Source organism: Pseudoalteromonas sp. TB41 (genome assembly GCF_000497975.1).
Taxonomy (GTDB): domain Bacteria; phylum Pseudomonadota; class Gammaproteobacteria; order Enterobacterales; family Alteromonadaceae; genus Pseudoalteromonas; species Pseudoalteromonas tetraodonis.
The window spans coordinates 1-40575 of record NZ_AUTH01000121.1 but is presented as its reverse complement, the minus strand read 5'-3'; the positions used below and the strand labels follow the sequence as shown (position 1 = coordinate 40575).

The 40575-nt window shown below is 40.4% G+C and carries 41 protein-coding genes; 19 read left to right on the top strand and 22 right to left on the bottom strand.

The window, feature by feature from the left end; genetic code table 11:
* Together L641_RS0121660 and L641_RS0121655 are read left to right on the top strand one after the other, a co-directional pair.
* A partial coding sequence (locus tag L641_RS0121660) for an IS3 family transposase (protein ID WP_024601065.1) occupies positions 1-479 on the top strand: 479 nt, incomplete at its 5' end.
* 20 nt (positions 480-499) lie between these two features.
* Positions 500-1396: a UvrD-helicase domain-containing protein gene (locus tag L641_RS0121655; RefSeq protein ID WP_024603124.1), complete on the top strand. Its 897-nt coding sequence runs from the start codon at positions 500-502 to the stop codon at positions 1394-1396.
* 37 nt (positions 1397-1433) lie between these two features.
* Here the strand turns inward: L641_RS0121655 and L641_RS0121650 are convergent, their stop codons facing one another.
* Positions 1434-2603 (bottom strand): MFS transporter, encoded by a 1170-nt coding sequence (locus L641_RS0121650; protein ID WP_024603123.1) that lies wholly within the window; start codon positions 2601-2603, stop codon positions 1434-1436.
* A 317-nt stretch (positions 2604-2920) separates the two neighbouring features.
* A complete protein-coding gene (locus L641_RS0121645; RefSeq protein ID WP_024603122.1) occupies positions 2921-3868 on the bottom strand; it encodes a sodium-dependent bicarbonate transport family permease in 948 nt (315 codons plus the stop codon).
* A 124-nt stretch (positions 3869-3992) separates the two neighbouring features.
* Between L641_RS0121645 and L641_RS0121640 the strand changes: the two genes are divergently transcribed.
* A complete protein-coding gene (locus tag L641_RS0121640; protein WP_024603121.1) occupies positions 3993-4937 on the top strand; it encodes a LysR family transcriptional regulator in 945 nt (314 codons plus the stop codon).
* Positions 4938-5059: 122 nt separating this feature from the next.
* Entirely contained in the window at positions 5060-5476 is a 417-nt protein-coding gene (locus L641_RS0121635) for a hypothetical protein (RefSeq protein WP_024603120.1), read from the top strand.
* A 329-nt stretch (positions 5477-5805) separates the two neighbouring features.
* On the opposite strand, the gene L641_RS0121630 is transcribed toward L641_RS0121635, so the two are convergent.
* Positions 5806-6204, bottom strand: coding sequence for a hypothetical protein (locus L641_RS0121630; protein ID WP_013465114.1), 399 nt, complete (start codon positions 6202-6204; stop codon positions 5806-5808).
* Between the two features lie 181 nt (positions 6205-6385).
* On the opposite strand from L641_RS0121630, the gene L641_RS0121625 reads away from it, so the two are divergent.
* Both L641_RS0121625 and L641_RS0121620 read left to right on the top strand, forming a co-directional pair.
* Positions 6386-6889 carry an Mpo1-like protein gene (locus L641_RS0121625; RefSeq protein WP_013465113.1) on the top strand — a complete coding sequence of 168 codons (504 nt, stop codon included), beginning with the start codon at positions 6386-6388 and terminating at the stop codon, positions 6887-6889.
* 25 nt (positions 6890-6914) lie between these two features.
* On the top strand, positions 6915-7706 hold the full coding sequence (locus tag L641_RS0121620) for an SDR family oxidoreductase (RefSeq protein WP_024603119.1): 792 nt from the start codon (positions 6915-6917) through the stop codon (positions 7704-7706).
* Positions 7707-7861: 155 nt separating this feature from the next.
* Here L641_RS0121620 and L641_RS0121615 read toward each other — a convergent pair whose 3' ends face one another.
* The 3 genes from L641_RS0121615 to L641_RS0121605 form a co-directional block, all read right to left on the bottom strand.
* Positions 7862-8407 carry a hypothetical protein gene (locus tag L641_RS0121615; protein ID WP_024603118.1) on the bottom strand — a complete coding sequence of 182 codons (546 nt, stop codon included), beginning with the start codon at positions 8405-8407 and terminating at the stop codon, positions 7862-7864.
* Positions 8408-8703: 296 nt separating this feature from the next.
* On the bottom strand, positions 8704-8883 hold the full coding sequence (locus L641_RS0121610; protein WP_024603117.1) for a DUF6435 family protein: 180 nt from the start codon (positions 8881-8883) through the stop codon (positions 8704-8706).
* A gap of 92 nt (positions 8884-8975) precedes the next feature.
* The gene (locus L641_RS0121605) at positions 8976-10136 is read right to left on the bottom strand and encodes a PQQ-dependent sugar dehydrogenase (RefSeq protein WP_024603116.1); all 1161 of its coding nucleotides are present in this window, start codon (positions 10134-10136) and stop codon (positions 8976-8978) included.
* A 366-nt stretch (positions 10137-10502) separates the two neighbouring features.
* On the opposite strand from L641_RS0121605, the gene L641_RS0121600 reads away from it, so the two are divergent.
* From L641_RS0121600 to L641_RS0121590, 3 genes are all read left to right on the top strand, one after another.
* A complete protein-coding gene (locus L641_RS0121600) occupies positions 10503-11546 on the top strand; it encodes an FAD-binding oxidoreductase (protein ID WP_024603115.1) in 1044 nt (347 codons plus the stop codon).
* The gene (locus L641_RS0121595; protein ID WP_024603114.1) at positions 11543-12595 is read left to right on the top strand and encodes an acyl-CoA desaturase; all 1053 of its coding nucleotides are present in this window, start codon (positions 11543-11545) and stop codon (positions 12593-12595) included. The genes L641_RS0121600 and L641_RS0121595 overlap by 4 nt, the downstream gene beginning before the upstream one ends.
* A gap of 226 nt (positions 12596-12821) precedes the next feature.
* Positions 12822-13823 carry a branched-chain amino acid aminotransferase gene (locus L641_RS0121590; RefSeq protein ID WP_288369064.1) on the top strand — a complete coding sequence of 334 codons (1002 nt, stop codon included), beginning with the start codon at positions 12822-12824 and terminating at the stop codon, positions 13821-13823.
* Positions 13824-14151: 328 nt separating this feature from the next.
* On the opposite strand, the gene L641_RS0121585 is transcribed toward L641_RS0121590, so the two are convergent.
* The gene (locus L641_RS0121585) at positions 14152-16707 is read right to left on the bottom strand and encodes a TonB-dependent receptor (RefSeq protein WP_024603112.1); all 2556 of its coding nucleotides are present in this window, start codon (positions 16705-16707) and stop codon (positions 14152-14154) included.
* Positions 16708-16884: 177 nt separating this feature from the next.
* On the bottom strand, positions 16885-17196 hold the full coding sequence (locus L641_RS0121580) for a DUF962 domain-containing protein (protein ID WP_024603111.1): 312 nt from the start codon (positions 17194-17196) through the stop codon (positions 16885-16887).
* A 157-nt stretch (positions 17197-17353) separates the two neighbouring features.
* Between L641_RS0121580 and L641_RS0121575 the strand changes: the two genes are divergently transcribed.
* Positions 17354-19510, top strand: coding sequence for a prolyl oligopeptidase family serine peptidase (locus L641_RS0121575; RefSeq protein ID WP_024603110.1), 2157 nt, complete (start codon positions 17354-17356; stop codon positions 19508-19510).
* A 68-nt stretch (positions 19511-19578) separates the two neighbouring features.
* On the opposite strand, the gene L641_RS0121570 is transcribed toward L641_RS0121575, so the two are convergent.
* Positions 19579-20871 carry an anti-phage deoxyguanosine triphosphatase gene (locus L641_RS0121570; RefSeq protein WP_024603109.1) on the bottom strand — a complete coding sequence of 431 codons (1293 nt, stop codon included), beginning with the start codon at positions 20869-20871 and terminating at the stop codon, positions 19579-19581.
* Positions 20872-21052: 181 nt separating this feature from the next.
* Between L641_RS0121570 and L641_RS0121565 the strand changes: the two genes are divergently transcribed.
* Together L641_RS0121565 and L641_RS0121560 are read left to right on the top strand one after the other, a co-directional pair.
* Positions 21053-21862 (top strand): glucosaminidase domain-containing protein, encoded by an 810-nt coding sequence (locus L641_RS0121565; RefSeq protein WP_024603108.1) that lies wholly within the window; start codon positions 21053-21055, stop codon positions 21860-21862.
* Entirely contained in the window at positions 21855-22514 is a 660-nt protein-coding gene (locus tag L641_RS0121560) for a DUF2987 domain-containing protein (protein WP_024603107.1), read from the top strand. Before L641_RS0121565 ends, L641_RS0121560 begins: the two co-directional genes overlap by 8 nt.
* A 62-nt stretch (positions 22515-22576) precedes the next feature.
* On the opposite strand, the gene L641_RS0121555 is transcribed toward L641_RS0121560, so the two are convergent.
* Entirely contained in the window at positions 22577-23755 is a 1179-nt protein-coding gene (locus L641_RS0121555) for a GGDEF domain-containing protein (RefSeq protein ID WP_024603106.1), read from the bottom strand.
* Between the two features lie 135 nt (positions 23756-23890).
* On the bottom strand, positions 23891-24781 hold the full coding sequence (locus L641_RS0121550) for a TIGR01777 family oxidoreductase (RefSeq protein WP_024603105.1): 891 nt from the start codon (positions 24779-24781) through the stop codon (positions 23891-23893).
* Between the two features lie 168 nt (positions 24782-24949).
* On the opposite strand from L641_RS0121550, the gene L641_RS0121545 reads away from it, so the two are divergent.
* A complete protein-coding gene (locus L641_RS0121545) occupies positions 24950-25993 on the top strand; it encodes an AI-2E family transporter (protein ID WP_013465095.1) in 1044 nt (347 codons plus the stop codon).
* A 39-nt stretch (positions 25994-26032) separates the two neighbouring features.
* On the opposite strand, the gene L641_RS0121540 is transcribed toward L641_RS0121545, so the two are convergent.
* A complete protein-coding gene (locus L641_RS0121540; RefSeq protein ID WP_024603104.1) occupies positions 26033-27115 on the bottom strand; it encodes an FAD-dependent oxidoreductase in 1083 nt (360 codons plus the stop codon).
* Positions 27116-27412: 297 nt separating this feature from the next.
* On the opposite strand from L641_RS0121540, the gene L641_RS0121535 reads away from it, so the two are divergent.
* From L641_RS0121535 to L641_RS0121525, 3 genes are all read left to right on the top strand, one after another.
* Positions 27413-27757 carry a lactoylglutathione lyase gene (locus L641_RS0121535; protein WP_024603103.1) on the top strand — a complete coding sequence of 115 codons (345 nt, stop codon included), beginning with the start codon at positions 27413-27415 and terminating at the stop codon, positions 27755-27757.
* Positions 27758-28625: 868 nt separating this feature from the next.
* Entirely contained in the window at positions 28626-29015 is a 390-nt protein-coding gene (locus L641_RS0121530; RefSeq protein WP_024603102.1) for a hypothetical protein, read from the top strand.
* A 190-nt stretch (positions 29016-29205) separates the two neighbouring features.
* The gene (locus tag L641_RS0121525) at positions 29206-29556 is read left to right on the top strand and encodes a VOC family protein (protein ID WP_024603101.1); all 351 of its coding nucleotides are present in this window, start codon (positions 29206-29208) and stop codon (positions 29554-29556) included.
* Positions 29557-29675: 119 nt separating this feature from the next.
* On the opposite strand, the gene L641_RS0121520 is transcribed toward L641_RS0121525, so the two are convergent.
* The 5 genes from L641_RS0121520 to L641_RS0121500 form a co-directional block, all read right to left on the bottom strand.
* A complete protein-coding gene (locus L641_RS0121520) occupies positions 29676-30089 on the bottom strand; it encodes a hypothetical protein (RefSeq protein WP_024603100.1) in 414 nt (137 codons plus the stop codon).
* Positions 30076-31413, bottom strand: a complete 1338-nt coding sequence (locus L641_RS0121515; RefSeq protein ID WP_024603099.1) for an ATP-binding protein — start codon at positions 31411-31413, stop codon at positions 30076-30078. Before L641_RS0121515 ends, L641_RS0121520 begins: the two co-directional genes overlap by 14 nt.
* Positions 31407-32081, bottom strand: coding sequence for a response regulator transcription factor (locus tag L641_RS0121510; protein WP_008109187.1), 675 nt, complete (start codon positions 32079-32081; stop codon positions 31407-31409). Before L641_RS0121510 ends, L641_RS0121515 begins: the two co-directional genes overlap by 7 nt.
* Positions 32082-32084: 3 nt before the next feature.
* Complete coding sequence (locus L641_RS0121505) at positions 32085-32345, bottom strand: PepSY domain-containing protein (RefSeq protein ID WP_016900388.1); 261 nt, start codon at positions 32343-32345, stop codon at positions 32085-32087.
* A 163-nt stretch (positions 32346-32508) separates the two neighbouring features.
* Positions 32509-32811: a YciI family protein gene (locus tag L641_RS0121500; protein ID WP_016900387.1), complete on the bottom strand. Its 303-nt coding sequence runs from the start codon at positions 32809-32811 to the stop codon at positions 32509-32511.
* Between the two features lie 188 nt (positions 32812-32999).
* On the opposite strand from L641_RS0121500, the gene L641_RS0121495 reads away from it, so the two are divergent.
* Positions 33000-34424 carry a sodium-dependent transporter gene (locus L641_RS0121495; RefSeq protein ID WP_024603098.1) on the top strand — a complete coding sequence of 475 codons (1425 nt, stop codon included), beginning with the start codon at positions 33000-33002 and terminating at the stop codon, positions 34422-34424.
* A 54-nt stretch (positions 34425-34478) separates the two neighbouring features.
* Here L641_RS0121495 and L641_RS0121490 read toward each other — a convergent pair whose 3' ends face one another.
* On the bottom strand, positions 34479-35120 hold the full coding sequence (locus L641_RS0121490) for a CPBP family intramembrane glutamic endopeptidase (protein ID WP_024603097.1): 642 nt from the start codon (positions 35118-35120) through the stop codon (positions 34479-34481).
* A gap of 231 nt (positions 35121-35351) precedes the next feature.
* Here L641_RS0121490 and L641_RS0121485 point away from each other — a divergent pair, with 231 nt between their 5' ends.
* Both L641_RS0121485 and L641_RS0121480 read left to right on the top strand, forming a co-directional pair.
* Entirely contained in the window at positions 35352-35621 is a 270-nt protein-coding gene (locus tag L641_RS0121485; RefSeq protein ID WP_024603096.1) for an HU family DNA-binding protein, read from the top strand.
* Between the two features lie 222 nt (positions 35622-35843).
* Positions 35844-36422 carry a type 1 glutamine amidotransferase domain-containing protein gene (locus tag L641_RS0121480; RefSeq protein WP_024603095.1) on the top strand — a complete coding sequence of 193 codons (579 nt, stop codon included), beginning with the start codon at positions 35844-35846 and terminating at the stop codon, positions 36420-36422.
* A 73-nt stretch (positions 36423-36495) separates the two neighbouring features.
* On the opposite strand, the gene trpA is transcribed toward L641_RS0121480, so the two are convergent.
* From trpA to trpD, 4 genes are all read right to left on the bottom strand, one after another.
* Positions 36496-37317 (bottom strand): tryptophan synthase subunit alpha, encoded by an 822-nt coding sequence (gene trpA / locus L641_RS0121475; protein ID WP_024603094.1) that lies wholly within the window; start codon positions 37315-37317, stop codon positions 36496-36498.
* A complete protein-coding gene (gene trpB / locus L641_RS0121470) occupies positions 37314-38498 on the bottom strand; it encodes a tryptophan synthase subunit beta (protein ID WP_010390233.1) in 1185 nt (394 codons plus the stop codon). Before trpB ends, trpA begins: the two co-directional genes overlap by 4 nt.
* 7 nt (positions 38499-38505) lie before the next feature.
* Positions 38506-39870: a bifunctional indole-3-glycerol-phosphate synthase TrpC/phosphoribosylanthranilate isomerase TrpF gene (trpCF, locus tag L641_RS0121465; protein ID WP_024603093.1), complete on the bottom strand. Its 1365-nt coding sequence runs from the start codon at positions 39868-39870 to the stop codon at positions 38506-38508.
* On the bottom strand, positions 39863-40575 hold a 713-nt coding region (gene trpD / locus L641_RS0121460; RefSeq protein ID WP_024603092.1), incomplete at its 5' end, for an anthranilate phosphoribosyltransferase. The genes trpCF and trpD, both read right to left, overlap by 8 nt.

The window sequence follows — 40575 nt, the reverse complement described above, 5'->3', positions numbered from 1 at the left end:
TTGCCACATGGAGTGGGTTTGTTTATGTCGCTTTCGTGATAGATGTTTTTTCACGATACATTGTAGGTTGGCGTGTATCAACGACAATGCACACAGAGCTTATTCTTGATGCGTTAGAGCAAGCTATTTGGCATCGTGGCAACCCCGAAGGGTTAATTCACCACAGCGACAGAGGCAGCCAATATTTGTCTATACGATACACTGAGCGACTTGCTGAAGCTGGAATTCAAGCGTCTGTAGGCAGTGTGGGTGACTCTTATGACAATGCATTGGCTGAAACAATAAATGGATTATTTAAAACAGAGATTATTCGCAGAAATGGCCCGTGGAAGAATGTTGATGCTGTTGAATACGCAACGTTAGAGTGGGTCAATTGGTTTAATAATCAACGCTTATTATCTTCAATTGGGTATATTTCACCAGCTCAATATGAAACAGACTACTATGATAATTTAAACGAGTCAGGTAAAGTGGCCTGACTTAAACAAACTGGTCTCCGATGAACTCGGGGCGATTCACTGCAGGGAAATTTGCTTCACCTTGGCGTTATATCATGGTCGATGAATTTCAAGACATATCGCCTACGCGTGCGGCGCTGGTTAAAGCGCTGCGCGATAGTAAGCCTAGAAGCTCATTGTTTGTAGTGGGCGATGACTGGCAAGCTATTTACCGTTTTAGTGGTGCTGATATGCGCCTTACCACAGAGTTTGCCGCACATTTTGGTTTTACTACACAAACCATACTGGATGTTACGTTTCGTTTTAATAATAAAATTAGTGAGGTTGCTTCATGTTTTATCATGAAAAATCCTGCCCAGTTAGCTAAGCAAATTGGTTCATTAGCACAAGTGACAAAGCCCGCTATTAGTGTATTAAAAACAGCGAATGTTGTCTCAAGCAAAAATACAAAAATAGCTGAGCTAAATAATGGGGCACTTGACCATGTACTTGGCGCTATCAACACAAATAAGCCCGCTATTGTGTATTTACTGGCGCGGTATCGATTCCAGCTACCTACTAAAGCCGATATTAACGCCTTGCAGCACACCTTTTCTTCATTGCAAATTGAGTGTGATACCTTTCATGGTTCAAAGGGTAAAGAAGCCGATTATGTAGTTATATTAGGTATGCATGGCGGGCAATTTGGATTTCCGAGCACTAAGCCATCGCCTGCAATGTTAGAAGCTCTCTTACCCACTAAAGATTTGTATGCCCATAGCGAAGAGCGACGCTTATTTTATGTGGCGCTCACTCGTGCTAAACACAAGGTGTTTATCATAAGTGATGACAACAACCGCAGCTGTTTTGTTGACGAGCTCATAAACGAGTATCAAATTGAGCTAAAAGAGTTAAAAAACATAGCCAGTAAAGTGGTAGCGCAGGTAAAAACCGCTTAGTGGCAAACGAATAAGCTTAAGCGGTTTATCGCGTTAGTTAACCTGCAACAGGGGTGTTACCTGTGGGTATTTTTTTCATACTTTTTATGAGCATATAAATACAGGTGGTAATTAAACAACCACCTAAATAAATAAGCACACCATGGCTTGCATCAGAAAAATGCGTTGCCAACAACGGGCCTAATACAGAGCCGACACTGTAGCTGAGCAGCATTATTTCAGTGGCTGACACTATTTTTGCCATAGGTAACGAGTCGCACGCTAAAGTAATCGCAATCGGATAAAGTGCAAAACTACACGCACCTAATACAAAGTAACTTACAACTAATCCGCCAAAGCTATGTGCGTTTAATATTCCCATTACGCTGGCAGCACCAACAAAACAAAAAATAGCCATAAGTAAGCTTTTTATAATACGGGTTGATAAATAACTCACTAAAGGTTGTACCAGCATGCCACCTAAAATAATCACCGCCATAAGTAAGCCGGTATATTGGGCTTGATCAGTTTGCGCGGCTATATAAACAGGTAATAACCCGTAAATAGGGCCTAGTAATAATCCTGATACTAAACAGCCTAAAATAGCAGGGCGGCTGAGAGTTTTTAACTCTTTAAGTGGCAGCTTTTGTAATTGCTGAGCATTAGGTTGGCCTGTGGTAATTAATAATGGAGCTAAAATAGCCAACGCCAAAAGGGCCACGACAAATAAATACGGTACGGCACCTTCAGTGCCAAGCGGTGTGATTGCTAATTGCCCCACAGCGCTGCCACCATATAAAGAGGTCATATATAAACCTAAGCGTTTAGCTCGCGCCTTAGGTGTATTCGCCATTAACAACCACGACTCAACCACTACAAATACTCCCGCAACAGCAATACCAGCAACAAAGCGAGCAATTAACCACATTGTGGCTGTAGGGGATATAATCTGTGCAATAACACTGATGATCAGCAACATTAAAAATGCGATAAATGCCATACGGTGGCCAATTTTTACTACCACACGCTCAATACACAGCGCGCCAATAAGTAAACCAAAATAAAAGACGCTGGCAAGCCAAGGCGCAAGATCAATACTTAACTTAAAAGCACTCAGTGATAACGGGATCAGGCTCATTAAAAAGCCCGAAGCAATAGCAAAAAAAGATAAACCAATAACAGGGGCTAAAGGATTATTTGATTTACTATTAGCGGCAAGTTCCACCATTAGATTATTCCGATAAAAAGGGTTTAAATAATTGCTGATTTAGGTGTGATAGTGGCGCGATTATTTGAAGCAGGTTAATTTGGCTGCGAATTTATGCTGCTTTTTATACCAAGTAAAGTGTTTTTTAATTGCTCAATCAAAATAATTTTTAAAATGTTTTTTTACGTAAACTAATCGCTTAATTGCAATCTGATTGTAGAAATAAGTTAGCGTTTTTGTTTTATATTTGTTGATTTTTTAAAGAGGGTGATAACGTAGTAATGGCGGGGTATAGTTAAAAAATACAAGCCCATGTTGGGCTTTTATTGGTGTTTATTTTAGTGCATGGCAAGCGCAAGCTTATGGTACAAACCAATACCAACAATCACATTAAACGGAAACGTTACCCCTAAAGAGCTGAGCATAGCTAGACCAATATCAGCCTTGGGAACGGCTGCTTTAATTGCCGCAGGGGCTGCAATATAAGACGCACTAGCCACTAAACTACCGAGTATCACCACCGAGCCTAATTCTAATTTTAATAGTGTGCCTACAGCCACGCCGATAGTACCTAAAAATAGCGGAGTAATAATAGCAAATGCAGCGAGTCTCCAATGCTGCCAAGGAAATGGGCGCAGAGTTTGCGCAGCCACTAAACCCATTTCAAGTAAAAACAATGCCAGTACTACTTTAAAACTACTGGTTAAAAGACTGGTTACTTGGCTGCCTTGCTGTGTGCCATACATCATTCCGATGATCACACCGCCTACCAATAAAATCACGCTTTTGTTAGTGAGTGTTTCGTGCCAAAGCGCTTTGAGTGACAGTGTATTACTTTGGCTATGTTGTTTATCGAGTTTACGATAAAGCATTAAACCGACAATAATGGCAGGTAATTCGAGCATCACTAAATACAGTGTAACCTCAGCACCTACCTCTAATTTAGCTGACTCTGCATAAGCCAATGCAACTGCAAAGGTACCTGCGCTTACCGAGCCATAATGCGCAGCAATACTGGCGCTATTGGCCACACTGAGTCTAACAACATATTTTAAAATAGGGTAAAGAGTAAGGGGAATAAGACCACCGAGTAACATAACCGAGGCCATTTCAGGAAGAAGTTGCCAGCTTAAGTTACCATGCAGCACCATGCCACCTTTTAACCCTATGGTGAGCATTAACAATAGACTTAGTGTGTCATAAGTGGCTTTAGGTATCGCTAAATCAGAACGTAAAATCCCCGCCACTAATCCTAAAATAAAAAACATTACGACGATATCAGGCACACTGTTCTCCTTTTTGTTATTAGTTACTCAATTTGTTAAGCGGCGCTATTGTAAACCTATCTTTGCATAGCAAATAATAAAATGAATGATAGTATCTTATAGATAAAAATCTATGAGGTGAGTAATGAACATAAGGCAACTATCATTTAGGCTACTCGAAGTCTTTATGAGTGTAGTTAAAACCGGCTCCATTAGCGAAACAGCTCGGCAATTGCATTTAACCCAGCCTACCGTTTCTTTGCAAATTAAGCGCTTACAAGAAGCCGTTAATGAGCCTTTAATTGTTATGCAACAGCAAAAATTACAGGTTACCGAGGCTGGCTTACAATTATTTAGAACTTGTGAGCAAGTGTTTGGGCACTTTGATGATTACCAAGACTATTTAGCCGAGCTTAAAGGCGGGGAGCGCGGGCGCTGTAAAATTGCCATGGTAAACACTGCACAATATATTTTGCCTAAGTTACTTGGGCCTTACAGTAATGCCCATCCCCATGTAGAGCTGCCATTAGAAATTGGCAACCGCTCTGCAGTGTTAGCGCGTTTTGAGCGTGGAGAAGACGACATTTATGTGTTTAGCCACCCACCATCACTTGAACATGCCCAAGCTGCGCGTTTTTTACATAACCCCTTAGTTTTTATTGTGCCGCTTGATCATCCGCTTGCCGATGTAAAAGCATTAACATTAGCTGATTTAATGCCATATCGATTTTTATTAAGAGAGCCAGGCTCTGCTACGCGTATGCTCTTTGAAAGCGAATTACAAAGCCGTGGTTTAGTCCTTAGTGATAGTGTGCAAATGGCCAGTAACGAAGCCATACGAGTTGCTGTTTCCTCGGGAATGGGGATTGCTGTGCTTTCCCATCATGTATTACCAAAAGGCGATAACAGTTTTAAAGTGCTCAATGTAACCGACACCTGCTTAGCCAGCCATTGGTATTTTGTAGTGCGCACAGACAGGCATATTTCTCATGCTGCGCGCAGCTTTTTAAAATTTGCCCAGCTGAATTTAGAGCAATATCTCGATAAGCAATGGGTGCGTAATGAGCTAAATGGGCTTAATTTAAAATAAAGAGTTAAAGCGAAGCGAAAAAATATAAGTTGGTATTAAAGTTGCTGTAGTTATTCACATACAAGTATCTAAGTGAAAATAGTTAAAGATAGATATTTTAACGCAAAAATGGATTTGAGCTGATGACATCAATAACCTTTAAAAATCAATATAGTACTTATGTTAGTACAATAAATAAACCGGCAAAAGCTGACGAAGTTGCGGCAACTTCTGGCCCTGCGGCAACAGCTAAAACCAGCGATAGCGAACAAACGCAAATCGCAAGCGCTAAGCCACATGACAAAAGCTTTTTAGAAAATGCGCAAGAGGCGCTTATCTATCAACGATTAGGAGTTGATAAAGAAAAAATTGCTGAGTTAAAAGCAGCAATCGAAGCATTGGCAGAAAAACTTCAAGAGCAAGGTGCTGATATAGACACCATTAAAGAGCAGCTTGCAGAGTTACAAAAAATGCTGGAGCAAGAATACGAAAAAGGCACTGATCGAATGGCCATGCAACCTACGCATGAAAAAGGCAAGCTTGTAACCGCGTTAGCTTAGATAACGACACGTTGCAAGCTCATTTACTTCTGATTTTAAATAGATTTTAAGAATTATGCACAAAGAGGGCAATGAGACGCTGCGCTTTTAGAGCAGTGATCTAAAGCATATTTTTTATGGCTTCTCATTCAATTCTCTCAGCTCATACTGTTTTTTATGATCAATTTACAAAGAGGGCGAAGAGACGCTGCGACTTTAGAGTAAGCGGCTGAAATAAATTTATTTTTTCCTGCTTATTTTATCCTCATTCATTTCTATCAGTTTAAATTATTTTTAAGTGATTAATACACAAAGAGAGCGAAGAGACGCTGCGCTTTTAGAGCAGTGATCTAAACCATAACTTTCATCTGCAACCAAAAAACCAAGCTTGGGCATATAAAAAGTATCAACATGCCTACACTAAGCAAGTTGCCTTTAAAGAGATTAAAGTCATCAAAAATTCTCTGCCACTTATATTTAAATAAATACCTACCCACAAAAATATCTAAACTAAGCATTATTATTAGCCACATTAAGCCTAATTTAAAACAATCTAGGTAATTTGTAGGGGCAACCCATGGCAGGGCTAACCAAGCTATAGCAAAAATAATGGCGATGCCTGAGAGTAAACTAAGTGTTTTAGCGCGTCGTTGCCCATATAATCGATGCAGAACTCGCACCCGAATGTTGCCATTAATTATCTCGCCTAAAGCAAGTAATAAGCCTATGGCTAGAGCTTTTAATAACATGATGATTTCCTTATATTACAAGGGCCAACAGTTAAGCATTTATTTTAAATAGTTTACATCAATACCCAATTAGAGAGCCATTAGTTAGCCTTTTAATTTATAACCATCGGTATTTGTTGTTATTGTGCGCACTTTTTTATAAGGTGAACTTTGCTTATAAAAATAACAACGGGATCAACCTATGAAAACTCTACAACAACAACTTGGCCAGTATGGCTTGTATCATCGTTCAAAGCGTAACGTATTAACTCACTTTTTTGGTATTCCACTGATTGTATTTGCGGCATTGTGCTTACTAGCGCGTGTTGAAATTCCTCTAGGGAGTTTTAATGTCGATGGGGCGCAGCTTTTTGTCCTTGCCAGTGTGGTTTACTATTTTATGCTGAGCTTTTCGCTAGGTTTAATCATGGGCATCATTTTTACTTTATTGTTAGTGGCAGCGCAGCCTATCGCCGCAATGCCCTTTACATCTTGGCTGACGATTGGTGTGGGTGTGTTTGTATTTGGCTGGGTGTTACAGTTTATTGGTCATTATTTTGAAGGCAAAAAGCCCGCTTTTGTTGATGATTTAGTGGGTTTAATTATTGGCCCTTTGTATGTCACCGCAGAGCTGTTATTTTTAATGGGTTTTTATAAAAATTTAGAACAGCAAGTTAATGAAATAGCGGGCCCAACTAAAGCATAATCAGTCAAAGACTATAAGGTAAACCATGGATTATAATAATAAAACAGTGTGGATCACCGGTGCATCATCAGGTATTGGTGAAGAGCTTGCAAAACAATTTGCAGAGCAAGGTGCGAAGGTTATTTTATCAGCGCGAAATATCGATAAACTCAACCAAGTAAAAGACGAGTTAAAAGGCAAGGGGCATAGTGTTATTCCCCTTGATTTATCAAAGCCCGAAACTGTACTGCAGGATGTATCAGCGCAAATAGATAGCTTAGGCCCAATTGATATTTTAATAAATAATGGTGGCGTATCACAGCGTAGTTTATTTTTAGAAAATGACTTTAAAGTGTACCGCCAACTCATGGAAGTAAATTACTTCGGTTTAATTGCACTCACTAAAGCAGTGCTACCTTCAATGGTGGCGCGAAAAAGTGGTTCTGTAGTGGCTATTAGTAGCGTGGCAGGCAAAGTGGGCTCTAAGTTTAGAACGGGTTATTCAGGCAGTAAATACGCTGTAGTAGGCTTTATGGATTGCTTACGCGCCGAAGTCGCGCAGCACAATATACATTGCTTAACTATTTGCCCTGGCTCAATTAAAACAGCAATTGCCCATAATTCATTGAACGAGCAAGGAGAGGCACAAAACAAACCTGAGCCTTCAATAGAAAATGGTATGAATGTAAATGTAGCCGCATCGAAAATGCTCACCGCAATCTATAATAAAAAAGACGAAGTTGTAATAGGCCAAGGGTTGAGTGGTTGGGCACCGTTTATAAAACGGTTTTTCCCTAGTTTATTTAATCGCTTAACCGCCAAGGTAGAATATAAATAGCCTGAGAATTAGTGGACTGTTAGCAAAAATTTAAGTTAAATTTGTGCTGACAGTGTACTTCTATTTTTTAAATAATGGAGACGTTAAAGTTAATGATGCATAGTGTTAAGCTAAGAGTATCTTTATCTGTAACTTTCCTTTTAGATAACAATTCGCTACGAGGCTTTTACTGCTGACTCTTTTGATTTATTGAAGATCACAATAGAAAATATAACTTCTGTTATGCCACCAACAAAAGCACCAATGACGAAGTTAGCATTTAATAATATACAAACTACTCCCGCTAGCATAAGCACAGCACCTAAAAGCCAATAAACTTTTGCTCCATATAAAGTATTAAAAATTAAATAACGCACACCCATTGCCAACAGCATTATTGGATAAAACCATTGCAGATGCAGCTTAGAAACATAGAAGGCGAGGAAAAAACCAACAAATAAAATAACGGTACTTTCTAAAGCAAGTTTGCCTAATGGGTTTGTGGAGTCATGTTGTCCAGGGCGCTTAAGTACTTTTGATAGCAACATAGCCAGCGGGTGTATAAACATACCACCAATAAACAGGGTAAGCATACTCGCTTTAGTTGAATACAGTACTGCAATTAAACCAGCAAAACACCAAACTAACCCAGAAATAACAACACCTGTTGCGCCACCAAAATAGGCGAGATCCATGTCTTTTTGTGCTTGCTTAAATTCCATAAATACCCCGTGACCTAAAAGTGGATATACCTCAAACAGAGGAAAGTAATTATTGGTTAATAATTCCACTAATTAACTTTAATGTAAACAACTGATTATGCGAGAAATAAAATGGCTTTTGAGTGTCGCACAATAGGGCTGTAATAACGTGATGGGGGAAATGCAAATTGAACTTATAAGAAGTGTATCTAATTTTACTTAGTTGGATAAATGTTTATCGAAGTTATTTAGTCTGGGAAATACAAACCCCGCACTGTTAATGCGGGGGATAGGTTTAAACTCATTTGGTTAAATGTTTACTGGGCTTTTTTGGCTTCGAGCGCTTCTATTTCATTCCAAATTTTTTCAGCCTCGTCGGTTAACATAGCGTAGCTTTTTATATCGCCTTTTCTTTGCGCTTGCATGCCTTGTTCTAATTTTGCGTCGTATTCTTTACGTAATTTTTTGATTGGATCTGGCTTTAAAAATGAAAACATCAACACCCTCGTTGTTTATTAGCTAATTACAGAAACAATACGCAGTGAAGACGCAAAAAGTTTGCTGTTACTGTAATTAGCTTATTAAAAGATTATTGTGGGTCAAGGCGCATAATGCCTTGGCCGTCCAATCCTAAGTAAATAGTGCCATCATCACTTTGTGCTAGACTGCGAATACGACCAATGCCTTCCAGTAATTTACTTTGTTTAACGACATTGCCATCTGCTATTTCAAGTACGCTAATAAACGCGTATTTCATTGAAGCGAGTAAAAATTTTCCTTTAAGCTCAGGATACTTGTCACCTTTTACGAGCAGCATGTCTGAAGGAGCAATAGAGGGTGTCCATTGTAATGTGGGCGCTTGCATGCCTGATTTTTCGGTTAAATCGGTAAACGAGATGCCACTGTAGTTAATACCATAGCTTACCACTGGCCAGCCGTAGTTAGTTTTAGGCTTAATCATATTAAGCTCATCGCCGCCACGGGGGCCGTGTTCGTGTGCCCAAAATACATTATTTTCACCATCGAACCACATGCCTTGTGGGTTACGATGCCCGTAAGACCAAATCGCTGATTTTGCGTCTTTTTGTTTTACAAATGGGTTGTCGGTTGGAATTTTACCATCGTCGTGTAAACGATAAATTTTACCGCCATCGCGGCTTAAATCTTGTGGGTTAATATCTCGCGAGCCGCGATCGCCAATCGAAAAATACACATAATTTTGGTTATCAAACACAATACGGCTGCCGTAGTGCTGGCCTTTTTTAGAATTATGCTCGCCTTTGTATAATTGTTGTGGCTCGCGTAATTGGCTGTGATCGTTACTTAATTTTGCGCGCATAAGTGCGGTGTTACTGCCAGCACCGTCACCTTCACTGCTTGAGTAAGTGATATACAGCCATTGATTATTAGCAAAATCAGGATGCAGCTCTAAATCAAGTAGGCCGCCTTGGCCGTTGGCATCAATTTTAGGTAGCCCAGAAATTTTAGTTAAGCTGGTGGTATTTTTACGCAATAAATATAAGGTGCCACTGCGCTCGGTTATTAATAAATCACCGTTTGGTAGAGCCTCAATAGCCCAGGGAATAGAAATCCCTTGGGCAACAGTGACCGGTTTTACATTAAGCGCTAATTTATCCAGTTCTTTAAAATCAACTGCATGAGCACTAAGGCTGGTAAGCGCCGAAAATGCCAATGCACAACTGGCTGTGGCGAGTGTAGAAAATTTTTTACGCGTTGTTACTTTGTTCATAATGGCTTCCAAAATTAACTAAATTTTAACTACCTTAGCACGCTATTGATCACAGTGTTAAGTAATTGGGATGAATGGAATTGCACACTATTTAACCGCTTTAATGTTGGTTTTTAGCTTAATGAGCTTGTTTATGTCCCTCAGGTGTTTAACTAACTTTACGGGTATAGGAATTAAAGACCGCTTTAAAAAAATTGAATAATTACTCTATTAGGGTTGAAATTTAAAAATTCGAGCGTACACTTGTGCGCTGAAAGTTAAGCTTACACGTGTAGGCTCAAATATTTAAAGCCCAGCACATGTGTTTGCTTGAATTCGCTTAACACAAAGTGATGGGTAGTCGATTTAAGTAGAGAATTAATCACCATGTTAACTTCGGTATTAGACCAATTTTCAAAATGGTTTTTACACCATCAAAGCTTTGCCGCTTACATAGAGCCTTTAATACAGGTCGTTAAACCTGCATGGCGAGCCGGCTTTTTTCGTGCGCAAATTGTTGATGTACACGCGTTGAGTGGTCAGTTTTTAAGTGTAACGCTTAAACCCAATAAACAGTGGCGCGCCCACATTGCGGGCCAGCATATTAGTTTAACGCTTGAGCTCAACGGGCGTTTGCTTACCCGTGTATTTACGCTTGCTTGCAGCCCCGCGCAATACAAAGCAACCGGATTGCTGCGAGTTTTAATTAAAACCAATGAGCAAGGACGTTTTACAGCTCAGTTGCAAAGCACATTAAAGGCGCCGTCGTGGTGTAATATTTCTGCGCCAAGTGGCGACTTTGTATTTAAAAGCTGGCATAAAGCCAGCACCTTTGTTGCTGGTGGCTCGGGTATTACACCTATGCTGGCAATGCTTAGCCAGCAATTAGCAAATACTCAGCACACCATCAAATTACTGTATTTTGCAAAAGCTAATGAGCACCAATGCGTTGAAGAACTTGCCGCATTAGCAGAGCGTTATGCGCATTTTTCTTACTTGTTACTCACTCGCGATATGAGCCCGCAATTAACTACGCATATAAACATCGATGACAATCCTGATATTTACTGCTGTGGGCCAGCAGCGTTTATGCAAAAAATTGCACATTTTGCAAACCAACATCATTTAACCTATTACCAAGAAGCCTTTAGCCTTGCATTGCCAAGCTTAAATGATGACAGTCAATTTACTGTAAAAATTAATAATGATCACCACGACGTAGCAGCGAATGAGGTGTTGTTAACTCAGTTTGAGGCAAAAAAACTACCTGTGCAGCGAGGGTGTGGGATTGGTATTTGTCATCAATGCCAGTGCATTAAAAAAACGGGCGTGGTGCGCAATTTAAAAACCGGTGAGTTATCAGATAACGGCGAGCAGTTAATTCAACTGTGTGTTAGCCAAGCGGTCAGTGATTTGGAGTTACAGCTATGACAACCATAAATTATCAACAATTAGCCGAAGATTTAGATGGCATAAAAATGTCGACGCTTGCCAAAGTAGGGCAAAAGGATGCTAATTATATACGCTCTATTGTCCGCAAGCAGCGACTGTGCGAAATAGGTGGGCGCATTTTATTAATGCTTGGTTTTGTACAGCCTTTATTGTGGGTGGCGGGTGTGTTGTTACTGGCTTTGGCTAAAATTCTCGACAACATGGAAATTGGCCACAATGTAATGCATGGTCAATACGATTGGATGAACGACAAACAGCTTAATTCAAAAACATACGAGTGGGATATAGCCTGCGACGGCCAAAGTTGGAACCGAGTACACAATTTTGAGCACCATACTTACACTAATATTATTGGCAAAGACCGCGATTTTGGTTATGGCTTATTAAGATTAAGTAATGACTTTAAATGGCGTTTAAAAAATACTTGGCAGTTTATTACCTATTTAAATTTAAGTGTGCTATTTCAGTGGGGCGTGTCGTACCATGAGCTGGCGGGTGAGCGTGTGTTTATAGGTAAAAAGAAGCCAAACCGCAAAGGGGCTGTAGCGCATAGTACGTTAAAAAAACGCTTTTTTAGTAAAGGGGCGCGCCAATTAATTAAAGACTATGTGCTGTTTCCACTTTTAGCGGGGCCTCTGTTTTTATGGGTGCTAAGCGGTAACTTATTGGCGAACCTAATTCGTAATTTATGGACATCAACCATTATTTTTTGTGGCCATTTTACCGAGCAAACGCATACCTTTTACGAGCAAGATTGTGAAAACGAAAGCCAAGGTCAGTGGTATTATCGCCAAGCGCTTGGGTCGTCAAACATTAAAGGGGCGCGTTGGTTTCATATTTTAACGGGGCATTTAAGTTTTCAAATTGAACACCATTTATTTCCAGACTTGCCATCGTCACGCTACCAAGAAATAGCACCACAAGTGCAAGCTGCTTTACAAAAGCAGGGCATTGCATACAACACCGGCGGTTTTTTTCACCAATATACTTCGGTGTTAAAACGTATATTTCGTTATTCATTTAAATAGAGGTTAATAAAATAGCCGCTACTATTAATTTATGCATTAAATAATCAGCTAACCTTAAATTGTTAGCTGATTATTGCATTAAAGAGTTAGCAAGTGCTTTTTTGATTAAATAATCATCAGTACATGCAAAAAATTCGTCTAATTAATTTAAAAACAGCCTGTTTTGCTATGGTTAAATAGTAGCGGGTTGTCATACAATGGAGAAAAATAGACCACACAAGAGAGAATAAAAATGGCCGCATTTGGTACTGTGTTTATGCCGCAGATGATTCAAGCTAAGTTTTCTGACAATCAGTGGGGCGAAAGCTCAATTGTTCCTTGCGATAAGCTTGAGTTGCATGCAGGTGCACACGTTCTTCATTATTCAAGTACATGTTTTGAAGGTTTAAAAGCCTTTCGCCATGAAGATGGTTCGGTAAATATTTTTAGAATGGATGCAAATATTGCGCGTATGCAGCAAAGTTCTGAATTATTAAGTTTACCAGCGGTTGATGGCGAGATGCTAAAAACAATGATCATCGATATTGTTCGTGAATACGCCGATGAAACGCCGCTTCCTCCTGGTTCTATGTATATTCGCCCAACCCACATTGGTACTGAAGCTGCCATTGGCAAAGCGGCTGCGCCTTCAATGAGTTCATTGCTTTATACGTTATTATCGCCAGTGGGTGACTACTTTTCAGGTGGTGCTACCGCGCTACGTGTTTTATTAGAAGAAGACGGCATGCGCTGTGCCCCGCATATGGGTATGATTAAAAGTGGTGGTAACTATGCTAGCGCGCTTGGCCCAATATCAGCAGCGCGAACTAAATATAAAGCCGACCAAATTTTATTTTGCCCAGGTGGCGATGTGCAAGAAACCGGCGCGGCCAACTTCATATTAATTGATGGCAACGAAATCATTACTAAAGCACTCGACAGCACCTTTTTACATGGTGTTACTCGTAATAGTATTTTAACCATTGCGAAAGATTTAGGAATGACGGTAAGCGAGCGTAACTTTACCGTAACTGAGCTTTTAGAGCGTGCAGCAAAACCAGGTACAGAGGCAGCACTTTCAGGCACTGCAGCAGTATTAACACCAGTAGGTACGTTTATCCATAACGATAAAGAATACAAAGTGGGTAATGGTGAACCAGGACCAACAACAGCACGTTTACGTCAAGCATTGAACGATATTCAATGGGGTAAAAGTGAAGATACACACGGTTGGTTAACTAAAATCTAATCGGGTTCTAGGGTCTGTTGACCTTTGCGGATTAAAATTTGTTCAAACTAGGGGCGGTTTAATCGCGGCGCGAGGTTTGTAACCTAGTGGGCTAAGTAAAAACCGAGCAACAAAGAGTAAATCGTCCCTAGGCAGAACCCTTCGGGCAGCGCCTGTTTGGCATTGATGCTGCGTTATCGCCTATTTATGGGGAATAACCACACCACATAGGCTATGCCTTGCCTAAATACCAAACAGACTGCTGCAAATTTAACCTTGAAAGATCAACAGACCCTAATCTATTAAAAAGCCACACTAAATAGTGTGGCTTTTTGTTTTTAGCTGCAGCTTAAAATTTCATTTCAACTTTGCCGTAAACATAGCGGCCATTAAAACCAAATGGCGAAAAGCCCGAGTAAGAGAACAAACGAGAGAAAGTGGTTACATCGCTCACTAAATCACGCGTTGGATCTGGGTATACATCAAACACATTATTCGCGCCTAAGCTCAGAGTAATGTTGTTATTAAGTGCATAGGCAACATCTAAGTCGGTGATCCACTTTGGCTTGAGCACTTCGTTACGCTCTGGAATTTCTGATGGGTCTTGTGTTTCACCATAGCGAGTGCTGCGAAGTGTGGTACGCCATTCGTTTAGTGTCCATGTAGCGCTTAGGTTGTATTTATTACGCGGGGTACTTACTTCAAAACGACGCAGTTCATTACCCGAGAACAAATTATCTTGTTCAACACCTACGCTTTGTAGCTCAGCGGGTGGGGCAATAATATTAGTCACTTCGTTTTTGCCGTAGTTATAGCCTAAATTAAACGCTACATCACCGTAGTTATCACTCATTAGGTTGTAAGAGGCAACCACATCAACGCCACGGGTTTTGCTATCAATCGCGTTTAAGAAAAACCGCCCTTGGTTAGCTCCAGTGCCCTCAAGTAAGCTTGCTACACCTGCACCCGACAGGTTATTTGATAACACAATACGGTCATCAATTAATATTTGGTAATAATCCACAGATAAGCTGAAATTAAAGTCGGTTGACCAGGTAAAACCTACCCCGTAGTTGGTGGCTTCTTCTGCATCTAAGCCCGGTGATCCCAATGCAACGGCTACATCACTGCTTGGGGCAAACGTCCCTGTTTGTGTTGGAATACCATCAACAAACACGGTGGCCACTGAAGTAAAATATTGCTGTTGCAGAGAGGGCGCTCTAAAGCCGGTTGATACAGAGCCGCGTAATGCTAAATCTTCTGTTAGCGTATAACGGGTGGCAATTTTACCATTAAGCGTATCGCCAAAGTCAGAGTAGTCTTCATAACGCGCTGCGACGGCAACGTTCCAGTTATCTGTAATAAAGGCTTCTAAATCAACGTAAAGGCTAACATTATGGCGGCTGTTATCACCCGCAGACTCAGGTGTGAAACCTGGGAATACTTGCGAACCTGCAGAGCCAAATGGGCCATTAACTGGGTCGGTTACTGCGCCACCAGGGCCAAAAGTGCCCTGTGCGTATGAGGCTTCTTCGCCTGCCTGAATTTCGTAGCCTTCACGACGATACTCAGCACCCACTGCGACGTTAATTCCGCTAGCTAAAAAGTCAGCATCAATCTCGCGGCTAAAATCAAGGTTAATAGTCAGCTGATCGTAGGTAAGTGTACCGGCATCAAAACTGGTTTGACTGCTAGGCCCATATGAGGTGTTTAAGCTATCAATAACACCAAAGTTAAAGGCATCTTGGCCGTATACAGCAGAAGCGTCGTAATTCCATTCATTAGCAAAACCTTTTACGCCGAGTGCTAACGAAAAATCGTCAATATCTGAGGTGATCACCGGTAAAAAGCCATCAGGATAAATATCTGTTACGTTACGGCTGTCTTGTGCGCGACGATAAAAACCTCCGCCTTCGCCTTCACGCTTACTGTAAGAGCCAAACGAGTAGAGCTCGGCATCGTTAGTTAATTGATAACCGGCATTATAAAACAGCGCGAAGTCTTCAACGGTGCCATTACCAAAGTTATGATTGTAACGATCCCATGTGAACTCACGCGGATCAAGAGAGCCATCAGGTAGGCGGGCGTAATTTTCGCGCTGGTCATAATCAGAGCGATTCGTTGAGCTACGGTCGCGATATTCAGTAGAAATACTTAAAAAGCCGTTATCGCCCAATTCAAACCCCATATTACCTTGCAGGGTTAAGGTTTGGCCGTCGGTCAGCGAACGGTCGCTGCCTTCATTAAAGGTTAAGTTGCCATTGGCATCTTCAGAAACGGATTCTAGTTGAGGCACACCCTGCATTTCGGTGATGTTTGCTCCATATACAGCACCTAGGCTGCCGCCACTGCTATTACTTTTAAGGACAATATTAATTACACCGGCAATGGCGTCTGAGCCATATTGCGCTGCGGCACCATCGCGCAATACTTCTATTCGCTCAATGGCATTGGCTGGAATAGCGTTTAAATCAACCGATGATGATCCACGACCGGTTGAACCGTTTAAATTAAGCAGTGCATTACTATGGCGACGTTTACCATTTACGAGCACTAAGGTGTGATCGGGTGCTAAGCCACGCAGTTGAGCGGGGCGCACATGGTCGCTGCCATCGGTGATTGATGGCTGAGGGAAATTAAAGCTTGGTAATAAAGTGCTCAGTAGTGCATTGGTTTCAGTTTGCCCTGAACTTTTTAGGGCATCACCGCTAATGATATCAATCGGAACTGGGCTGTCTTCAACTGTGCGGCCGAGTCGGCGAGAGCCAATTACACTAATTTGTTCAATATTTTCTTCTGCTTGTGTTTCTTGCTGTGCGGCATTTACCGACCACGAGCCAAGTAGTGCAGCGGCAACACTGAGTGTAATGGTTTTTTTTGCTGTAAATAGCTGTTTTAGTTGCATGATTAGTTTCCCTCATTCAATGCTCTACAGGTAATTCAATTATTAATGAACTAATTGAAATTTCTGTTGTCAAGGTAGACCATTTTTACAACCAAGGTCAATTGAATTACATTCAATCTACAATTTATTTACAGCGGCAGGTGGACTATTTGAGTAGCCTGTAGCGTAAGTCGCCATTTACCATTTAATTTTACCTGTGAGCATATCTTTAAACATTACCCAATCGCCCCATAAACTATATAACGGGTGCTTAAATGTAGCAGGGCGGTTTTTTTCAAAAAAGAAATGCCCAACCCACGCAAAGCCATAACCAATCACTGGTAATAACCATAACAACATAAGTTGTGAGCTAAAAAACGCATAGCCTGCCAGTAACAGTACTAAGCTACTGCCTATAAAATGCAATCTACGGCAGGTTTGATTACGATGCTCTTTTAAGTAATAAGGGTAAAAGCGTTTAAAGCTTGTAAAGGATTGGGTTTCTGTCATTACTTAGCCTATTGGTGTTTAAACGTTGTTCATTAATGTATTTAAGCGTAACTAAGCGCAGGTTAACAGCGATAAATGACGTTTACCGCATCTTAATAGACAAAAGCAGTAAAAGTTAATAACTTAGAGTGATTATCAACAAGGGAATAAAATAACAATGCTAAAAAAAACACTGACCTGTGCGGTTGTAATCGCACTTGCGGGTTGTTCACAACCTGCAGAAAACACCTCTCAAAATGAAGTAAAAACAGCAATGAAAGCAGTTAACTCTCTAGATTACCCTGAAACTAAAAAAGGCACAGTGGTTGACACTTACTTTGGTGAAAATGTGGCTGATCCGTATCGTTGGTTAGAAGATGATATGAGTGATGAAACGGCTCAATGGGTTAAAACACAAAATAACCTAACCTTTTCATATTTAGAGCAAATACCGTACAGAGATACGTTAAAGCAGCGCCTTGAAAAGTTAATGAACTACGAAAAAATCAGCGCGCCGTTCACCGAAGGTGATTACACCTATTTTTACAAAAATGATGGCCTGCAAAATCAGTACGTTTTATACCGCAGCAAAGACGGCGGCGAGGCTGAGATTTTCTTAGATCCTAATACCTTTAGTGAAGATGGTACCACTTCAATGTCGGGCTTATCATTTTCAGAAGATGGCTCATTGTTAGCATACCAAATATCGGAAGGTGGCAGTGATTGGCGTAAAATCATTGTTATAGACACCGAAACCAAAGAGCAAGTAGAGCAAGCACTGGTTGATGTTAAATTTAGTGGCGTGAGTTGGTTGGCAAATGATGGTTTTTATTATTCAAGCTACGACAAACCAGAAGGCAGTGAGCTTTCTGCAAAAACTGATCAACATAAAGTGTACTATCATAAATTAGGCCAAGCCCAAAGCGAGGATACGCTAGTATTTGGCGATACCGCTGAGCAAAAACACCGTTATGTAGGCGCTAAAGCGACCAAAGATGGCCGTTATTTGTTTATTAGTGCTAGCGTATCGACCTCAGGCAATAAGTTATTTATTAAAGATTTAACTAAGCCAGATAGCGAGTTTGTTACCGTAGTGGGTAATACCGACTCTGATACCAGTGTGATTGATAACGAAGGCAGCAAGCTATTTTTGGTTACTAACTTAAATGCTCCGAATAAAAAAGTAGTGACGGTTGATGCAAGCAACCCGCAACCTGAAAACTGGCAAGACTTTATTCCAGAAACCGAAAACGTACTTAATGTAACGCTTGGCGGTAACACATTCTTTGCCAACTACATGGTTGATGCTATCTCTAAAGTGAAGCAGTACAACAAGCAGGGCGAATTGATCCGCGATATTAGTTTACCAGGCGTTGGTACGGCGGGTGGTTTTGGCGGTAAAAAAGAGCAAACTACGCTTTATTACTCATTTACTAACTACAAAACACCTGGCACGACTTACAGTTTTGACGTACAAAGTGGTGAGTCAAAAGTATATCGTAAGTCTGGGATTGATTTTAATAGCGACAACTACACCTCTGAGCAAGTATTTTATACCTCTAAAGATGGCACTAAAGTACCGATGATTATTACTTACAAAAGTGATATTAAATTAGACGGTAGCAACCCAACTATTTTATATGGCTATGGTGGCTTTAATATAAGCTTAACACCTCGCTTTAGCTATACAACAGCGGCTTGGCTTGAGCAAGGCGGCGTATACGCAGTGGCAAACATTCGTGGTGGCGGTGAGTATGGTAAAGAGTGGCATAAAGCAGGTACGCAATTGCAAAAGCAAAACGTATTTGACGACTTTATTGCCGCCGCACAATACTTACAAGATAAAAAATACACCTCTAAAAAGCGCCTAGCACTGCGAGGTGGTTCAAACGGCGGGTTATTAGTCGGTGCCGTAATGACCCAGCGACCTGACTTATTTCAAGTGGCGCTACCTGCGGTAGGCGTACTGGATATGCTTCGTTATCATACCTTTACAGCGGGCGCTGGTTGGGCATACGATTACGGTACTAGCGACCAAAGTAAAGAAATGTTTGATTACTTAAAAGGCTACTCGCCAATTCATAATGTAAAAGCAGGGGTTGAATATCCGGCGACTATGATCACTACAGGCGATCATGATGACCGCGTTGTACCGTCGCATTCATTTAAATTTGCAGCAGAGCTTCAAGCGAACCAAGCGGGCACTAATCCAACGCTTATTCGTATTGAAACCAATGCAGGCCACGGTGCGGGTACGCCAACCAGTAAAATTATTGACCTTTATGCCGACATGTACGGTTTTACGCTTTACAACATGGGCATTAAATCACTTTAATGTGACTTTATAAGCTAACGAAAAGCCGAGTTACTTAAGTGACTCGGCTTTTTTTTATGCTCACTACTTTATTGTATGGGAGAGAACAACCGTTGATAAGTTTTATAAGCGTATTCGTCACTCATACCGCTTAAGTAGTCACAAATAATTCGCATGCCTTGATGGTGTTTTTCGGCTTCTAGGTAAAGTGCTTGCGTGGTTTCGGGTAATAAACGCATTGGATCGCTGGCAAATGCGGTAAACAGTTCAATAAGCAGGTTCTGCCCTTTAAATTCTATTTGTTGCATTTGTGGGTCGCGTATCAAGCGTTGAAATACAAAATGTTTAAGTATTTGTAATACGTTTTCGTATTGCTGATCTAATTTAGCGGTGTGCTTTAAAATAGGGCATTCAAAGGCATCGTTTTGTATGTCTAAATGAATATGAATAATAAAGGTATTTACTAATTCACCAATGGCATCTTTGCGTTCATGTTCGTGCTTTGAAAATAATCGCTCTGTAAGTGATTTAAGTAGCGTATTTAACCAATCATAGTTGAGTGCTTGTAAGTGCGGCAATGCATGGGTTAACCAATCGTCTAGGCTTAACACATCGGTGGCTATGGCATCTTCAAGATCGTGTACGGCATAGGCAATGTCATCAGCCAGTTCCATAATGGCACTATCGAGAGATTTATAGCGTGTTTTAGCTCGGTATGAATCTACAATATTTTGGCTGGTTAATAATGCTTTATCGTTTTGACTCAGTGGCTCAATGATCCAATTAAATATAGGTGCATCGTCATTGTAAATGCCTTTAGCAGGTCGCCAGTCGTCGGCTTTTATAAACGCGCGTTGTTTATCTACTTTGGGAATGTTGTACCACAGCTGGTCGATAAAACCAGGGTACTTTATAAACCCTAATAATGTGCGCCTTGTTAAGTTCATGCCATAGCCATTACTGTAAGGCTCTAGTTTGGCTACTATTCGTAGCGTTTGTGCGTTACCTTCAAACCCGCCATGATCACGCATCATGTAGTTAAGCGCAATTTCTCCGCCGTGCCCAAAGGGCGGATGGCCGATGTCGTGCGCTAAACATAAGGTTTCGAGTAATCCGGTTGATGGGAAATGTTCAAAGCGAGGGTGCTGGGCTTTTAAGTGGCGTAATATGCCCGTGCCTATTTGCGATACTTCTAAAGAATGGGTAAGACGTGTGCGATAAAAGTCATTTAAACCAATACCCATTATTTGAGTTTTTGCTTGAAGGCGTCTAAATGCTGCAGCATGAATAATTCGAGAGCGGTCTATTTGCCAAGGAGAGCGGTTATCGTTTGGGCGGTGCTTATATTGTTCAATTATTCTATTTTGCCACTGTTTATCCATGTCACAACCTATCTCTATATCTACGACTTTAACGCTTAGTATATTATAAATAATTCACAATAGGCGTATGAATTTTATTCAGTTGTTCGGTATTCGCGTTTATAAAGTGGCTTAGGTATAATGAGCGTTCGTATGTATGTGACTACACCATACATAACTTAGAGTTAAATTGAGATAATACATGTTAAAAACTATTTTTCAGTTGTTGTTAGCCGCCATTGTTATTTGGGCGTTGACCCTTCCGTTTATTGATGCTGATGAACTAGTATCAGACGAGCAAACCAGCTCTAACGACATTAAAAAAGAGAAGAAAAAAGAAAAACCATTGCACAACGTTAAGTTGCCAAAGTTCTCAGAATTCACTGATGTGAAAGAGAAAAAACATGCGTTTTTTAACTTTATTAAGCCTCATGTAGAAGCCGAAAACAAAAAGATTTTACAGCAACGTGCAAACATTGAAATTGCGCGCATGATGCTAGAGCACGACGAGCCGTTAAGTAAAAAACAAGCGAGCGATATTAAAAAAATACTTAAATTATACCGCTTACCTGAAACCTTAGACACGCTTACACTAACTCAAGCGCTGCGCCGTGTAGATATTATTCCTAAAGAACTTGCCCTAATGCAAGCTGCTAATGAGTCGGCATGGGGTACCTCACGCTTTGCCCGAATAGGCTTAAACTTTTTTGGCCAATGGTGTTACAAAAAAGGCTGTGGCATGGTGCCAAGAAGACGTAATAATGAAGCCGAGCATGAAGTGGCTGCATTTAAATCGGTTCGCGCTGCTGTAACGTCATATTTTAGAAATATTAATACGCATAATGCCTATAAACAATTACGCAGTATACGTGAAGATTTACGCGCACAGCAAAAGCCAATTAAGGCGACTAAGCTAACCCTTGGGCTGATGTCCTACTCAGAGCGTGGTGAAGCGTATATTGAAGAGCTAAATACGATGATCAATCAAAACCGAGCGTACTTTGATGAATAAGCCGTTATTAAAATTAGTTACAGCCAGCTTTTTAGCAGTAGCAGCTAGTAGTGCCGTTGCTAAAGAGTTTGTTATGTCGTATGACGGTTTTTACGACCGTTTAAAAGTAGTAAACAAAGGCGATTTTCAGTACGCCCGCGTAAACTTTTATATTAGCGATATTGGTACTAACGAAGTATGTAGTATCAAAAGCGGGACTATTTTAACTGAAAAAAATGAGTACCCACTTAATTACACTGACAAAGCGCAACTGTTATTACCGTATGATAAGCAGCTCGATACTGACAAAGCGGTGATTGTGGTTCAGCCTAAAAATCCGATTCATGATTGTCAGTTAAAGCTTCAAATAGAGGCCAACGAGCTAGAAGGGCTAACCTTTTCAAAGCAATCATTATTAACCATTAATAATGAGCTTGAAGCGCTTTTAACAGACTTGTCGGGATTTTTTGTTAGCAAACTAATGTGGTTTTTACTGCCTGAGCAAAAAGGGGTGGTTGTTACTTTTAATGCGCCTAAACAATTTGATGATGAGCGCATAACATGCGAAGAATCAGTATGTTATTTTGAAGTAACAGACAGCTGGCAAAACGACACCAAAGTATTGGCTGATATAAACGAGGTAGTTAAAGTAACGCCTTGGATCAGTAAGTAATAATATTAATTGGTTTGATTATAAAGCGGGGTCAGGTTTGACCCCGCTTTTTTATCGCCAAATTAAATAATGGCAGAGGGGCTATTCATGAGTGCGCTTTTTTCATCATGAGTAACAACTTTATTTCGGCCCGTTTTTTTAGCAAGGTAAAGGCGTTTATCAGCTTGTAATAGCAGCTCTTGCATATTTAAATCGCGAATAAGTGCGCTACTTACTCCAGCACTAACAGACAGTGCAATACTATTACCGTTAAAATAAAAAGGATATTGATCAATACTTCTGCATAGCTTTTGGGCTAACTGCCTTGCTTGAGTAAGATTTTTTTGGTTAAGGAAAATAGCAAACTCTTCTCCGCCAATTCGAGCGGTAATGCCTGCTTCAAAAAACAATTCGTTAATATGTTGTGCAATCCACTTTATTGCTTCGTCGCCAGTTTCATGACCATATCGGTCGTTCACTTGTTTAAAAAGATCGATGTCGAGCATAATTAACGACACTCTGCTGTTAAGCGGTGCAGTGTGGGTTATTTTTTTACATAGGCGGAAAAAGCCTCGCCTGTTTAATAATTGTGTGAGCGGATCGTGATTCGCTAAGTTTATTAGTTTTGATTCTTCATTGGCAAAAGCAATAAACGGCAGAATTAACGCACTGGCTGTGGTTAAAAATAAATGCGAGACCAATAATAGTTGTAACCCTGCGGCTAAGTTCGCCTGACTAATTTGGCTAAAGTAGGGTAAAACAAGGAGTACAACTTGCAACAGCATTACTACACTGTGTAGTGAAAAGCAGGCAATTAGTAGTCGTTGCTGTACTTTAGCAACACTGGGGGTTTTAATCATTAAATAGGCCGCGTAGCAAAATAGTACGGCAGTAATAATACTGGTAATAATTTGCCCCGCATCAATGAGATACACAGCAAGTAGCAATGTGCAACATATAGCACAAGCATAATATAAAGGCGTTAGCTTCACTGCAGGCACCGTACTTTGTGGTATTAACCCTAAAATAAGCAGGAGTGGGGTTAAAATAATAAATAGGTAAGCAAAAAAGTAAGTTAAAAGTGGATAGTCAATCACTCCTCTCAAACCAATCAGGGCAATAGCGGTTATAAACGAGCAGCAGGCAGTAGCAAAAAATAAAAAGCTAGGTTGTTTTTTATATGAATACACTGAAAAAAAGAACACTGCAATAAACAAGTTAAGAATAAAACAGAGGCTAATTAATGTGGGTAAATGAAGCATGTTTTAGTTGCTCTTTTAGCTGAATAAGAAATAACGCTTAACTCATTATTAGGTAGTAACACTAAAATAGCAAGGGGGTAAAAAGTATTAACTTTATACTCCCTTGCTACAAACTTAACCCTTTAAGGTCAGTCGTTAAACTAAACTTTTTAATGCGGCATCGATTTCAGAAAAGTGAAAACGGTAATTATTTTCTAATGCTTTTTTAGGCACCACAAATTGGCCGGTTGTGAGTAGATCTGACATTTCTCCCATTAAAACATTTAGCACAGCTGCAGGCATGGGCATAAAGGCAGGGCGTGACAATGCTTTGCCCAATGATTGGCTAAATTGTTTATTGCTCACCGGATGCGGGGCAGTGGCATTTACAGCACCAGAGATATCTTGATTACGAATCAAAAATAAAATGAGCTGCACCATGTCATCAATGTGGATCCACGACATACCTTGCTCGCCATTGCCAATTGGCCCGCCTAAACAAAGCTTAAATGCAGGCAACATTTTTCCAAGTGCGCCGCCTTTTTTAGCCAGTACAATACCTGTGCGAAGTAAGCAAACACGGGTATCGTCAGACTCAGCTTTTAATGCAGCGAGTTCCCAATCCTTACAAAGTTGGTGACTAAATTCATCGTGTGGTTCTGTGTTGTTTTCATCAACTTGGGTTTTACCTTGGCGACCATAATAGCCTATTGCACTGCCTGAAATAAACGTATGTGGTGGTGTATGACACTGATTAATTGCATCACTTATGGCTTGAGTAATAATAATTCGGCTATCACGTATTTTTGCTTTTTGTTTATCACTCCAGCGTTTATTAACGATAGGTTCGCCGGCTAAATTAATGACAATATCGACCGTATTTAAATCGACATTGTCTAAGCTGCTAACAGCATTTACTCTGTGGCCTAACAACACTTTAGCTTTGGTTGGATTTCTACTTAGTACCGTAATGTCGTGGTGGTGCAACAAGAAAGGGCAAAGGTGCCTACCAATCAAGCCCGTGGCGCCTGTAAAAAAAATATGCATTGCAACTCCAAAATTATAAATAAAGCGGGATGTTTAAAATTTATACTCCCCAGCTCAACGATTTGCAAATTTATACGTACTAATCATTATTATGATCACCCATAAATATTTCATTCTATTGGGTTTTGCCTTACACTGAAGTCAAATAACAGCAATAGGATAAGAGTATTGGCAAGTTTAACTGGGGTAAATAAAAGCTTAATTATTTTTGCAGCGTTGGTCATTGTATTAGCGGGCATTAAAGCCGCAAGTGCTATTGTTATTCCGTTTATTTTGGCAGCATTCATCGCCATTATTTGTAGCCCACTCATTAATTTTTTTGCTCGCTACCGTATTCCAAAAGGCATAGCGGTGGTGCTTGTAGTGCTTATTATTATGGGCTTAGGTGTTAGCTTAGGCGGTTTAGTGGGGCAGTCGGTTAACGATTTTTCAAAGCAGTTACCAGAATACAAAGCACAGTTAAAAGAAGAATTTGTATGGCTGGTTGATATGGCTTCGCAATACAATATTTTAATTAATAAAGAACAAATTTTGTCTATGTTCGACCCCGGTAAAATGGTTGATGTTGCCACTAATATGTTAACCGGCTTAGGTAGCGTAATGGCCAATATGTTTTTAATTATTTTAACGGTTGTTTTTATGCTGTTTGAAGGGCCGATACTTGGCAAAAAAATTCATTTAGCACTAGACGACCCCGACAGCAAAATTAAGCAAATTGACCGCTTTTTAGACTCTATTAACTCTTATTTGGCCATTAAAACCCTAGTAAGTTTAGCTACCGGTGTAATTGCTGGTTTTTACTTGTGGATACTCGATGTTGATTACTTTGTACTTTGGGGCGTATTGGCATTTATGCTTAATTACATTCCTAACATTGGTTCAATCATAGCGGCTGTGCCAGCACTGTTACTGGCGCTTATTACTCAAGGCCCCTTAGTGGCAGGGCTTGTTGGCGCGGGTTATTTAACTATAAACACCGTAATGGGTAATATTGTTGAGCCTAAATACATGGGTAAAGGGTTAGGGCTTTCTACGTTAGTGGTGTTTTTATCGTTAATATTTTGGGGCTGGCTATTAGGCTCTGTGGGTATGTTGTTATCGGTGCCGTTAACCATGATTGTAAAAATAGCGCTAGAAGCCAGTGACGAAGGGCGTTGGTTAGCAACCATGCTTGGCACAGGTGAAGAAACCGTCATTAAATCAGAAGACTAATACCTTACAAAGGCGTGACTAAGCACGCCTTTAACATTATTAAGTATTTATTAAATTAGCTAAGGCGCTATCTACGGCGTTTATAGCCCCCTCTAAATAGCCAGCCTCCTGCTTTGCAAACTCACTGCCCACAAAATGCACTTTTAACTGTTTAAGCTGCTCGCCAAGCCCTGAAAAATTAAATTCAGGATGCTGCGATACACCTAGTTGGTCATCCTTGTTGGCCACAAATTCATCCTCAGCCCAATCTTTTATCGTGCAATCAGTGACAGTATAAGCCTGCTCACCATAAAAATAGCCAAGCTGATCAAGGCAAGCTTGGGTTAATTGCTCGCGAGTTACTTGACTGCGCTGCAAGTAAGACACACCAATAAAGCCAAATAGAGCAGGGTGAGCATGATCACTTGCTGAGGCATCATGAATTTCTACCATTGGGCCAACACGGCTAAAACATTGCCCCGATAAGTTTTTATCTCGCCAAAAAGCGTGCTCAAAGGTGGCAACAAACTTTGCTTGGCCTGCCATCCACGTAGGCACTGACGCTAAACGCTGTGTTAAAACATTATCAGCCCATAAATGCGGAGTTAAATGCTGGCCGATCATTCTAGGCGGTAACGCCAACAATAACTGATCGCAAGTAAAGTGCTGCGTACTCCCTTGGTAATTAGCGCTTATATGCCAGCCATCGGAAAGCTTTTTCACTTCACTAACAGCGTGCTCTAATTTAACGGTGTTTGGGTCAAGCTGCTGATAAAGCGCATTAATAAGCTCGTTCATACCGTTTTGGATTCTAAATAGCTGCATTTCACCTGCGCCTGCAATTTGCTGAGCAGGGGCAGTATGCGATGCTTGATACAACACATCGCCTTGGGTGTATTGCTCAAAAACAGGGATGTTTAAATTAGTAACTAACTGTTGAATATTAGGCTGGTGCGGAAATATCCAGGTAGGGCCCAAATCATGGCCAATGATGTTGTTAGTTGCCAAAAAGTGAGAGGCAATTCGGCCACCCAAATTGGCTTTGGCTTCTAATAATAAAAACGGAATATTTCGCTTTTTTAGGTTGTAAGCGGCATATAAGCCCGCTAAGCCACCACCAATAATAACCACAGGTTTATGCATTTTAAAATCACTTTAGCTAAATCAATCTACTGGTAGGTAGTTTGTGGTTTTTATGCAGATTTGTCAAAACGTTTTATGGGCTGAGTGAGTAAGCTTTAGTGTGCACTCATACTCAGGAAAATGAGCGACGCGCGTATAGTATGCTAATTAGCACTGCTTAAAAGAATAAAACTTAATTATAGCAATGTGTTAGGTAATTTGTTAAAACTATATGTAGTAGAAAAAATAAGCGCAGCGCTGGTAGAGATATACGCGAGTCGCGCAATATAAAATTGTTAGCTGCTTTTGGAAAGAATCATGGATGTAATAGATATAAAAACATTTATCCCAAGTAAGGATTTCGAAATTTCAAAGTCTTTCTACTCGGAAATTGGATTCAAATCAGAATACGTAACCGATGATCTCACACTTTTTGAAAACGGTGATTGTCTTTTCTTTTTGCAGTGCTTTTACAATGAAGATTTGGCCAAAAATTTTATGTTGCAAATCTGCGTTTCAGACATCTACGAAGCGTATGAGTTATGCTCTAAATCCGAACACAAAACAAAGATTACCCCAATCCAACAAGAAGCTTGGGGTAAGGTCTTTTATTTATTAGGGCCAGTGGGTGAACTGTTGCATATCACGCAGCTGAGCAGCTAACAAAGCGCTGTTGGGGCTCCCTTTGGTCGCTGGGACGCTAACACGTGGGTTGACTCGCTTCGCTCAGATTTTAGCCCACGAGCTTATTATTCAATAAAAATAATGTAGACACCCAATTTAAAACACAAAATAGAAAACGCCCATTAAAAGTGTATATATTTTATAGACTTAAACAATATTTATTAAGCTTTCTATGCAGTGCGGCAAGACACTATAAACAGCAACTGTCCCCATGATCGTTTTTGATGCAAATCAAATTTTAGTAAAGGTAGTTCTGTTTCAATGGAGATGAAGAGTGATATTAGTTTTGTTTTTTATGTTTCTATCTTTTTTTAGATGGTGTTATCTTTACTTCATCTTAGTTAAGTTAAATAGGAATAGAGTAACAGCCATCAGGATCGAGCTTGTAATATTGTTGGCGCAAGTATACGTGGCAGTCTGTTTTGAAAACTCGACTTATTTTTTATCGGGCGCTGGGTTTGCTTTTGTTCTCATCGCAATGATTGAAAGTATGGTGCTCAGGAAGAAATCATTAGATTAGTAGCAAGATCGTTCCTAATTTTTCAGAAGCTGAAGTAATTTCACTTAAGTCTCAGACTACTAAGGCAATATTTAAACATAGTGTGGTTGGCAGTAATTAAATTTCCGCACTTGTTCTGTTAACTTAAAATGACACTGATGCCACTAAAGTTAACCAAGAAAATTAAACTATAAAACTTTTTAAAAGATAAAAATGACAGGACTAATTTATCAGTGAGAATGATTGATAGAGTTTATGTCTGAAAATAATCCTTTTATGAAGAACAATTAACAACAGAGTAAAGTTGATGCATGTTTCGCTAAAGCCAGTATTCGTTAATAGGATAAGATGAGTGAGGGAATATACATTCAGTTAGTTGCTATTCTGGCAGCTTTAGGCTGGACCTTTTTACAGGTTTGTTGCCTGTTTATCGCTACACAATGTGTTTTTGGAATTGTGAATTTGGGATCTAATAGCTCAAGTATTCGTGAGAAAATATTACTGCATGCTGTTACGGGAGCTTTTTACTCTTTGTTTATTCTGCCATTTATTTCGTTAGGGATGTTTTACTTTGCCACGATTAATATTCAAGGCTGGTATGAGCTCAAACCGTCAATTTGGGTTTTTGTAACTTGGTGCGTCGGGTTGTTTATGTTCTTTTTTTTCATATCCTTAACGGAATGGTTTGTGCGATCTAGTGAAAATAAACAAAAGAAACGTATGAATAACGATAATTAATATTAAATCAGCCCTTAATTTTGTACTTTCAAATGCTTTCTAAGTGGGTTTTATTCAGTATAAATTATAAATAGTGTCTAAGCGCATTCTTATCAAACTTTATCAGCTGTTTATGCTTTTGCTGCTATCTTTATTTATTACTAGTTCAAGTCGCAAATAATACAAACTAGAATAAGGGTAAAAAACTAAAATGACTCAAAATAATAAAATTAACTATATTGAAATTCCTGCACAAAATATTGCAGCTACAAAGGCTTTCTTCAGTACGGTGTTTGGCTGGTCATTTGTAGATTATGGCCCAGAATATTGTAGTTTTACCGCGCAAGGGGTTGATGGTGGTTTCTTTAAATCTGATTTAGTTGTTTCTACTAAAAACGGAAGCCCGTTAATTGTGTTATACAGTAATGACCTTGAAGCGACTCAAAATAAAATTGAAAAAGCAGGAGGCAAAATAATTAAGCCTACATTTTCATTTCCCGGTGGTAGACGATTTCACTTTAGCGATCCTAGTGGAAATGAATTTGCGGTATGGTCAGAGTAATCACATTTCAAACTATATAACTACAAAAATGCAGTCTTTAAGGCTGCACTTCCCAAAACACCAATAAACTATTCACTTAATTACCAAGCCACAACATAAATCGCTTCCCTATGAGCTAATTAAAGAGACGTTTTAAGCTGCTGAATAAATTGCTCGGTCATGGCTATTTCACACTCTTTGTAGGTAACAACGGCTTGTTGTGCATTAGGTTGTTTTAGCATGTAGCGCCATTGGCAGCTTCTTTGAATGTAGTTGTCTTTAGCGTTAATGCTTAGCTTAAATAATGACAAAATTTGGGTGTTGCCGGTTTCGCTTTCTAATGCAGATAGTTCAAAGGTACGCTTTTGGATCCAGCTATCTTGTTCTTGCTGTACTCTATTTAGTTTGGCATCTAAACATTGTGTATATGCTTTGATTTGTTCGGGTAGGGCGTTTTTTTCAAGTGTGCATTCAAGCGGCGCTGCAACGCTTGGAAAAGCCCAAGCAAATAACAGAGCTAGAGTAAAAAAAAGGATATAGTTATTTTTTTTCATGGTAATTAAACTCGAGAATAAATTTTGCGCCGCCCAAACGTTGCGAGTGAGAAATAGTTAACAACCCGTGATACGACTTCACCAAGTCAGATACAATCGCCATGCCAACACCATGGCCACTTTCGTAAGTATCAAGGCGAGTACCGCGTTGAAGCAATGACTCGCGTTTGTCTGGTTGAATACCCGGGCCGTCATCACAAATACTAATGCTAAGTGTTTTAGCTTGTGAAACGTCAATACTTACTTGGGAGCGACAGGCTTTGCAGGCATTATCTATTAAGTTACCTAATAACTCCATTAAATCGGTTTTATCGCCTAAAAAGTAATCTTTATCACTCACTTTGCAATTAAATATGATGTCTTTATCGCGATAAACCTTACCCATTGCACTTAAGATAGAGTCGATAACCGGTTTGATGGGAGTTTGCTTTTTCCATGTATCGGAAGCCCCAGTAGCAGCACGTTTTAATTGGTGCTCGATCATCACATTAATTCGGTCAAGTTGTTCTTGTGCGTCGGCATCGTTGGCCAGTGGGCTTGATTTTAATACAGCTAACGGCGTTTTAAGTGCATGTGCTAAATCACTGAGTGAGGCTCTGTAGCGCTCTTTTTGGCGCTGCTGCGACTCTAACAATAGGTTGAGGTCGGCTTTTATTGTTTGTAGTTCAACGGGGTATAAGCCTTTAATTTCTTGAATATCGCCTGATTCAATAGCTTTTATTTCTTTATCTAGGCGCTGCAGCGGCCTTGCACTCCAAATAAAACCAATAGCCATTAACCCTGCAATGGCAATGCCCATTATAAACATCCAATCGACTAAGGTTTGTTTAAACCCGTCCATTAAACGCAGTAGGGCATCGTTGCGTTTTAATAAAATAAATCGTGCTTGTTCTGACTGGTCAATATTATTAAGAATGACCGTTAAGCTTAACTGCCAATAGGCGGTGTTGTTATAAACCACGCGTCTAAAATCTGCGGCACCGGCTTTGGGCTCTATATATTGGGGAACAAAGTTAACGTTAACCGCCGACTCAGAATGCCAAATAGGCACATCGTCACGGTAAATCATGGCATAAGTATCAGAATTTAAGTTGTTGAGTTCGGGGGTTAAAATAGAGCTGGGCATAATAATACCACGCTCTGTAAAATCAACCTCGGAGATGAGTGAATACAGGTGCGCTTCGAGGTTTTTTTCGGTGGCATCAACAAGTGACGCGTAATACGCCTTACCTATGGAGTAAAACAAAATGGGTAAGGCGACTAATAAAACAAAGACAAGGATAAATCCTTGCCTTATTTTTAACGAAATTTGCGGTGCTACCACTGGCTTTTAAGCCTGTAACCACGCCCACGTAGTGTTTCTACTGGGTTAAGCACACCGTCTGGGTCGAGCTTTTTACGTAAACGCAATACAAACACTTCAATGACGTTTGAATCAAGATCGAAATCTTGGTCATAAATATGTTCTGTTAACTCAGACTTTGAAATTACTTTTTGCGGGTTAACCATTAAGTATTCAAGTACTTTATATTCGTATGCGGTTAAGCTTAGCTCTTTGTCGTTTACCCACACTTGTTGTGAACGCGTATGAATTTTAATAGGGCCGGCTGTCATTTCTGGGTTTGCTTTACCTGCACTTCGACGAATAAGCGCATTACAGCGAGCAATGAGTTCTTCAACATGAAATGGCTTAGTTAGGTAGTCGTCAGCGCCCGCATCGAGGCCTTCAACTTTGTCTTGCCAGCGATCGCGCGCCGTTAAAATTAAAATAGGGATAGTGATCCCTTGGGCGCGGGCTTTGTTTATAAGCTCTATACCATCTATTTTAGGCAGGCCTAAATCAACCACTGCCATGTCTAAAGGGTATTCTGTTATATGAAAAAGGCCCGCTTCGCCATCGTGACATAAATCAACACTGTAACGCTCTTTTTCTAATGCATTGCGCAGATTATCTGCCAAATGTAAATCATCTTCTATTACTAAAATTCGCATTGGTTAATCCTTTTTCACTTCGCCAGTTTTTTTGTTTATCTTCAAATCGACGACGTGGCCGTCAGCTTTTAAAATTCGTACTGTATAAAATTGTGTTTCTTCTGAAATTTTTAATGTTGTACCGTCTGTGGTTTGTTTTGCAAGTATTACTGCTTTCTTTTTGCTTATCTCAATTTTATCGGGTGTGCTGTTAGTATTATTTGCATGGGCAACATTAGCCAAACAAAAAACAGCAATTAAATTGAGTGTTAATAATACACGCATTACGAAACTCCTAGAACATACCTGCTTAGCCTAAAAAACTAAGCCACTAAAATTTAATTACTCTATTGAGTATTTAAATTTTTATAAGACAAAGTCTAATTAAAAATGAGTGAACAAACCCTGAATTACTGGTTGCAGTTAAACAAGGGAACTCACGTTAATGTTAAGCAGGGAACACTTTTTTGAATGGTTTAACAATTGAGTTTTCATATACGCCACCCGCAACATAAGGATCATCTGCGGCCCATTCTCTGGCATCTTCTAAAGAGTTAAATTCAGCAATCACTAAAGAGCCAGTAAAGCCCGCATCTTGAGGGTCTTCACTATCAACCGCTGGAAGGGGTCCGGCTGTTAATAGTCGACCTTCGTTTTCTAGCGTTTGTAAACGTGCTAAATGAGCAGGGCGAGCAGCTTTTCTGTGCTCTAAGCTGTTCTGGACGTCCGTTGAATAAATCATATACAACATAAAAATACTCTCAAAACTTGTTAAATTTAATTAACTGCATACTAGCATAGCGTTGATAAATGGTGAATTAAAAGTGTTTATGGCGATGTTTACAGCAAGAATGTTTTTTTACGCGGTAATTGCTTGAAAAGCGTTGTGTAACACTGGTAGAGTCCCTTGGATAAGATAAATAATAACAAGGTTATTACATGAGTGAAAATAGAGAGCACTTTAGCTCCCGCTTAGGATTTATATTAGCAGCGGCGGGTTCTGCTGTGGGCATTGGTAACTTAGTAGGCTTTCCAGTTTCTGCGACTAAGAATGGCGGTGGTGCATTTTTGCTCGTCTATGCTTTGTTCGTCGCATTCATTTGTTTACCCGTCATGATGGCCGAAATGGCTATGGGTCGCCACGCACAAAAAGATCCTCTTGGTGCATACAAAGCGTTAGCCAATAACGATAAGAAATGGAAGTTTGCTGGCTTTTTAGCCGTGTTAACGCCATTTATGATTGCCGTTTTTTACATGGTGATCACGGTGTGGATTTTTGGTTACTTAAGCCAAACCGCGCTGGGTAATTTAGATATGCTGGCAAACCCTGGACACTTTGGTGAGTTTATAAATAGCTATACTGTGTTTGGTTATATGGCGCTGGTAGTGGTTATCGTTAACCTAATTCTGGTCGGTGGCGTAAAAGACGGCATAGAAAAAGCAGCTAAATTTTTAATGCCAGCTTTATTTGTCATGCTTATTATATTGGTGGGTTACGTACTCACTCTTGATAACGCCATGGCCGGTGTTAAGTACTACATTATTCCTGATTTTAGTAAAATGAATGCCAGCGTGCTGAATGGCGCATTGAGCCAAGCGTTTTTCTCATTGTCGTTAGGTATGGGTATTTTAATTACCTATGCATCTTATATCTCGAAAAAAGATGACATTGTGGGCAGTGCGAAAATGGTTGCCATTACCGACTCATTAGTTGCCTTTGTTGCAGGCTTAATGGTGTTACCGGCTATTTTTAGCTTTGACCCAAATACCGATCCAACAAAGTTATCTGACTCGTCAGTTTCAATGATTTTTGTGTACTTACCAAAAATCTTATTAGCGTTACAATACGATATTGGCTATTTTGGTGCCTCTGCAGTGGCGTTTATTTTCTTTTTGCTGGTATTTTTTGCTGCAATTACATCGTTGGTATCAATTGTAGAAGTGCCGACTGCCACACTCAGCGACCGTAAAGGCATTAGCCGTAAAAAAGCGCTAGGCATACTTACTTTATCAACCGGTGTGTTAACCATTATGTGTATTATGTCGTTTGGTATGATTGACAGCCTAACTACCTTCACTAGCTACGGCAGTGGTAACAAGAGCTTTTTTGATATTGTATATGACGTGTTCTACGACACTATTTTACCACTCAATGGTTTAATGGTGTGTTTGTTTGTAATGTATAAATGGAAGAAGGTTCGTTTAAGTGAAGAGCTAAGACAAGGTTCGCCTAATTATGCGAATAGCTTTATGGAAAAGTACGTTAACTTTTCACTACAAACATTTATCCCAGCGATTTTACTGCTTATTTTTGTAAATACCGTTGCGACCAAGTTTTTTAATATCAGTATTTTTGGTTTTTAATTAAAAACTAATTTAATAAAGCCGCGCTTGTCGCGGCTTTTTTGTTACGGTTAGTTAATTCAGTGCACCCGAATCTAAGTAGTCACCAATCCCTAGGGTAAACATCCAAATGCCCCATAAGCTGTGCTCAATAACACAGGCAAAAGTTGAGCGGCTTTGCGCGTAGGTATAGGCAAACAGTAAGCCACCGACAAACGCTAAACTAACAGCTATCCAATTGGCGTAAATAATATGTGCCAATGCAAATACACTGGCGCTAATAATAATGCGCAACCATTTACTGGGCATAATGCGCTTATAGCGATGAAAAAAATACGTTCTAAATATTAACTCTTGCGGGATCACCGACAATAAAGGGTAGAGCAGCAATAGCATCAGCCAATCGGTGAGGTTTTCACGCGGTAAAGTAAACCAGTGTCCTTGGTAGAGTAGGTTATAAAACACCCCTGAAAATAATGCGCCAATAAAGAAAAAGCTAAACATACGGCGCTTGACAGCAGAAAACTGCCCCATACTGGTTAATCTAAAGCGCTTGAAGTGAATGTCGTTTAGCAGCAGCATACAGCACACACTCATTAAAATGATCAGTGCTGGAATAAGCCAGTTAGATAAATACTGGCGAATATTAAAGCCAATTAAAGGCAGTATGATAAAAATAAAGGTAAATTCAAACCAGCGGTATTGATTAGCGTTCACGTTTGCTCACGGTGATTTTTATTTCACCTTAGCAAGCGATTAAGTCATCTTTATGACTATAAAACAGCCAAGCTGTTTATATTTAAACCCAATGACTCTCACTAAGGCCCTTAGCCCTTGGTTAAGGTTGACTTACCCCCTTGCAACCCTTAGCCTGCCTGCTTTTATTTTTACATCATTGTATTGCCACGCTAGTTGGCTAAAGCCAGCGCGTGTATTTAGGAGCAAAAAATGAATAAGGCAGAACTTGTTACAGCCATGGCACTCACGAGCGAGTTAACAAAAAAAGACGCACAAGCTGCGTTAACCAGCTTACAAAAAGTGATTACAAAGTCGCTGTCTGAAGGCGATCAGGTACAAATTTCAGGCTTTGGTACTTTTGCACTTAGTTACTACCCAGCGCGTACTGGTCGTAATCCACAAACTGGTGCAGCGATTGAAATACAAGGGGCTAATAAAGCCGTATTTAAACCAGCAAAAGCGTTAAAAGAGCGCCTTTAATTTAAAATTTTAGTGCCTGTAAGTTCGCTTTTCCCCCAAAAGCTACTACGTAGCTTACAGGCTCTTTGCATTATTACCTTTGCCTGTAGTATCTGCAATCAGTGTAAATAATTTACATTACTTGTTTATTACCTTTTATAAAATCTTATTATATTCAGCGTGTTATGTTTGGTATGTGATATGCAAATACGGTTATGTATTGAATGAAATAAGGAGTATTTAATGAGTAACTTACATAACAGTAATCGTTTAAAAGGTAAAAAAATTGCCATTTTAGCCACCGATGGATTTGAGCAAAGCGAGTTACTCTCGCCACAGGCTGCATTACTTGAGGCGGGCGCCGATATAGATGTTGTTTCTATTAAAGAAGGGCAGATCACCGCATGGGATGAAGACAAGTGGGGTGAAAAAGTTGCTGTTGATAAATTAGCTGCCGATGCAAATGCCGCTGACTACGATGCACTTTTACTGCCGGGTGGTTTGTTTAATCCCGATAGCTTACGTCAAAATACAGATGCCAAAGCGTTTGTTGATGGCTTTTTTGGCGCAGAAAAAAACAAACCCGTGGCCGCTATTTGCCACGCGCCGTGGTTATTAGCTGAAATTAATAAGCTCAGAGATAAAAAAGTGACTTCCTTCCCTAGTATTAAAAGCGATTTAATTAACGCAGGAGCTCACTGGGTAGATCAAGAAGTGTGTGTTGATAACGGCTTAGTCACTAGCCGCAGCCCTGCAGATTTAGATGCATTTAATGCAAAATTTATTGAAGAAATACTCGAAGGTAAGCACCAAGCGCACTAGCTGTGGGCTTTTAAATAGAAAAGGGCATGTTACATGCCCTTTTTTGTTGATAATAATAAAACACAGCTCGCTATTAAAGCGCAGTAGCGGCTTTCATATTGCTTACAAATGTTTTTAGCTGCGCGGTCATCGCGTCTATATCATCTAAGTTTGCTTCAATGATTTTTACGACAGCAGAGCCCGAAATAGCCCCCGCAGCACCGGCTTTAAGTGCCGCTTTTACATCTTCAGGCGTTGAAATACCAAAGCCTAATAACGCAGGCGCACTGTGGTACTCTTGTAAGCGCGTAACCACATGGGTTGCTGGCATTTGTGCTTTGGTGTCTGTACCTGTTACCCCAGCACGAGAAAGCAAGTAGGTGTAGCCACGGCCGTATGAGGCACATTCACGCAGTGTATCGTCACTGGCGTTCGGTGTAGCGATAAAAATCGGGTCTATACCATTGGCCATGGCGGCTTTTCTAAACATTTTAGACTCATGTAATGGCACATCAGCCACTAAAATAGAGTCAACACCCACTGCTTTTGCATCGGTGTAAAACTTTTCTAAGCCACGTTTAAATATTAAGTTTGAATATAATAACAAACCAATTGGAATGTCGGCGTTATATTCACGGATCTCTTTAATAATATCAAAGCAGTCTTGCGTATTAATATGCACGTTTAAGGCACGAATATTGGCTTTTTGAATGACAGGGCCATCGGCAATCGGGTCGGAAAAAGGAATACCTAATTCAAGCCCGTCAGCACCGCCATCAATTAAGCTTTTAATAATTTCGATGCTTTGCGCTTTACCTGGATCGCCAATGGTTACAAACGGTACAAAAGCACCCTGGTTTTGCTCTTTAAGCGCGGCAAACATTTGTCCATAACGGTCAGTTTTTACGTGGCTCATAGTTGACCTTCCTCTGATAATACCTTGTGTACGTGGGCTAAGTCTTTGTCGCCACGACCACTTAAATTAATAACAATGATACTGTCTTGCGTTTGCTCTTCTGCATATTCGAGGGCATAGGCTAGCGCATGACTTGATTCAAGCGCAGGAATAATCCCTTCGTGTTTAGCTAATGCTTGAAAGGCATCAAGTGCTTTGGTATCGGTAATACCGACATATTGAGCACGGCCAGTTTCGTGCAAAAAGGCATGTTGAGGGCCAACTGCGGGGTAATCTAGTCCCGCCGATACAGAGTAAGACTCTTCAATTTGGCCATCTGTATTTTGCATAATATAAGTGTAAGTACCGTGCAAAATACCTTTTGTTCCTTTACAGATGGTTGCGCCATGTTCGTGCGTGTCTAACCCTTTACCTGCAGGTTCAACGCCAATGAGTTTAACGCTTGGCTCATCAATAAAATCGGTAAACATACCAATTGCGTTAGACCCACCACCTACACACGCAATAACCGCATCAGGCAAACGGCCTTCGGCTTTAAGTACTTGTTGTTTTGCTTCTTCACCAATAATTTTTTGATATTCACGTACAATAGTCGGGAATGGGTGAGGACCCGCTGCAGTACCTAAAAGGTAATGAGCCTCTTGATAATTGGCAGACCAATCACGCAGTGCCTCGTTAACCGCATCTTTTAATGTACCCGAGCCTGCGGTTACCGGAATAACTTCAGCGCCCATTAGCTTCATTCTAAATACATTTGGTTGTTGGCGTTCAACATCTTTTGCACCCATATAAATGCGGCATTTTAGTCCAAGTAACGCACAGGCAAGTGCCGTTGCAACGCCATGTTGGCCGGCGCCTGTTTCAGCAATCACTTCCTTTTTACCCATACGTTTGGTAAGCAGTGCTTGGCCTAAAACTTGGTTTGTTTTGTGCGCACCACCGTGGAGTAAATCTTCACGCTTTAAGTACAGTTTTACTTTTGGGTTTTTAACTAAGTTACGCGTTAAAGTAAGCGGGGTAGGACGACCCGCATACTCGTTAAGTAATTTGCTTAGCTCTGCCTGAAATTCAGGATCTTTTTGTGCTTTATTAAATTCGTTTTCTAACTGCTTAAGCGCAGGGACAAGCAGTTCGGGTACAAACATACCGCCAAACTCGCCAAAATAAGCTGGATTTTGCATTTTAACCTCAATAATTTCTGATACTTGTAAAAGCATGATGTAGTTTGTTTGCACACTTTTTACCTGGAGACTCTTCAACACCTGAATTTAAATCAAGCCCAAGAGCACCTTGAAAAAGTGCATCGCTAATATTGTCTGGGTTTAAGCCGCCAGCAAGTATAAATGGGGTCGTGGCATCGCGAAGTACCGACCAATCAAATGTTTTGCCTGTGCCGCCAGCCTGTGAATCACTGTGGGTGTCGTATAAATGGCGATCGGCTCCTGTAATAGGTTGAGGCAAAGCATCTTTGATGGCCTGTGCTTTCCATATTTCACAATGATGTGGTAGTTCATTACGTAACGATGCAATGTAATGTTCATCTTCTTGGCCATGTAATTGAACAGCAGACAGTTTTAGTTGTTTAGCGTGCTCAGCAACCTCTGCTATGGCGGCATTAACAAACACCCCAACAAATTTTAAAGGGGCACTTTGGCTGATTTCTTTGGCGCAATCTAAATCGACAAAGCGCGGTGATTTTGGATAAAAAATTAATCCGCCATAAAGTGCACCGTTGTCGTAAGCCGCAATGGCATCTTGATTACGGGTTAATCCACAAACCTTGTTTTCGCCTAGAATTACGCGGCGACACGCTTGTAATAAATCAGCCTCAGCCATTAATGAGCTGCCAATTAAGAAACCATTACACAAAGGCGCTAAACGCTTTACATCTTGATGGGTATAAATACCTGACTCTGAAATAACCACTTTATCGTTAGGAATAAGCTTACGTAGTCGTTCGGTTGTGGCTAAGTCGGTGCTTAAATCGCGCAAGTCACGATTATTAATCCCAATTATTTGTGCATTGAGTGCCAGTGCACGATGCACTTCTTCTTCGTTACTCACCTCAGTTAGTACCGACATATTTAACGAATCGGCGACGGCATGCAGCGCTTTATACTGCTCATCGTCAAGCACTGATAGCATCAGTAAAATAGCGTCACCACCATAAATACGTGCCATGTAAACTTGGTATTCATCAATAAAAAAGTCTTTACAAATAAGTGGCTGCTCTACTTGGCTGCGCACAAACTCAAGGTAATCAAAGCTACCCTGAAAGTACTTTTCGTCAGTTAATACACTCATACAAGTGGCATACTGCTTGTACGCTTGGGTGATTTCTGTTAAATCAAACGGCTGACGAATTAACCCTTTAGAAGGCGATGCCTTTTTGCACTCTAAAATAAACTGCGTGCCAGGTGCTGCTAACGCTTGATAAAAGCTACGCTCAGTCGGTTCAGCTTGATGCTTAAAGCTCTCAAGTGGGCGTGCCGCTTTGCGTTCAATGAGTTCTATTTTTTTATCGGCAATAATTTTGTCTAATACATTAGCCATGACTTACCTCAATAATTGCATTTAGTGTGTCCATGGCCTTGCCTGAACGTAATAATGAGTGTGTTATTTGTGCACCTTGTTTTAACGATTGTGCTTGGCCAGTTAAGTACAGCAATGCAGCAACGTTAACAATAATAGCGGCGTTATGTGCCTCGCTACCTTTGCCCTGTAAAATGGCAAGGCTGGCGTTTGCATTGTATTGTGGGCCTTCACCGGCTAATTGTTCAAGTGAATAGTTTGCAAGGTCAAAATCACTAGGGTTGAGTGTGTATTGGGTGATTTTGCCGTTATCCAGCTCAACAACCTGTGTTGGGCCATGCAAGGCAATTTCGTCGGTGCCAGAGCCGTGAACTATCATAGCGCGTTTAGTGCCCAGAGTATGAAGAGTTTGCGCCATAGGTAGGCACAAAGATTCATCGTATACCCCGAGTAATTGAACATCTGGGGCAGCAGGATTAGCTAGCGGCCCAAGAATATTAAAAATAGTACGGGTTTTTAAAGTGGTTCTAACGTTCATCGCATGGCGCACGCCGCTGTGATAGTGCGGTGCAAATAAAAAGGTAAAATTTGTATGTTCAAGGCATTTAGCCGCTTGCGTGGGAGTCATATCAATATTGATCCCCAAGGCTTTGAGTAAATCAGCAGACCCCGAGTTACTCGATACACTGCGATTGCCATGTTTTACCATATTAACACCGGCAGCGG

Excerpts from the sequence above, each read along its gene's own strand:
- L641_RS0121595 (WP_024603114.1), top strand. The coding sequence starts at position 11,543 with ATGACAACCATAAATTATCAACAATTAGCCGAAGATTTAGATGGCATA.
- L641_RS0121600 (WP_024603115.1), top strand. The coding sequence starts at position 10,503 with ATGTTAACTTCGGTATTAGACCAATTTTCAAAATGGTTTTTACACCAT.
- L641_RS0121495 (WP_024603098.1), top strand. The coding sequence starts at position 33,000 with ATGAGTGAAAATAGAGAGCACTTTAGCTCCCGCTTAGGATTTATATTA.
- L641_RS0121650 (WP_024603123.1), bottom strand. The coding sequence starts at position 2,603 with ATGGTGGAACTTGCCGCTAATAGTAAATCAAATAATCCTTTAGCCCCT.
- trpB (WP_010390233.1), bottom strand. The coding sequence starts at position 38,498 with ATGCAAAATCCAGCTTATTTTGGCGAGTTTGGCGGTATGTTTGTACCC.
- L641_RS0121605 (WP_024603116.1), bottom strand. The coding sequence starts at position 10,136 with ATGAACAAAGTAACAACGCGTAAAAAATTTTCTACACTCGCCACAGCC.
- L641_RS0121620 (WP_024603119.1), top strand. The coding sequence starts at position 6,915 with ATGGATTATAATAATAAAACAGTGTGGATCACCGGTGCATCATCAGGT.
- L641_RS0121635 (WP_024603120.1), top strand. The coding sequence starts at position 5,060 with ATGACATCAATAACCTTTAAAAATCAATATAGTACTTATGTTAGTACA.
- L641_RS0121525 (WP_024603101.1), top strand. The coding sequence starts at position 29,206 with ATGACTCAAAATAATAAAATTAACTATATTGAAATTCCTGCACAAAAT.
- L641_RS0121540 (WP_024603104.1), bottom strand. The coding sequence starts at position 27,115 with ATGCATAAACCTGTGGTTATTATTGGTGGTGGCTTAGCGGGCTTATAT.
- L641_RS0121550 (WP_024603105.1), bottom strand. The coding sequence starts at position 24,781 with ATGCATATTTTTTTTACAGGCGCCACGGGCTTGATTGGTAGGCACCTT.
- L641_RS0121500 (WP_016900387.1), bottom strand. The coding sequence starts at position 32,811 with ATGTTGTATATGATTTATTCAACGGACGTCCAGAACAGCTTAGAGCAC.
- L641_RS0121580 (WP_024603111.1), bottom strand. The coding sequence starts at position 17,196 with ATGACAGAAACCCAATCCTTTACAAGCTTTAAACGCTTTTACCCTTAT.
- L641_RS0121615 (WP_024603118.1), bottom strand. The coding sequence starts at position 8,407 with ATGGAATTTAAGCAAGCACAAAAAGACATGGATCTCGCCTATTTTGGT.
- L641_RS0121570 (WP_024603109.1), bottom strand. The coding sequence starts at position 20,871 with ATGGATAAACAGTGGCAAAATAGAATAATTGAACAATATAAGCACCGC.
- L641_RS0121625 (WP_013465113.1), top strand. The coding sequence starts at position 6,386 with ATGAAAACTCTACAACAACAACTTGGCCAGTATGGCTTGTATCATCGT.
- L641_RS0121640 (WP_024603121.1), top strand. The coding sequence starts at position 3,993 with ATGAACATAAGGCAACTATCATTTAGGCTACTCGAAGTCTTTATGAGT.
- L641_RS0121530 (WP_024603102.1), top strand. The coding sequence starts at position 28,626 with ATGAGTGAGGGAATATACATTCAGTTAGTTGCTATTCTGGCAGCTTTA.
- trpA (WP_024603094.1), bottom strand. The coding sequence starts at position 37,317 with ATGAGCCACGTAAAAACTGACCGTTATGGACAAATGTTTGCCGCGCTT.
- L641_RS0121505 (WP_016900388.1), bottom strand. The coding sequence starts at position 32,345 with ATGCGTGTATTATTAACACTCAATTTAATTGCTGTTTTTTGTTTGGCT.
- L641_RS0121655 (WP_024603124.1), top strand. The coding sequence starts at position 500 with ATGAACTCGGGGCGATTCACTGCAGGGAAATTTGCTTCACCTTGGCGT.
- L641_RS0121535 (WP_024603103.1), top strand. The coding sequence starts at position 27,413 with ATGGATGTAATAGATATAAAAACATTTATCCCAAGTAAGGATTTCGAA.
- L641_RS0121510 (WP_008109187.1), bottom strand. The coding sequence starts at position 32,081 with ATGCGAATTTTAGTAATAGAAGATGATTTACATTTGGCAGATAATCTG.
- L641_RS0121560 (WP_024603107.1), top strand. The coding sequence starts at position 21,855 with ATGAATAAGCCGTTATTAAAATTAGTTACAGCCAGCTTTTTAGCAGTA.
- L641_RS0121610 (WP_024603117.1), bottom strand. The coding sequence starts at position 8,883 with ATGTTTTCATTTTTAAAGCCAGATCCAATCAAAAAATTACGTAAAGAA.
- L641_RS0121585 (WP_024603112.1), bottom strand. The coding sequence starts at position 16,707 with ATGCAACTAAAACAGCTATTTACAGCAAAAAAAACCATTACACTCAGT.
- L641_RS0121480 (WP_024603095.1), top strand. The coding sequence starts at position 35,844 with ATGAGTAACTTACATAACAGTAATCGTTTAAAAGGTAAAAAAATTGCC.
- L641_RS0121575 (WP_024603110.1), top strand. The coding sequence starts at position 17,354 with ATGCTAAAAAAAACACTGACCTGTGCGGTTGTAATCGCACTTGCGGGT.
- L641_RS0121565 (WP_024603108.1), top strand. The coding sequence starts at position 21,053 with ATGTTAAAAACTATTTTTCAGTTGTTGTTAGCCGCCATTGTTATTTGG.
- trpCF (WP_024603093.1), bottom strand. The coding sequence starts at position 39,870 with ATGGCTAATGTATTAGACAAAATTATTGCCGATAAAAAAATAGAACTC.
- L641_RS0121520 (WP_024603100.1), bottom strand. The coding sequence starts at position 30,089 with ATGAAAAAAAATAACTATATCCTTTTTTTTACTCTAGCTCTGTTATTT.
- L641_RS0121485 (WP_024603096.1), top strand. The coding sequence starts at position 35,352 with ATGAATAAGGCAGAACTTGTTACAGCCATGGCACTCACGAGCGAGTTA.
- L641_RS0121555 (WP_024603106.1), bottom strand. The coding sequence starts at position 23,755 with ATGCTTCATTTACCCACATTAATTAGCCTCTGTTTTATTCTTAACTTG.
- L641_RS0121630 (WP_013465114.1), bottom strand. The coding sequence starts at position 6,204 with ATGTTATTAAAAGCTCTAGCCATAGGCTTATTACTTGCTTTAGGCGAG.